General features: G+C 59.5%; 55 protein-coding genes (2 of these 55 only partly in view). 22 read left to right on the forward strand and 33 right to left on the reverse strand.

Annotated elements, in window-relative coordinates; translation table 11 throughout:
- Window positions 1-148, reverse strand: partial view of an SPOR domain-containing protein gene (locus J2Y56_RS04600; protein WP_007948953.1) — the 5' portion only. Its footprint begins 563 nt before the window's first position; the window shows 148 of its 711 coding nt (coding positions 1-148); the start codon lies at window positions 146-148; its stop codon lies beyond the left edge, outside the window.
- 1 nt (window position 149) lies between these two features.
- A complete protein-coding gene (gene argS / locus J2Y56_RS04605; protein ID WP_310348897.1) occupies window positions 150-1,886 on the reverse strand; it encodes an arginine--tRNA ligase in 1,737 nt (578 codons plus the stop codon).
- Here argS and J2Y56_RS04610 point away from each other — a divergent pair.
- Window positions 1,885-2,007 (forward strand): hypothetical protein, encoded by a 123-nt coding sequence (locus tag J2Y56_RS04610; RefSeq protein ID WP_274517765.1) that lies wholly within the window; start codon window positions 1,885-1,887, stop codon window positions 2,005-2,007. The two genes, argS and J2Y56_RS04610, sit on opposite strands and share 2 nt — an antisense overlap.
- A gap of 102 nt (window positions 2,008-2,109) precedes the next feature.
- Here the strand turns inward: J2Y56_RS04610 and J2Y56_RS04615 are convergent, their stop codons facing one another.
- The gene (locus J2Y56_RS04615) at window positions 2,110-4,329 is read right to left on the reverse strand and encodes a primosomal protein N' (protein ID WP_150778913.1); all 2,220 of its coding nucleotides are present in this window, start codon (window positions 4,327-4,329) and stop codon (window positions 2,110-2,112) included.
- 168 nt (window positions 4,330-4,497) lie between these two features.
- On the opposite strand from J2Y56_RS04615, the gene rpmE reads away from it, so the two are divergent.
- The 3 genes from rpmE (at window position 4,498) to J2Y56_RS04630 (ending at window position 6,995) form a co-directional block, all read left to right on the forward strand.
- Window positions 4,498-4,728, forward strand: coding sequence for a 50S ribosomal protein L31 (rpmE, locus tag J2Y56_RS04620; RefSeq protein WP_007899231.1), 231 nt, complete (start codon window positions 4,498-4,500; stop codon window positions 4,726-4,728).
- A 14-nt stretch (window positions 4,729-4,742) separates the two neighbouring features.
- Entirely contained in the window at window positions 4,743-5,543 is an 801-nt protein-coding gene (locus tag J2Y56_RS04625; RefSeq protein ID WP_310335900.1) for a thermonuclease family protein, read from the forward strand.
- Window positions 5,544-5,726: 183 nt separating this feature from the next.
- Window positions 5,727-6,995 carry a malic enzyme-like NAD(P)-binding protein gene (locus J2Y56_RS04630; protein WP_007948947.1) on the forward strand — a complete coding sequence of 423 codons (1,269 nt, stop codon included), beginning with the start codon at window positions 5,727-5,729 and terminating at the stop codon, window positions 6,993-6,995.
- 138 nt (window positions 6,996-7,133) lie between these two features.
- On the opposite strand, the gene J2Y56_RS04635 is transcribed toward J2Y56_RS04630, so the two are convergent.
- Window positions 7,134-9,575 (reverse strand): penicillin-binding protein 1A, encoded by a 2,442-nt coding sequence (locus tag J2Y56_RS04635; RefSeq protein ID WP_405046842.1) that lies wholly within the window; start codon window positions 9,573-9,575, stop codon window positions 7,134-7,136.
- Window positions 9,576-9,794: 219 nt separating this feature from the next.
- On the opposite strand from J2Y56_RS04635, the gene J2Y56_RS04640 reads away from it, so the two are divergent.
- From J2Y56_RS04640 to hemE, 11 genes are all read left to right on the forward strand, one after another.
- A complete protein-coding gene (locus tag J2Y56_RS04640; protein ID WP_007948945.1) occupies window positions 9,795-10,859 on the forward strand; it encodes a pilus assembly protein PilM in 1,065 nt (354 codons plus the stop codon).
- Window positions 10,859-11,425: a PilN domain-containing protein gene (locus J2Y56_RS04645; protein WP_007948944.1), complete on the forward strand. Its 567-nt coding sequence runs from the start codon at window positions 10,859-10,861 to the stop codon at window positions 11,423-11,425. Before J2Y56_RS04640 ends, J2Y56_RS04645 begins: the two co-directional genes overlap by 1 nt.
- Window positions 11,422-12,045, forward strand: a complete 624-nt coding sequence (pilO, locus tag J2Y56_RS04650; protein ID WP_310348904.1) for a type 4a pilus biogenesis protein PilO — start codon at window positions 11,422-11,424, stop codon at window positions 12,043-12,045. The genes J2Y56_RS04645 and pilO overlap by 4 nt, the downstream gene beginning before the upstream one ends.
- A complete protein-coding gene (locus J2Y56_RS04655) occupies window positions 12,042-12,569 on the forward strand; it encodes a pilus assembly protein PilP (RefSeq protein ID WP_007948942.1) in 528 nt (175 codons plus the stop codon). Before pilO ends, J2Y56_RS04655 begins: the two co-directional genes overlap by 4 nt.
- A 13-nt stretch (window positions 12,570-12,582) precedes the next feature.
- A complete protein-coding gene (pilQ, locus tag J2Y56_RS04660) occupies window positions 12,583-14,661 on the forward strand; it encodes a type IV pilus secretin PilQ (RefSeq protein WP_310348907.1) in 2,079 nt (692 codons plus the stop codon).
- A 4-nt stretch (window positions 14,662-14,665) separates the two neighbouring features.
- Window positions 14,666-15,184, forward strand: a complete 519-nt coding sequence (gene aroK / locus J2Y56_RS04665) for a shikimate kinase AroK (RefSeq protein ID WP_027922095.1) — start codon at window positions 14,666-14,668, stop codon at window positions 15,182-15,184.
- A gap of 151 nt (window positions 15,185-15,335) precedes the next feature.
- Window positions 15,336-16,436, forward strand: coding sequence for a 3-dehydroquinate synthase (gene aroB / locus J2Y56_RS04670; protein ID WP_310335909.1), 1,101 nt, complete (start codon window positions 15,336-15,338; stop codon window positions 16,434-16,436).
- A gap of 10 nt (window positions 16,437-16,446) precedes the next feature.
- A complete protein-coding gene (locus J2Y56_RS04675) occupies window positions 16,447-18,030 on the forward strand; it encodes an AAA family ATPase (RefSeq protein WP_310348911.1) in 1,584 nt (527 codons plus the stop codon).
- Between the two features lie 352 nt (window positions 18,031-18,382).
- On the forward strand, window positions 18,383-22,828 hold the full coding sequence (gene gltB / locus J2Y56_RS04680; protein ID WP_007943742.1) for a glutamate synthase large subunit: 4,446 nt from the start codon (window positions 18,383-18,385) through the stop codon (window positions 22,826-22,828).
- 127 nt (window positions 22,829-22,955) lie between these two features.
- Window positions 22,956-24,374, forward strand: coding sequence for an FAD-dependent oxidoreductase (locus tag J2Y56_RS04685; RefSeq protein ID WP_007943743.1), 1,419 nt, complete (start codon window positions 22,956-22,958; stop codon window positions 24,372-24,374).
- Window positions 24,375-24,628: 254 nt separating this feature from the next.
- Entirely contained in the window at window positions 24,629-25,696 is a 1,068-nt protein-coding gene (hemE, locus tag J2Y56_RS04690; protein WP_095078029.1) for a uroporphyrinogen decarboxylase, read from the forward strand.
- A gap of 179 nt (window positions 25,697-25,875) precedes the next feature.
- On the opposite strand, the gene J2Y56_RS04695 is transcribed toward hemE, so the two are convergent.
- Window positions 25,876-27,150, reverse strand: coding sequence for an MFS transporter (locus J2Y56_RS04695; protein WP_033048900.1), 1,275 nt, complete (start codon window positions 27,148-27,150; stop codon window positions 25,876-25,878).
- A 118-nt stretch (window positions 27,151-27,268) separates the two neighbouring features.
- Here J2Y56_RS04695 and J2Y56_RS04700 point away from each other — a divergent pair, with 118 nt between their 5' ends.
- From J2Y56_RS04700 to J2Y56_RS04710, 3 genes are all read left to right on the forward strand, one after another.
- Entirely contained in the window at window positions 27,269-28,171 is a 903-nt protein-coding gene (locus J2Y56_RS04700; protein WP_310348915.1) for a LysR family transcriptional regulator, read from the forward strand.
- A gap of 63 nt (window positions 28,172-28,234) precedes the next feature.
- Entirely contained in the window at window positions 28,235-28,540 is a 306-nt protein-coding gene (locus tag J2Y56_RS04705; RefSeq protein ID WP_310348918.1) for a type II toxin-antitoxin system RelE/ParE family toxin, read from the forward strand.
- The gene (locus tag J2Y56_RS04710) at window positions 28,537-28,824 is read left to right on the forward strand and encodes an addiction module antidote protein (protein ID WP_007943750.1); all 288 of its coding nucleotides are present in this window, start codon (window positions 28,537-28,539) and stop codon (window positions 28,822-28,824) included. Before J2Y56_RS04705 ends, J2Y56_RS04710 begins: the two co-directional genes overlap by 4 nt.
- 383 nt (window positions 28,825-29,207) lie before the next feature.
- Here J2Y56_RS04710 and J2Y56_RS04715 read toward each other — a convergent pair whose 3' ends face one another.
- The 7 genes from J2Y56_RS04715 to J2Y56_RS04745 all read right to left on the reverse strand — a co-directional run bounded on the left by J2Y56_RS04715 (window position 29,208) and on the right by J2Y56_RS04745 (window position 33,727).
- Window positions 29,208-29,474 (reverse strand): hypothetical protein, encoded by a 267-nt coding sequence (locus tag J2Y56_RS04715; protein WP_007943752.1) that lies wholly within the window; start codon window positions 29,472-29,474, stop codon window positions 29,208-29,210.
- Window positions 29,475-29,511: 37 nt separating this feature from the next.
- A complete protein-coding gene (locus tag J2Y56_RS04720; protein ID WP_310348920.1) occupies window positions 29,512-29,886 on the reverse strand; it encodes a DUF6124 family protein in 375 nt (124 codons plus the stop codon).
- 574 nt (window positions 29,887-30,460) lie between these two features.
- Complete coding sequence (gene queC / locus J2Y56_RS04725; RefSeq protein WP_310335920.1) at window positions 30,461-31,162, reverse strand: 7-cyano-7-deazaguanine synthase QueC; 702 nt, start codon at window positions 31,160-31,162, stop codon at window positions 30,461-30,463.
- Window positions 31,163-31,421: 259 nt separating this feature from the next.
- Window positions 31,422-31,700, reverse strand: a complete 279-nt coding sequence (locus tag J2Y56_RS04730) for a DUF6953 family protein (protein WP_310348923.1) — start codon at window positions 31,698-31,700, stop codon at window positions 31,422-31,424.
- A gap of 29 nt (window positions 31,701-31,729) precedes the next feature.
- Window positions 31,730-32,041 carry a ferredoxin gene (locus tag J2Y56_RS04735; protein WP_007943760.1) on the reverse strand — a complete coding sequence of 104 codons (312 nt, stop codon included), beginning with the start codon at window positions 32,039-32,041 and terminating at the stop codon, window positions 31,730-31,732.
- Between the two features lie 19 nt (window positions 32,042-32,060).
- Complete coding sequence (locus tag J2Y56_RS04740) at window positions 32,061-32,957, reverse strand: DMT family transporter (RefSeq protein WP_310348926.1); 897 nt, start codon at window positions 32,955-32,957, stop codon at window positions 32,061-32,063.
- Window positions 32,957-33,727 carry an iron-containing redox enzyme family protein gene (locus J2Y56_RS04745; RefSeq protein WP_310348929.1) on the reverse strand — a complete coding sequence of 257 codons (771 nt, stop codon included), beginning with the start codon at window positions 33,725-33,727 and terminating at the stop codon, window positions 32,957-32,959. Before J2Y56_RS04745 ends, J2Y56_RS04740 begins: the two co-directional genes overlap by 1 nt.
- 129 nt (window positions 33,728-33,856) lie before the next feature.
- On the opposite strand from J2Y56_RS04745, the gene J2Y56_RS04750 reads away from it, so the two are divergent.
- Window positions 33,857-34,771: a LysR family transcriptional regulator gene (locus J2Y56_RS04750; protein ID WP_310348932.1), complete on the forward strand. Its 915-nt coding sequence runs from the start codon at window positions 33,857-33,859 to the stop codon at window positions 34,769-34,771.
- 129 nt (window positions 34,772-34,900) lie between these two features.
- On the opposite strand, the gene J2Y56_RS04755 is transcribed toward J2Y56_RS04750, so the two are convergent.
- From J2Y56_RS04755 to J2Y56_RS04845, 19 genes are all read right to left on the reverse strand, one after another.
- A complete protein-coding gene (locus J2Y56_RS04755; RefSeq protein ID WP_310348935.1) occupies window positions 34,901-36,127 on the reverse strand; it encodes a beta-ketoacyl-ACP synthase in 1,227 nt (408 codons plus the stop codon).
- The gene (gene fabG, locus J2Y56_RS04760; RefSeq protein WP_007942242.1) at window positions 36,127-36,855 is read right to left on the reverse strand and encodes a 3-oxoacyl-ACP reductase FabG; all 729 of its coding nucleotides are present in this window, start codon (window positions 36,853-36,855) and stop codon (window positions 36,127-36,129) included. The genes J2Y56_RS04755 and fabG overlap by 1 nt, the downstream gene beginning before the upstream one ends.
- Window positions 36,852-37,313, reverse strand: coding sequence for a hotdog family protein (locus J2Y56_RS04765; protein WP_007942243.1), 462 nt, complete (start codon window positions 37,311-37,313; stop codon window positions 36,852-36,854). The genes fabG and J2Y56_RS04765 overlap by 4 nt, the downstream gene beginning before the upstream one ends.
- Window positions 37,310-38,506, reverse strand: coding sequence for a beta-ketoacyl-[acyl-carrier-protein] synthase family protein (locus J2Y56_RS04770; RefSeq protein ID WP_007942244.1), 1,197 nt, complete (start codon window positions 38,504-38,506; stop codon window positions 37,310-37,312). Before J2Y56_RS04770 ends, J2Y56_RS04765 begins: the two co-directional genes overlap by 4 nt.
- The gene (locus J2Y56_RS04775) at window positions 38,503-38,985 is read right to left on the reverse strand and encodes a hypothetical protein (RefSeq protein WP_310348938.1); all 483 of its coding nucleotides are present in this window, start codon (window positions 38,983-38,985) and stop codon (window positions 38,503-38,505) included. The genes J2Y56_RS04770 and J2Y56_RS04775 overlap by 4 nt, the downstream gene beginning before the upstream one ends.
- 49 nt (window positions 38,986-39,034) lie before the next feature.
- Window positions 39,035-40,282, reverse strand: a complete 1,248-nt coding sequence (locus J2Y56_RS04780; RefSeq protein WP_007942246.1) for an NAD(P)/FAD-dependent oxidoreductase — start codon at window positions 40,280-40,282, stop codon at window positions 39,035-39,037.
- Window positions 40,269-41,429, reverse strand: a complete 1,161-nt coding sequence (locus J2Y56_RS04785; protein WP_007942248.1) for a hypothetical protein — start codon at window positions 41,427-41,429, stop codon at window positions 40,269-40,271. Before J2Y56_RS04785 ends, J2Y56_RS04780 begins: the two co-directional genes overlap by 14 nt.
- Window positions 41,426-43,768, reverse strand: a complete 2,343-nt coding sequence (locus J2Y56_RS04790; protein WP_310348940.1) for an MMPL family transporter — start codon at window positions 43,766-43,768, stop codon at window positions 41,426-41,428. The genes J2Y56_RS04785 and J2Y56_RS04790 overlap by 4 nt, the downstream gene beginning before the upstream one ends.
- Window positions 43,752-44,492 carry an outer membrane lipoprotein carrier protein LolA gene (locus J2Y56_RS04795; protein ID WP_310348942.1) on the reverse strand — a complete coding sequence of 247 codons (741 nt, stop codon included), beginning with the start codon at window positions 44,490-44,492 and terminating at the stop codon, window positions 43,752-43,754. The genes J2Y56_RS04790 and J2Y56_RS04795 overlap by 17 nt, the downstream gene beginning before the upstream one ends.
- Complete coding sequence (locus J2Y56_RS04800; RefSeq protein WP_310335941.1) at window positions 44,489-44,914, reverse strand: acyl-CoA thioesterase; 426 nt, start codon at window positions 44,912-44,914, stop codon at window positions 44,489-44,491. The genes J2Y56_RS04795 and J2Y56_RS04800 overlap by 4 nt, the downstream gene beginning before the upstream one ends.
- Window positions 44,907-46,451 carry a histidine ammonia-lyase gene (hutH, locus tag J2Y56_RS04805; RefSeq protein ID WP_007947140.1) on the reverse strand — a complete coding sequence of 515 codons (1,545 nt, stop codon included), beginning with the start codon at window positions 46,449-46,451 and terminating at the stop codon, window positions 44,907-44,909. Before hutH ends, J2Y56_RS04800 begins: the two co-directional genes overlap by 8 nt.
- Window positions 46,432-47,379 (reverse strand): glycosyl transferase, encoded by a 948-nt coding sequence (locus tag J2Y56_RS04810; protein WP_007947139.1) that lies wholly within the window; start codon window positions 47,377-47,379, stop codon window positions 46,432-46,434. Before J2Y56_RS04810 ends, hutH begins: the two co-directional genes overlap by 20 nt.
- Window positions 47,376-48,110, reverse strand: a complete 735-nt coding sequence (locus tag J2Y56_RS04815) for a glycosyltransferase family 2 protein (RefSeq protein ID WP_007947138.1) — start codon at window positions 48,108-48,110, stop codon at window positions 47,376-47,378. Before J2Y56_RS04815 ends, J2Y56_RS04810 begins: the two co-directional genes overlap by 4 nt.
- 163 nt (window positions 48,111-48,273) lie before the next feature.
- The gene (locus J2Y56_RS04820) at window positions 48,274-49,953 is read right to left on the reverse strand and encodes an AMP-binding protein (protein WP_310348944.1); all 1,680 of its coding nucleotides are present in this window, start codon (window positions 49,951-49,953) and stop codon (window positions 48,274-48,276) included.
- Window positions 49,950-50,495: a hypothetical protein gene (locus J2Y56_RS04825; RefSeq protein WP_310348947.1), complete on the reverse strand. Its 546-nt coding sequence runs from the start codon at window positions 50,493-50,495 to the stop codon at window positions 49,950-49,952. Before J2Y56_RS04825 ends, J2Y56_RS04820 begins: the two co-directional genes overlap by 4 nt.
- The gene (locus J2Y56_RS04830; RefSeq protein ID WP_007947135.1) at window positions 50,492-50,746 is read right to left on the reverse strand and encodes an acyl carrier protein; all 255 of its coding nucleotides are present in this window, start codon (window positions 50,744-50,746) and stop codon (window positions 50,492-50,494) included. Before J2Y56_RS04830 ends, J2Y56_RS04825 begins: the two co-directional genes overlap by 4 nt.
- A gap of 9 nt (window positions 50,747-50,755) precedes the next feature.
- Complete coding sequence (locus J2Y56_RS04835) at window positions 50,756-51,031, reverse strand: phosphopantetheine-binding protein (protein WP_007947134.1); 276 nt, start codon at window positions 51,029-51,031, stop codon at window positions 50,756-50,758.
- Window positions 51,009-51,821 (reverse strand): 1-acyl-sn-glycerol-3-phosphate acyltransferase, encoded by an 813-nt coding sequence (locus tag J2Y56_RS04840; RefSeq protein WP_150778957.1) that lies wholly within the window; start codon window positions 51,819-51,821, stop codon window positions 51,009-51,011. Before J2Y56_RS04840 ends, J2Y56_RS04835 begins: the two co-directional genes overlap by 23 nt.
- Window positions 51,797-52,522: a beta-ketoacyl synthase chain length factor gene (locus J2Y56_RS04845; RefSeq protein WP_310348953.1), complete on the reverse strand. Its 726-nt coding sequence runs from the start codon at window positions 52,520-52,522 to the stop codon at window positions 51,797-51,799. Before J2Y56_RS04845 ends, J2Y56_RS04840 begins: the two co-directional genes overlap by 25 nt.
- A gap of 355 nt (window positions 52,523-52,877) precedes the next feature.
- On the opposite strand from J2Y56_RS04845, the gene J2Y56_RS04850 reads away from it, so the two are divergent.
- Window positions 52,878-53,648, forward strand: a complete 771-nt coding sequence (locus J2Y56_RS04850; RefSeq protein ID WP_007947131.1) for a ParA family protein — start codon at window positions 52,878-52,880, stop codon at window positions 53,646-53,648.
- A gap of 130 nt (window positions 53,649-53,778) precedes the next feature.
- Here the strand turns inward: J2Y56_RS04850 and trxC are convergent, their stop codons facing one another.
- On the reverse strand, window positions 53,779-54,213 hold the full coding sequence (gene trxC, locus J2Y56_RS04855; protein ID WP_310348956.1) for a thioredoxin TrxC: 435 nt from the start codon (window positions 54,211-54,213) through the stop codon (window positions 53,779-53,781).
- Between the two features lie 269 nt (window positions 54,214-54,482).
- Between trxC and J2Y56_RS04860 the strand changes: the two genes are divergently transcribed.
- Together J2Y56_RS04860 and J2Y56_RS04865 are read left to right on the forward strand one after the other, a co-directional pair.
- A complete protein-coding gene (locus tag J2Y56_RS04860; protein ID WP_007947129.1) occupies window positions 54,483-54,752 on the forward strand; it encodes an AbrB/MazE/SpoVT family DNA-binding domain-containing protein in 270 nt (89 codons plus the stop codon).
- Window positions 54,752-55,114: a type II toxin-antitoxin system PemK/MazF family toxin gene (locus J2Y56_RS04865; protein ID WP_310348959.1), complete on the forward strand. Its 363-nt coding sequence runs from the start codon at window positions 54,752-54,754 to the stop codon at window positions 55,112-55,114. The genes J2Y56_RS04860 and J2Y56_RS04865 overlap by 1 nt, the downstream gene beginning before the upstream one ends.
- A 6-nt stretch (window positions 55,115-55,120) precedes the next feature.
- Here J2Y56_RS04865 and selO read toward each other — a convergent pair whose 3' ends face one another.
- A protein-coding gene (selO, locus tag J2Y56_RS04870; RefSeq protein WP_310348962.1) for a protein adenylyltransferase SelO crosses the window boundary here: on the reverse strand, window positions 55,121-56,161 show its 3' portion. It continues 423 nt past the right edge of the window; only the last 1,041 of its 1,464 coding nucleotides appear in the window; its start codon lies off the right edge, out of view; the stop codon is at window positions 55,121-55,123.

Here is a 56,161-nt window from a genome sequence, read left to right on the forward strand (position 1 = left end):
TGCCAGGTTCCAGTTTCATCAGGAAGACGATGAACGCGCCAACCGTCAGGCCGATGGCCATCCACAGCCAGCCCGGAATCGGCTGTTTTGCAGGAGCTTGGTAACGGCTGGCGCCACGCTTGGGTGCAGGTTTTTTCTTGGCAGCCAACTTACATACGCTCCAGAGTTTCCAGACCCAAGAGTTCCAGGCCTTGCTTGAGAGTGCGGCCGGTCAGCGCGGCGAGGCGCAGACGGCTCTGCATTTGCGCCGGGGTGTCGGCGCTGAGGATCGGGCAGTTCTCGTAGAAACTGGAGAACAGGCCGGCCACATCGTACAGGTAGGTGCAGAGGATGTGCGGCGTGCCTTTGTCAGACACGTTGTTCAGTATTTCGCCGAACTGCGCCAGTTTGGCGGCCAGCTCGTGTTCATGGGCCGCTTCCAGCACGATCTGGCCTTCGACTTCGGTGAAATCCTTGCCCAGTTTGCGGAATACGCCGGCGACGCGAGTGTAGGCGTACAGCAAGTATGGTGCGGTGTTGCCTTCGAAGTTCAGCATCAGGTCGAAATTGAAGCTGTAGTCGCTGGTGCGGTGCTTGGACAGGTCGGCGTATTTGACCGCTCCAATGCCCACCACCTTGGCGATGTTGCGCAGCTCGTCATCGGCCAGCTCCGGGTTCTTGTCCTTCACCAGGGTGTAGGCGCGTTCCTGGGCTTCGGTCAGCAACTCGATCAGCTTCACGGTGCCGCCATCGCGGGTTTTGAATGGACGGCCATCTTTACCGTTCATGGTGCCGAAGCCCATGTGTTCCATTTCCATCGGGTGCGTCACGAAACCGGCCTTGCGTGCCACGGCGAACACTTGCTGGAAGTGCAGGGCCTGACGCTGGTCGACGAAGTACAACGCGCGATCAGCCTTGAGCTTGCCGCTGCGATAACGCACGGCCGCCAGGTCGGTGGTGGCGTAGAGGTAGCCGCCGTCAGCCTTGACGATGATCACTGGCAGCGGGTCGCCGTCGGCGTTCTTGAATTCGTCGAGGAACACGCACTGGGCGCCATTGCTCTCGACCAGCATGCCGGCGGCCTTGAGGTCGTTGACCACATTGATCAGGTCGTCGTTGTAGGCACTTTCGCCCATCACGTCGGCCATGGTCAGTTTGACGTTCAGCAGTTCGTAGATTTTCTGGCAGTGAGACAGGGAAATGTCTTTGAATTTGGTCCACAGCGCCAGGCAGTCCGGGTCACCGGCTTGCAGTTTGACCACCAGGCCACGGGCGCGGTCGGCGAACTCTTCGGATTCGTCGAAGCGCTGCTTGGCCGCACGGTAGAAGTTTTCCAGGTCCGACAGTTCGTCGCTGGTGATCGGGTTTTCTTGCAGATAGGCCATCAGCATGCCGAACTGGGTGCCCCAGTCGCCCACGTGGTTCTGACGAATCACCTCATCACCGAGGAACTCCAGAACCCGCGCAACACCGTCACCAATGATGGTCGAGCGCAAATGGCCGACGTGCATTTCTTTGGCGAGGTTCGGTGCCGACAGGTCGACCACAGTGCGTTGCAGTGGGCCGGCCTTGCGTACGCCGATTTTTTCGTCGGCCAGCGCGGCATCCAGGCGAGTGGCCAGGGCCTCGGTGTTCTGGAAGAAGTTCAGGAAGCCCGGGCCGGCGATTTCGGTTTTGCTGACGTTTTCATCAGCCGGCAGCGCGGCGATGATTTTTTCGGCCAGGTCACGGGGCTTCATGCCGGCCGGTTTGGCCAGCATCATGGCGATGTTGCTGGCGAAGTCGCCGTTCTTCTTGTCGCGGGAGTTTTCCACCTGGATCGCCGGCGACAGGCCTTCAGGCAACACACCTTCGTTGACGAGTTGGGTGATGGCTTGTTGGATCAGCTGGCGAATGGTGTCTTTCATGTTGGTCTCTTTCGACCGCAAGCGCGGTACGCGCTTCGATGCGCTGGTGGAAAAACTGGGCATTATCCGTGGCGAAGACGGGCTTGCCAACTATAGCGGGCAGGTTATGGATATGTGGTGAACATTTAGCCGCCTTCGCGAGCAGGCTCGTTCCCCCCCCTGATCGGATGAACGCCACAGACTCCCTGTGGGAGCTAGCCTGCTAGCGATAGCGATCTTGAATTCAATATAAATCGACAGGATCGACATCAAGGGACCACCGCACCGCTCGTCCGCTCGGCATCTGCTCCAGCACCAGCAACCAACTGCTCAACAACCGATGCAGTGGCGCCCGTGCCGTTGCCTGCAACAACAACTGTGCACGATAACGTCCGGCGCGGCGCTCCATCGGCGCGGGCACCGGCCCCAGCAGCTCGATTCCGGCCAGGCCCTGTTCGGCCAGCAAACGCTCGGCTTCGCTGCACGCTTCGTCAAGAAACCCTTCGGCCTGTCCCGGCTTGTGTGCTTCGGCCCGTAGCAGCGCCAAATGGGCGAAAGGCGGCAACCCGGCGGAACGGCGTTCGCTCAACGCCTGCTCGGCAAAGGCGAAATACCCTTGCTCGGTCAGTTGCACCAGCAGCGGATGGTCCGCCAGGTGCGTCTGGATGATCACTTTGCCCGGCTCTTCCGCTCGCCCGGCGCGTCCGGCGACCTGAACAATCAACTGCGCCATGCGCTCGCTGGCGCGGAAGTCGCCGGAGAACAGCCCGCCGTCGGCGTCGAGAATCGACACCAGCGTCACCCGTGGGAAGTGATGCCCTTTGGCAAGCATTTGCGTGCCCACCAAAATGCACGGTTGACCCTTTTGTATGGTGGCGAACAGCTGATTCATCGCGTCCTTGCGCGACGTGCTGTCACGGTCGACCCGCAGCACCGGAAAGTCCGGGAATAAAATCGCCAGGCGTTCCTCGGCGCGCTCGGTGCCAGCGCCCACGGGCCGCAAGTCGACCTTGCTGCATTTCGGGCAACGCCGGGGCACGCGTTCGACGTAGCCACAATGGTGGCAGCGCAGCTCGCCGGAGCGCTGGTGCACGGTCATCCGCGCATCGCAGCGCTGGCACTCGGACATCCAGCCGCAGTCGTGACACAGCAACGTCGGCGCAAAGCCGCGACGGTTGAGGAAGACTAGTACTTGTTGGCCTGCGGCCAGTGTCTGACCGATGGCTTGCTGCATCGGCCCGGAAATGCCGCTGTCCAGCGGCCGGCTTTTTACATCCAGGCGCAGGAAACGTGGTTGCTTGGCCCCGCCGGCCCGTTCGTTCAGTCGCAGGAGACCGTACCGGCCGGTGTAGGCGTTGTGCAGGCTTTCCAGTGAAGGCGTGGCGGAGCCGAGGACAATCGGGATGTTTTCTTGTCGGGCGCGAACCAATGCCAGGTCGCGGGCGTGGTAGCGCAAACCTTCCTGCTGTTTATAGGAGCCGTCATGCTCTTCATCGATGATGATCAGGCCGGGGTTTTTCATCGGCGTGAACAGCGCCGAGCGGGTGCCGATAATAATGTCGGCGTCACCGTCCCGGGCCGCTAGCCAGGCTTCGAGGCGTTCGCGATCATTGACCGCCGAGTGAATCAAAGCGATGCGCGCATTGAAGCGCTGTTCGAAGCGCGCCAGGGTTTGCGGGCCGAGGTTGATCTCCGGGATCAGCACCAATGCCTGTTTGCCGGCCTCAAGGGTTTCGCGGATCAGCTGTAAATAGACTTCGGTCTTGCCGCTGCCGGTGACGCCGGCCAGCAAAAACGCGTGATAGCTGTCGAAACCTGCGCGGATGGCTTCATACGCCGCGCGCTGCTCCGGGTTGAGTGGCAATTCCGGTTGCGCCAGCCAGTGTTCGTGGCGCGCGCCGGGGGCGTGCTTGCGGATTTCTACCTGGACCAGGTCTTTGGCCAGCAACAAATCCAGGCTGTCTTTGCTCAGCATCAGTTTGCTCAGCAATTGATGAGCAACGCCGTGGGGATGCTGGGCCAGTGTCGCCAATGCTTCGCGCTGGCGTGGTGCCCGGGCAATGCGCGGATCATCCAGGCTGGCGCCCGGCGCGGCAGACCAGAAACGTTCCTGGCGCGCTTCGGCCAGTTCGCCCTGACGCAGCAACACTGGCAGTGCCCAACTCAAGGTATCGCCAAGGCTGTGCTGGTAATACTGGGACGTCCACAGGCACAGCTTGAACAGCGCCGGTGGCAGCGGCGGTGTGGCGTCGAGCAGGGCCAGCGCGGGTTTGAGCTTTTCCACCGGCACTTCGCTGGTATCGGTGACTTCCACCAGAATCCCGATCATCTCTCGTCGGCCGAACGGCACCCGCAGGCGCATGCCCGGTTGCAACTGGGCGCGCAGGATCCCGGCCGGGGCACGGTAATCGAACAGGCGGCGCAGGGGCGAAGGCAGGGCGAGGCGCAAAATGGCGTCGGGCACGCGGGGAATTCTCTTTGGGCGGGCGGTGAAGAAGGGCCGGAGCCTAGCAGACGGTCGGTCTCAGCGACAGCTTGCGTGATTGGCAATGTCTGGTAGAATCCGCGGCCTAATTACGTGCGGTATTCAACAATAGTGTTGAGTGGCGGCACGCTAGCCTGAGGAATCATCATGAAAGCCGATATCCATCCAACATACGAAATCACCGCAGTTACCTGCAGCTGTGGCAACAAGTTCGAAACTCGTTCGAACCTGGCCAAGCCTCTGGCGATCGACGTATGCAACGAGTGCCACCCGTTCTACACCGGTAAGCAGAAGACTCTGGATACTGGCGGTCGTGTACAGCGCTTCGCAGACCGTTTCGGCGCTTTCGGCAAGAAAGCTCCAGCTGCTGCAGAGTAAGGTTGAAGGGCCCGATGGGCTTTTCCTTGCTGTTGAAAAAGGCGTCCCTTGCGGGCGCCTTTTTTGTGTCCGCGATTTGGCTGACCGGCGCCCAGGCATTTTGCCCGGCGCCGAGCGGTCTGACATCGGTCACGGTGCAGCGGGTGGTGGATGGCGACACCTTGCGCCTGAGCGATGGCCGCAGTGTGCGCATGATTGGTTTGAACACGCCGGAATTGGCCAAACAGGGCCGTTCCGACGAGCCGTTTGCCGTGGTCGCGCGCCAGCGTCTTGAAGCACTGGTGGCGGCCAGCGACGGGCACGTCGGTTTACTCCCGGGTAAAGAAGGCAAAGATCGCTACGGCCGTACGCTGGCTCATGTCTATGGCACTGACGGTGCCAACCTCGAAGCGCAGATGCTTGCCGAAGGCTTGGGGTTTCAGGTGGCGGTCGCGCCCAATGTCGATTTGGTCAGTTGCCAGCAAGTCGCCGAACGCAGTGCCCGGGAGGCCGGTCTTGGCGTGTGGCGCCAATCCCCTGTGCTGAAAGCGGAGCAGATCAACGCTTCCGGTTTCGCCGTGCTCAGCGGTCGTGTGAGCAATGTTCAGCGCAATCGCGGTGGGCTTTGGATCGAGTTGCAGGATTCGGTTGTATTGCGCGTTGCACCCAATGTGCTCGGGCAATTCGATGCCTCTGCGCTGGAAAAGCTCAAGGGCAAGCAGATTGAGGCGCGTGGCTGGGTGTTGGACCGCTCGCGTCACGGCGGATTGAAATCCGGGCAGGCACGTTGGCTCCTGCCGCTTACCGATCCGTCGATGCTGCAAGCCACGCAATAAGAAAAAAATTGTAGACATTTTTGCTATTGATTGTGAACAGTCCGCCCCTTGTGTTCCGTGGCTCCTGAGCCAAAGTCGTAGGGTAGGGCGCTTGACAGGGGTGACTGGTCAGTCTTGTGGGGATTTTGCGAGGCGCGTATCCTCGCTGACCAGTCTGTCCAACAGTAAAAGCGGAATGCCAAAATGTCTGATCTGAAAACTGCCGCTCTCGAATACCACGCCCATCCTCGTCCAGGGAAGCTGAGTGTCGAGCTCACCAAGGCCACCGCTACCGCCCGCGACTTGTCGCTGGCCTACAGCCCCGGCGTAGCCGAACCAGTACGCGAAATCGCCCGCGATCCTGAGCTGGCCTACAAATACACCGGTAAGGGCAACCTGGTGGCAGTCATTTCCGATGGCACCGCGATTCTCGGCCTGGGTAACCTCGGCCCATTGGCGTCCAAGCCTGTGATGGAAGGTAAAGGCGTGCTGTTCAAGCGCTTCGCCGGCATCGACGTTTTCGACATCGAAGTCGATTCCGAAAGCCCGCAAGCCTTCATCGACACCGTCAAGCGCATCTCCATCACCTTCGGTGGCATCAACCTGGAAGACATCAAGGCGCCTGAGTGCTTTGAGATCGAACGCGCTCTGATCGAGCAGTGCGACATTCCGGTATTCCACGATGATCAGCACGGCACCGCCATCGTAACCGCGGCCGGCATGATCAACGCCCTGGAAATCGCCGGCAAAACTCTGGCTGACGCCAAGATCGTCTGCCTGGGCGCCGGTGCGGCCGCCATCTCCTGCATGAAATTGCTGGTGAGCATGGGCGCCAACATCGAAAACATCTTCATGGTTGACCGTACCGGTGTGATCCACTCCGGCCGTGATGACCTGAACCAGTACAAGGCTGTCTTCGCTCACGCGACCGACAAGCGCACCCTGGCTGACGCACTGGCGGGTGCTGACGTGTTCGTTGGCCTGTCCGGTCCGAACCTGCTGAGCGCTGAAGGCCTGAAGTCCATGGCGGCCAACCCGATCGTATTCGCGTGCTCCAACCCGGATCCGGAAATTTCCCCGGAGCTGGCTCACGCCACCCGCGACGACGTGATCATGGCGACCGGCCGTTCGGACTACCCGAACCAGGTCAACAACGTGCTCGGCTTCCCGTTCATCTTCCGCGGCGCCCTGGACGTTCGCGCCAAGCGCATCAACGAAGAAATGAAAGTGGCAGCGGCCAACGCCCTGCGTGAACTGGCCAAACTGCCAGTGCCTCAGGAAGTGTGCGACGCCTACGGCGGCATCAAGCTGGAATTCGGCCGTGAGTACATCATTCCGAAACCAATGGATGCCCGCCTGATCACCCTGATCTCCGATGCCGTGGCCAAGGCTGCTATCGAGACCGGCGTGGCAACCCTGCCGTATCCGAAGAACTACCCGCTGAAAAGCGTGGATGACGTGTTTAACGGATAAAAGCAGTCGCCCATAAAAAAACCCAGCCTGGTGCTGGGTTTTTTTATGGGCTTAAAGTGGCAAGCTACAAGCTGCAAGTTAAAGGCGATGCGTACGGCTGTTGCTTCTGCTTGTGGCTTGAAGCTTGTAGCTGCCTCTCTAGAACAAATCGATCGGCGCCGCTTCATCTGCCGGTAGTGGGCTGCCCGGCGCACTGCCGTTACCCAGCTCGTCCCCCGACGGTGGCGTGTCTTCGGCCTTGAACAGTTCGAAGTACGCGCCTGGCGTGCCTGGGCTGGCGGCACGACCACTGATTGGATCGACCCGCAGGCTCAGGATGCCTTCGGGCTCTGGCTGCGTATGCGGTGGCTTGTCTTTAAGGGCCGCAGCCATGTAGTTCATCCAGATCGGCAGCGCGACGGTGCCGCCGAACTCCTTGCGGCCCAGGCTTTCCGGTTGGTCGAAACCGGTCCAGACGGTGGTCACGTAGTCGGCGTTATACCCGGAGAACCACGCATCCTTGGATTCGTTGGTCGTACCGGTCTTGCCCGCGATGTCACCTCGTCCCAGGGCCAGTGCACGACGGCCGGTACCGAGCTTGATCACATCCTCCAGCATGCTGTTGAGGATGTAGGTCGTGCGGCCATCGACGATGCGCTCGGCGACGGCGGGTGTCGGCGGTGCAATGCCCGGCATCGCGGGTGCCTCGGTCGGGGTCGCATTGACCGTAAAGGGCTGTGCAACCGGTGCAGCAATACCGTTGGTTGCTACGTCGCCTTGGGGAACACTTGGCGGGTTGGCGACGAACAGCGTGTCGCCTTTGCGGCTTTCGATCTTGTCGATGATGTACGGGGTGATCTTGTAGCCACCGTTGGCGAAGGTGCTCCAGCCGGTGGCGATCTCCATTGGTGTCAGGGTTGCGGTGCCCAGTGCCAGCGACAGGTTGGGCGGCAGGTCCTGCTTGTTGAAGCCGAAGCGGCTGATGTAATCGATGGTCTTGCCAACGCCCATCGCTTGCAGCAAGCGGATCGACACCAGGTTACGCGACTTGTACAGCGCCTCACGCAGGCGAATCGGGCCGAGGAAGGTGTTGGTGTCATTCTTCGGGCGCCAGACCTTGTCCAGGTATTCGTCGACGAACACGATCGGTGCGTCGTTCACCAGGCTGGAGGCCGTGTAGCCACTATCTAGCGCGGCGCTGTAGACGAACGGTTTGAAGCTCGAACCTGGCTGACGCTTGGCCTGCATCGCGCGGTTGTAGTTGCTCTGTTCGAAGGCAAAACCGCCGACCAGCGCACGAATGGCGCCGTTCTGCGGATCCAGTGAAACCAGTGCGCCTTGCGCCTGCGGGATCTGGCTGAATTTCAGCGTGTTGTCCGGCTGACGCTGCACGCGAATCAAGTCACCGACCTGAGCCACATCCGACGGTTGCTTCGGATTGGGCCCCATGCTGTTGGTGTTCAGGAACGGGCGCGCCCACTTCATGCTGTCCCAGCTGACGTGTCCTTCACCGGTGCGGGTCATCACTTGCAGCCCGTTTTTGTCGACCTGAGTGACAATGGCGGGTTCAAGGCCGTTTATGGTGCGTTGCTTGGTCAACTCGGTTGTCCAGGCTTCACGGGTCTTGCCCGGCAGGCGCGACTCGGGGCCGCGATAGCCATGGCGCTGGTCGTACGTGATCAAGCCATCGTGAACGGCGGTGTTGGCCATTTCCTGCAGATTGCTCGGCACGGTCGTGGTCACGCGAAAGCCTTCCGTGTAGGCATCGCTGCCGTAGCGGCCGACCATCTCAGCCCGGGCCATTTCGGCGATGTACGGCGCATTCACTTCGGGAGTCGGCACGTGATAGCTGGCGTTCAGCGGCTCGTTGATCGCTGTGGTGTACTCGGCTTCGGTAATTTTCCCCAGCTTGTACATGCGCCCCAGAATCCAGTCGCGACGCTCTTTGCTGCGGGCCGGGTTGGCCAGCGGATTGAAGCGCGACGGGGCTTTTGGCAAGCCGGCGATCATCGCCATTTGGGCCAGGCTGACATCACGAATCGATTTGCCGTAATAGACCTGCGCCGCCGCCTCGATGCCGTAGGCTCGGTTGCCCAGGTAGATTTTGTTGACGTACAGCTCAAGGATCTCGTCCTTGGTCAGTTGCCGTTCGATCTGCAAGGCCAGGAGAATTTCGGTGGTTTTGCGCGAGAAGCTGCGTTCGCTGGTCAGGAAGAAGTTCTTTGCCACCTGCATGGTGATGGTGCTGCCACCGGACTGAATGTGTCCGCTTTTGACCAATTGGGTGGCGGCGCGCATCAGGCTGCTGGGATCAACGCCATAGTGGTTGGCGAAATTGTCGTCTTCAGCACTTAGTAACGCATTAATGAAATTGGGGGGAATGTCGGCGAAACGGATCGGAGTGCGGCGCATTTCGCCAAACTCTGCGATCAACTTGTCATCGCTGCTGTACACCCGCAAAGGAATCTGCAACTGGATGCTTCTCAGCGCCTCCACGGAGGGTAATCCGGGGCTAAGGTAGAGAAAGGCGCCGCTTAGACCCAGGAGCAGTCCGCAGAAAACGGCGACGATGGACCAACCGAAAAATTTCAGCAGACGGATCAAGGCTTTTGGACATCCAGGGCAAAGAATGAATGAGGCATCAGGGTTCAGATAAACAGGGAACGGCCCGCGCTTGAAGTAAAAACCGGAAAAAAACGCTGGGCATTATAAGCATTTTTCCGCAGGGAGCGTCATGGGCGCTTCTGTCAAGACGGGAGGTAATGAACGCAACGGATATTACAGAGTCCGTAAGACACGGAAAGTCATAGGGAATTGGTTGTGCCAGGACTCTTCAATAAAAAAGCCAACACACTGTTGGGGATCGATATCAGTTCCACGTCGGTAAAGCTTCTGGAATTGAGCCTTCGGGGCGGCCGCTATCGGGTCGAGGGATACGCGGTAGAGCCGTTACCCGCCAATGCCGTGGTCGAAAAAAACATCGCCGAGCTTGAGGGTGTCGGGCATGCGCTCTCTCGTGCGCTGCTCAAGGCCAGAACCCGTCTCAAGCACGTGGCGGTGGCGGTGGCCGGCTCGGCGGTGATCACCAAGACCATCGAGATGGACGGCGGACTTTCCGACGACGAGATGGAAAATCATCTGAAGATCGAGGCCGATCAGTACATCCCCTATCCGTTGGATGAAGTCGCCATCGACTTCGAAGTCCAGGGTGTGTCCGCGCGTAACCCCGAGCGGGTTACGGTGCTGCTGGCGGCCTGCCGCAAGGAAAACGTCGAGGTCCGTGAAGCGGCCCTGGCCTTGGCCGGCCTGACTGCGCGCGTGGTTGATGTCGAGGCCTATGCGCTGGAGCGTTCCTTCGGGTTGATATCAACGCAACTGGCCGTCTCTAACGAGCGACTGACGGTCGCGGTGGTGGACATCGGCGCGACCATGACCACCCTCAGCGTGCTGCACAACGGGAAGATTATCTATACCCGCGAGCAATTGTTCGGCGGTCGGCAACTGACCGAGGATATTCAGCGCCGTTATGGCCTGACGGTCGAACAGGCGGGGCTGGCGAAGAAGCAGGGCGGTTTGCCGGAGGACTATGCCAGCGAAGTCTTGCAACCGTTTTGTGAGGCGCTGGTGCAACAGGTTTCACGTTCGTTGCAGTTCTTCTTTGCCGCTGGCCAGTACAACACGGTCGATCACATCCTGCTGGCCGGTGGCACAGCGTCGGTGTCGGGGCTTGACCGGTTGATCGAGCAACGCCTGGGCACGCCCACTCTGGTGGCCAACCCGTTCTCCAACATGGCCTTGAGCAGCAAGGTCAACGCCGACGCCCTGGCCAGTGATGCACCAGCGCTGATGATCGCGTGCGGGCTCGCCCTCAGGAGTTTCGACTGATGGCGAAGATCAATCTTTTACCCTGGCGTGAGGAACGGCGGGAAGAACGCCGCAAGCGCTTTCTGGTGGCGTTGGTCGGCGTGCTGCTGTGCTCCGTAGGGGCGGTACTGGTCGTGGATCAGCTCATTGGCGGCGCCATCGATCGGCAGGTTGTCCGAAATGATTACATCGCCAAACAGATTGCAGTGGTCGATGAGCGCATCGCAGAGATCAATGATCTGAAGACCCGTCGCCAGCAGTTGGTCGAACGCATGCGCATCATTCAGGACTTGCAAGGCAATCGACCGATCAGTGGTCGGATCTTCGATCAATTGGCGCGTACGTTGCCGGACGGGGTGTATTTCACTGAAGTGAAAATGGTTGGTAAAACCCTGTCCATCAATGGTGCTGCGGAGTCCAACAATCGTGTGTCGGACCTGATGCGCAACCTGGCTGCATCCGACTGGTTCGATGCCCCGAGTCTTACGGAGGTCAAAGCCACGACGGCCGGTCAGCTGGATCAGGCCAATGTCTTTCAACTGACCGTTCGTCTGGCGCAGCCCGCTGTCGTGGGGGTCGAGCAATGAGCCCGTCGCGATGGTTAGAAGGGCTGCGCAATGTCGATATCAACGAACTGGACACCAATAACATGGGTTCCTGGCCGCCGGCGATCAAGGCGCTGGCGGGTGTTCTGCTGATGGTGCTGGTGTTGGCGCTCGGGTACGCCTTTTACCTCAATGATCTGGAAGATCAGCTCGAATTGAGGCGCGAGGAAGAGTCGGCCCTCAAGGAGCAATTCGCGACCAAAGCCCGCATGGCAGCGAATCTGGAGCTGTACACCCAGCAACTGAAGGAAATGGAGGTCTCCTTTGGCGAGCTTCTGCGGCAGTTGCCCAGCGACACCGAAGTCCCCGGACTGCTGGAGGATATTACCCGCACGGGCCTCGGCAGCGGTCTGGAGTTCGAGGAGATCAAACTGCTGCCGGAAGTCACCCGGCCGTTCTACATCGAACTGCCGATCCAGATCACGGTAACCGGCGCCTACCATGACCTGGCGACCTTCGTCAGCGGCGTCGCCGGGCTACCCAGGATCGTGACGCTGCATGATTTCGACCTTGCACCGGCCAATCCTGAAGGTGGTCCGAAACTGCGTATGAGCATCCTCGCCAAGACCTACCGCTACAACGACACCGGGGTGCAAGAATGAGCCCGGTCCGTTGTGTATCGACGATGTTGTTGTTCGCCAGCCTGACTGCGTGTGGCAATGGCTCCGATGTCGGCGACCTGCATGCCTACATGAACGAAATGCGCCTGCGTGCCCCGGGCAAAATTGAACCAACGCCGACGTTTCGGTCTTACCCAACGTTCACCTACAGCGCCGCCAACCTGCGAAGCCCGTTTTCCCGACAGATCAGAGTGGACCTGGCCGGCCAGAAACGCGGTTCACACAATGTCTTCCCCGACCTCAACCGAATCAAGCAATACCTCGAAGGGTTCAACATCGAGCAGTTTGAGATGGTCGGCACGATCTCCAATGCCACTGGCGCCTATGCACTGTTGCGTGGAGCGGGCGGTGTGCATCGGCTGAAAGTCGGCGATTACCTGGGGCGCAACGATGGACGGATCGTCGCCATCAGCGGCTCACAAGTCGATGTGGTCGAAATCGTTCCCGATGGCGAAGGAGCCTGGCTGGAGCGACCACGGACCCTTCCTTTGAAAGAGCACTCATAGTGGAACTCGAATAATGAACAGGACTTTCTCAACCCTCGGTATTTCGCTATGGATAGCGATGATGTCTCCGATGGTGCTGGCGACCAACCTCAAAGCGCTGGATGTTGCCGCGCTGCCGGGTGATCGCATCGAGTTGAAGTTGTCTTTCGATGGGCCGCCCGCCGCGCCCCACGGTTACACGACCGAACAGCCCGCGCGGATTGCGCTGGACCTGCCCGGCGTGGTCAGTCAGTTGGCGAGTAAAAATCGCGACCTGGGCGGCGGCAATGCCCGCAGCGCAACGGTGGTGGAAGCCAAGGATCGCACGCGGCTCATCATTAACCTGACGCAGTTGACTCCGTATAGCGCAAAGGTCGAAGGCAACAATTTGTTGGTGTTGATCGGGCAGGGGGGTAGTGGCAAAGCATTGCAACCGGCGGCGAGCGCGCCTCGTGCCGGGATGACAGCCCCGGCGCCGGCCAAAACCTACCCTGTTGTGAGCAAGGCCATTCGCGGCATCGACTTCCAGCGCGGCGCCCAAGGCGAAGGCAATGTGGTCATCGATTTGTCGGATCCGTCCATTGCCCCGGACATCCAGGAGCGCGAAGGCAAGATCATCCTCGGATTCGCCAGGACCCAATTGCCCGAAAAGTTGCGCGTGCGACTGGACGTCAAGGATTTCGCCACCCCGGTGCAATTCGTCAACGCCAGCACCACGGGCGACCGGGCCACGATCAGTATCGAACCCGGCGGCACTTTCGACTATTCGACCTACCAGACCGACACCAAGCTGACTGTCAGCATTCGGCCGATGACCCCTGAGGATCTGCAAAAGCGCAATTCAGAGCGATTTGCCTACACCGGCGAAAAACTATCGCTGAACTTTCAGGACATCGATGTCCGTTCGGTGCTGCAATTGATTGCCGATTTCACCAACCTCAATCTGGTGGCCAGCGACACCGTGCAGGGCGGCATCACCCTGCGGTTACAGAGCGTGCCGTGGGATCAGGCGCTGGACCTGGTGCTGAAAACCAAAGGGCTGGACAAGCGCAAGATTGGCAATGTTCTGTTAGTGGCGCCGGCAGATGAAATCGCTGCCCGGGAGCGTCAGGAGCTGGAATCGCAAAAGCAGATCGCCGAATTGGCGCCGTTGCGTCGAGAGCTCTTGCAGGTCAATTACGCCAAGGCCGCCGACATTGCCAAGCTGTTTCAGTCGGTGACCAGTGCCGAGGCCAAAGGCGACGAGCGCGGGTCGATCACGGTGGATGAGCGGACCAACAACATCATTGCCTACCAGACCCAGGACCGCCTCGATGAACTTCGCCGAATTGTCACGCAACTGGACATTCCGGTGCGTCAGGTGATGATCGAAGCGCGAATCGTCGAAGCCAACGTCGACTACGACAAAAGCCTCGGTGTGCGTTGGGGTGGCTCAGTGCAGAACAAGGGCAACTGGAACACGTCCGGGGTCAGCAATGGATCGTCGACCATTGGTACGCCGGGCAGTGGCGACACCAACTCTCCGTTTGTCGACCTGGGGGCGGCTGGCAGCACGTCGGGCATCGGCATCGCCTTCATCACCGATAACGTGTTGCTGGACCTGGAGCTGACGGCGATGGAAAAAACCGGTAACGGTGAAATCGTCTCGCAGCCCAAGGTGGTCACGTCCGACAAGGAAACCGCCAAAATCCTCAAGGGCACCGAGATCCCCTATCAGGAAGCCAGTTCCAGCGGCGCGACCTCGGTGTCCTTCAAGGAGGCTGCGCTATCGCTGGAAGTCACGCCGCAGATCACCCCGGACAACCGGATCATCATGGAGGTAAAAGTCACCAAGGACGAGCCGGATTACCTGAACATGGTGCAGGATGTGCCGCCTATCAAGAAAAACGAGGTCAACGCCAAAGTCCTGGTCAATGACGGCGAGACCATCGTCATTGGCGGAGTTTTCTCAAATACTCAAAGCAAGGTTGTAGATAAGGTGCCATTTCTCGGCGATGTGCCGTATCTTGGCCGCCTTTTCCGGCGTGACGTGGTTTCGGAGAAAAAATCCGAGCTGCTGGTATTTCTCACACCGCGTATCATGAACAATCAGGCGATTGCTGTGAGTCATTGATTCTGTGCGAAATTTGATTCTTGTTGGACCGATGGGCGCTGGTAAAAGCACCATCGGCCGGTTGCTGGCCAAAGAGCTGCGCCTGCCGTTCAAAGATTCCGATAAGGAAATTGAATTGCGCACGGGCGCCAATATCCCGTGGATTTTCGATAAGGAAGGCGAACCGGGCTTTCGTGACCGCGAGCAGGCGATGATTGCCGAGCTGTGCGGCTGCGATGGCGTGGTGCTGGCGACCGGTGGTGGCGCCGTAATGCGTGAAGCCAATCGTCGGGCGCTGCATGCCGGTGGTCGGGTGGTCTACTTGCATGCTTCCGTCGAGCAGCAAGTGGGACGTACGGCCCGCGACCGCAATCGACCCCTGTTGCGGACCGCCGATCCGGCCAAGACCCTGCGGGATCTGCTGGCTATCCGCGATCCGCTTTATCGGGAAATCGCCGATCTGGTGGTTGAAACCGATGAGCGGCCGCCGCGAATGGTCGTGCTCGACATTCTCGAACGCTTGCAACAACTGCCTCCCCGTTAATGCGCTGCGCGAAATGCGCTATCCTCGGCGTCCTGCCATGACCGCTCAAGGTTGTGGCGCATGGCTACCGAACGGCGTTACACCAGCAGGCACCGTGGACATTCGATAACTCAAGGCAGGAAGCCTGATTCAATCTTCATTGTGGGGACACATGCAGACACTCAAGGTCGATCTAGGCGAGCGCAGCTACCCGATTCATATTGGCGAAGGTTTGTTGGATCAGCCCGAGCTGCTGGCCCCGCATATTCGCGGACGGCAAGTAGCGATTATCTCCAACGAGACCGTTGCACCGCTCTATCTCGAACGTCTGACCCGCAGCCTGGCGCAGTTCTCGGTTATTTCCGTGGTGCTGCCCGATGGCGAAGCCTTCAAGACCTGGGAAACCCTGCAGCTGATTTTCGACGGTCTGCTGACTGCACGGCACGACCGCCGCACCACTGTGATCGCCTTGGGTGGCGGCGTGATTGGTGACATGGCCGGGTTTGCTGCCGCCTGCTACCAGCGCGGCGTTGATTTCATCCAGGTGCCGACTACGTTGCTGTCGCAAGTTGACTCTTCGGTGGGCGGCAAGACCGGTATCAACCATCCGCTGGGCAAAAACATGGTCGGCGCGTTTTATCAGCCGAACGTGGTGCTGATCGATACCGCGACGCTCAATACCCTGCCGGCCCGCGAACTGTCCGCCGGGCTTGCCGAAGTCATCAAGTACGGGCTGATCTGCGACGAGCCGTTCCTGACCTGGCTCGAAGAAAACGTCGATCGCCTGCGCGCCCTGGACCAGGTCGCCCTGACCTACGCCATCGAGCGCTCTTGCGCCGCCAAGGCTGCGGTGGTCGGTGCCGACGAAAAAGAGACCGGTGTTCGCGCCACATTGAACCTCGGTCATACGTTCGGCCACGCCATTGAAACCCACATGGGCTATGGTGTCTGGCTTCATGGTGAGGCGGTAGCTACCGGCACCGTGATGGCGCTGGAAATGTCTGCCCGCCTGGGCTGGATCAGCGAGCAAGAGCGTGATCGCGGTATCCGCCTGTTCCAGCGCGCCGGACTTCCGGTCATCCCGCCCGAAGAGATGACCGAAGCCGATTTCCTCGAACACATGGCAATTGACAAGAAAGTGATCGACGGTCGTTTGCGCCTGGTGCTGCTGCGCCACATGGGCGAAGCGGTGGTGACCGACGATTATCCGAAAGAGGTTTTGCAGGCCACGCTGGGAGCGGATTACCGCGCCCTGGCTCAGCTTAAAGGTTAATAAGATCCCAATGACTAGTTTGCATGCCGACGAGGCTTTCCTCGGCCATTACCAGTTGAGTCATGACCCTTTTGCTCCGCGGGTTCCTGGCTTCAAATTTTTCCCGGCCCAGCGCAAACCGGTGCTGGGACAACTGCATCACCTGGCGCGCTATAGCCAGTTGCTGCTGGTGGTCACCGGTCCGCAAGGCAGTGGCAAGACCCTGTTGCGCCAGGCCCTGGTGGCCAGCACCAACAAGCAGTCGGTGCAGAGTGTGGTGGTGTCCGCCCGCGGCGCTGGCGATTCGGCTGGCATTTTGCGCCAGGTCGCTCAATCGCTGAACGTCGAGCAGGCCGAGATCGGCGCCATTCTGGCGCAAGTAGTGCAGCTCGCGTTGACCGGTCAGGAAGTCTATTTGCTGGTGGATGACGCCGAGCAACTCGACGAGTCCGCGCTGGAGGCCCTGATGGCCCTGGCTGCCGGTGCACCTGAAGGTCGCCCGCATGTGTTCCTGTTTGGCGAGTCGTCGCTGATCGCTCAGCTTGAGGCGCTAAGCCTTGAGGAAGAGCGTTTCCACGTCATCGAACTGCAGCCTTACACCGAAGAAGAAACCCGCGAATATCTGGATCAGCGACTCGAAGGCGCTGGCCGGGGTATCGAACTTTTCACTGCGGATCAGATCTCTGATATTCACGAAAGCTCCGATGGCTGGCCGGGCAACATCAACCAGGTTGCCCGTGATGCAATGATCGAAGCCATGATTGCAAGCCGCTCTGCGGTGAAGCGTCCAAAAATGGGGTTCAACATGCCGAAGAAACACGTATTGGCGATTTCCGCCGTTGTCGTGGTCGCGGTAGCCGCCGCCTGGTTGCTTCCGGGCCGCAGCAAAGCACCGACCACCGGCGCACCTGCCAACGAACAGGCTCAGCTGCCGCTGGGTGAGGGTTCGCCACAGCCTAACGGCGGTGCACCTTCCGTCGAATTCGCCGGTAACTCGCAGCCAATGCCATTGCCGCTGGTCGGTAACTCGCAACCGGTCATGCGCGGTCCGTTGGCTGAAGCCGCCGGTGGCATCACTGAGGGCGATGATGGCGTGCCGGTCGAGGGTTCCAGCGCTACACCGCCAACCGTGACCACCGTCGCGCCGCCAGCGGGCATTCAACCGGGTCCTGCGCCGACACCGGCTGCCAAGCCTGTTCCTGTGCCGACTCAGGTCGCAACCGCCAAGCCAGCCCCGGTTACACCTGCCGCGAAGCCGGTTCCAGCGCCAGCCAAGGTTGCGGTCGTGGCGGCTGCCGCCAAGCCAGCACCCGCAGCCAAGGCCGCTGGCGGAACCTGGTACGCTGGGCAACCTACAAGCAATTACGTGGTGCAGATTCTCGGCACCAGCTCGGAAACGTCTGCGCAAAACTTCGTGAAGGAGCAGGGCGGCGAGTACCGTTATTTCAAGAAAGTGCTCAACGGCAAGCCGCTTTACGTCATCACCTACGGTAACTTCGCCAGTCGCGATGCAGCCGTTACCGCTATCAAGGCCTTGCCAGCGAAGGTTCAGGCTGGTAAACCTTGGCCACGCACTGTCGCCAGCGTCCAACAGGAACTGGCAACAACTCGCTGATGATTCGGCGGCCTTACCCAGGCCGCCTCTCCCGGCACCTCAAAATTTCTACAAGCGCATGCCGTCTCCCAAGACTGCGTGCCTTGTGGTGTCTGCGTTACAGTAGTCTTTGAGTCGTTGCGGTCAAAATTAAAAAAAAATTTTGACTAGCACAGCGGATCGCTTTAAACCTTTCACAAATGCGACATGGATTTGCGACAGTTCGTCGTCAAATTTGTGAGCGTAAGTGTCGGTGTGTACAATGACCTCCCTTTTGCCCCCGCAAAGCTGGCATACGTTCGGCGCGGATGGTAACTGATTGAATTGAAAAGAAATTTGCCTCGACAAGAGGCAGCCTGGTGAGAAAGTGTCTATGAAAGCAGGTCTGTACCAACCAGATGAATTCAAGGATAACTGCGGTTTCGGCCTGATAGCCCATATGCAGGGCGAGCCCAGTCATACCCTTTTGCAAACGGCCATCGAGGCCCTGACCTGCATGACCCACCGCGGTGGGATTAATGCCGACGGCAAGACCGGTGACGGTTGCGGTCTGCTGATTCAAAAGCCGGACGTGTTCCTGCGAGCCATCGCCCAGGAAACCTTCGGTGTTGAACTGCCCAAGCAATACGCCGTGGGCATGGTTTTCTTCAACCAGGACCCGGTCAAAGCCGAAGCCGCTCGCGAGAACATGAACCGCGAGATCCTGGCTGCCGGCCTGAACCTCGTCGGCTGGCGCAAAGTGCCGATCGACACCAGCGTCCTCGGCCGTCTGGCCCTCGAGCGCCTGCCGCAGATCGAACAAGTGTTCATCGGGGGTGAAGGCCTGAGCGATCAGGACATGGCGATCAAGCTGTTCACCTCCCGTCGTCGCTCGTCCGTGGCCAACGCCGCCGACACCGATCACTACATCTGCAGCTTTTCGCACAAGACCATCATTTATAAAGGCCTGATGATGCCGGCGGACTTGACCGCCTTCTATCCAGACCTCAGCGATGAGCGCCTGCAAACCTCGATTTGCGTGTTCCACCAGCGCTTCTCCACCAACACCCTGCCGAAATGGCCGCTGGCTCAACCGTTCCGCTTCCTGGCGCACAACGGCGAGATCAACACCATCACCGGCAACCGCAACTGGGCCGTGGCCCGTCGCACCAAGTTCACCAACGATCTGATGGACCTGGAAGAACTCGGCCCGCTGGTCAACCGCGTCGGTTCCGACTCCTCCAGCATGGACAACATGCTCGAACTGATGGTCACCGGTGGCATCGATCTGTTCCGTGGCGTGCGGATGATCATTCCGCCTGCGTGGCAGAACGTCGAAACCATGGACCCGGATCTGCGTGCGTTCTACGAGTACAACTCGATGCACATGGAGCCGTGGGACGGCCCGGCTGGCGTGGTCATGACCGATGGTCGCTACGCCGTGTGCCTGCTCGACCGTAACGGTCTGCGTCCAGCCCGTTGGGTTACCACCAAAAACGGGTTCATCACCCTGGCCTCGGAAATCGGTGTCTGGAACTACCAGCCTGAAGACGTGATCGCCAAGGGCCGAGTTGGCCCGGGCCAGATCTTTGCAGTGGACACCGAAACCGGCCAGATCCTCGACACCGATGCGATCGACAACCGCCTGAAGTCCCGTCATCCGTACAAGCAATGGCTGCGCAAGAATGCCCTGCGCATCCAGGCGACCATGGAAGACAACGACCACGGTTCGGCTTTCTACGACGTCGACCAGCTCAAGCAGTACATGAAGATGTACCAGGTCACTTTCGAAGAACGTGATCAGGTGCTGCGTCCGCTCGGCGAGCAAGGCTACGAAGCAGTCGGCTCGATGGGCGACGATACGCCGATGGCCGTGCTGTCTCAGCGCGTGCGTACGCCGTACGACTATTTCCGCCAGCAGTTCGCGCAGGTCACCAACCCGCCGATCGACCCGCTGCGTGAAGCCATCGTCATGTCGCTGGAGATCTGCCTCGGTGCCGAGCGCAACATTTTCCAGGAGTCGCCGGAACACGCCTCGCGCGTGATCCTCAGCTCGCCGGTCATTTCCCCGGCCAAGTGGCGCTCGCTGATGAACCTCGATCGTCCGGGCTTCGAGCGCGCGATCATCGATCTGAACTACGACGAAAGCGTCGGCCTGGAAGCGGCGATCCGCAACGTTGCCGATCAGGCTGAAGAAGCCGTGCGCGCCGGTCGTACCCAGGTTGTGTTGAGTGACCGTCACATTGCCCCGGGCAAGTTGCCGATCCACGCTTCGCTCGCCACCGGCGCGGTGCACCACCGCCTGACCGAAAAAGGCCTGCGTTGCGACTCCAACATTCTCGTGGAAACCGCGACCGCACGTGACCCGCATCACTTTGCCGTGCTGATCGGTTTCGGCGCTTCGGCGGTGTACCCGTTCCTGGCTTACGAAGTGCTGGGCGACCTGATTCGTACCGGTGAAGTGTTGGGCGACCTCTATGAGGTGTTCAAGAACTACCGTAAAGGCATCACCAAAGGTCTGCTCAAGATCCTGTCGAAGATGGGCATTTCGACCATCACGTCGTATCGCGGCGCGCAGTTGTTCGAAGCCATCGGCTTGTCCGAGGAAGTGTGCGAACTGAGCTTCCGTGGTGTGCCGAGCCGCATCAAGGGTGCGCGCTTCGTCGACATCGAAGCCGAGCAGAAAGCCCTGGCTGCCGAAGCCTGGAGCCCGCGCAAGCCGATCCAGCAAGGCGGCCTGCTGAAGTTCGTCCACGGTGGCGAATATCACGCCTACAACCCGGACGTGGTCAACACCCTGCAAGCCGCTGTGCAGCAGGGCGACTACAGCAAGTTCAAGGAATACACGTCGCTGGTGGACAACCGTCCGGTGTCGATGATCCGCGACATGTTCAAGGTCAAAACCCTCGACACGCCGCTCGACATCAGCGAAATCGAGCCGCTGGAGTCGGTGCTCAAGCGCTTCGACTCCGCGGGTATCTCGCTGGGCGCGCTGTCGCCGGAAGCTCACGAAGCCCTGGCCGAAGCCATGAATCGCCTCGGTGCGCGTTCCAACTCCGGTGAAGGCGGCGAAGATCCTGCACGCTACGGCACCATCAAGAGCTCGAAAATCAAGCAGGTTGCGACTGGCCGCTTTGGTGTGACCCCGGAATACCTGGTCAACGCTGAAGTGCTGCAGATCAAAGTCGCTCAGGGCGCCAAGCCCGGCGAAGGTGGTCAGCTGCCAGGCGGCAAGGTCAACGGTCTGATCGCCAAGCTGCGTTACGCAGTGCCGGGCGTGACCCTGATTTCGCCACCGCCGCACCACGACATCTACTCGATTGAAGACTTGTCGCAGCTGATTTTCGACCTCAAACAAGTCAACCCCAAGGCGCTGGTTTCGGTGAAGCTGGTTGCAGAAGCGGGCGTCGGCACCATCGCCGCCGGTGTGGCCAAGGCCTATGCGGACTTGATCACCATCTCCGGCTACGACGGCGGCACCGGCGCATCGCCGCTGACCTCGATCAAATACGCGGGCGCTCCGTGGGAACTCGGCCTGGCTGAAACCCACCAGACCCTGCGCGGCAACGACCTGCGCGGCAAAGTCCGGGTGCAGACCGACGGCGGCCTGAAAACCGGCCTCGACGTGATCAAGGCGGCCATCCTCGGCGCTGAAAGCTTCGGCTTTGGCACCGCGCCAATGATCGCGCTGGGCTGCAAATACCTGCGTATTTGCCACCTGAACAACTGCGCCACCGGCGTTGCGACCCAGAACGAGAAGCTGCGCAAGGATCACTACATCGGCACCGTCGACATGGTGGTGAATTTCTTCACCTACGTCGCCGAAGAAACCCGTGAGTGGCTGGCCAAGCTCGGCGTGCGTTCCCTCGAAGAGCTGATCGGTCGTACCGATCTGCTGGAAGTCCTCGAAGGCCAGACCGCCAAGCAGCAACACCTGGACCTGACCCCGTTGCTCGGCAGCGATCACATCCCGGCAGACAAGCCTCAATTCTGCCAGGTCGACCGCAATCCGCCGTTCGACAAAGGCCTGCTGGCCGAGAAAATGGTCGACTTGGCCACCTCGGCGATCAACGACATGAGCGGCGCCGACTTCGCTCTGGACATCTGCAACTGCGACCGTTCCATCGGCGCACGGATCTCCGGTGAAATTGCCCGCAAGCACGGCAACCAAGGCATGGCGAACGCGCCAATCACCTTCCGCTTCAAAGGCACGGCCGGTCAGAGCTTCGGTGTGTGGAACGCTGGTGGCCTGAATATGTATCTGGAAGGCGACGCCAACGACTACGTCGGCAAAGGCATGACCGGCGGCAAACTGGTCATCGTTCCGCCGAAGGGCAGCGTCTACAAGACTCAGGACAGTGCCATCATCGGCAACACCTGCCTGTACGGCGCCACGGGCGGCAAGCTGTTCGCCGCCGGCACCGCGGGCGAGCGTTTTGCCGTGCGTAACTCCGGTGCCCACACGGTTGTGGAAGGCACGGGCGATCACTGCTGCGAGTACATGACCGGTGGTTTCGTTTGCGTCCTGGGCAAGACCGGTTACAACTTCGGCTCAGGCATGACCGGCGGTTTCGCCTACGTGCTCGACCAGGACAACAGCTTCGTTGACCGGGTCAACCACGAACTGGTGGAAATCCAGCGGATCAGCGGTGAAGCGATGGAAGCCTATCGCAGCCACCTGCAACGCGTGCTGAACGAATACGTCGAGGAAACCGACAGCGAATGGGGTCGTAACCTCGCTGAAAACCTCGATGACTATTTGCGTCGTTTCTGGCTCGTCAAACCTAAGGCGGCGAGCTTGAAAACGTTGCTCTCCAGTACTCGTGCGAGTCCGCAATAAACGACGCAGCGGCAAGTCGCAGGCTTCAAGCGTCAAGCTTGAAGCAATGCGCGGTGCGGCGGATTAATTTGATTTTCTTGCAGCTTGAAGCTTGTAGCTTGAGGCTGTCGTGTACGAGGTTTTGAAGATGGCCGAACGTCTCAGCAACGACTTCCAATTCATCGATGTCGGGCGCAAAGATCCGAAGAAGAAACTGTTGCGTCAACGCAAGAAAGAGTTCGTGGAAATCTACGAACCCTTCAAACCCCAGCATTCGGCCGATCAGGCCCACCGCTGCCTGGGTTGCGGTAACCCGTATTGCGAATGGAAGTGCCCGGTGCACAACTTCATTCCAAACTGGCTGAAACTGGTGGCCGAGGGCAACATCCTCCAGGCCGCCGAGCTGTCGCACCAGACCAACACCCTGCCGGAAGTCTGCGGCCGGGTGTGCCCGCAGGACCGTCTGTGCGAGGGTGCCTGCACCCTTAACGACGGCTTCGGCGCGGTGACCATCGGTTCGGTGGAGAAGTACATCACCGACACCGCCTTCGCCATGGGCTGGCGCCCGGACATGTCCAAGGTCAAGCCGACCGGCAAGCGTGTCGCGATCATCGGCGCCGGCCCGGCAGGTCTGGGCTGTGCGGACGTGCTGGTTCGCGGTGGTGTGACCCCGGTGGTGTTCGACAAGAACCCGGAAATCGGTGGCTTGCTGACCTTCGGTATCCCCGAGTTCAAGCTGGAAAAGACCGTGCTGAGCAATCGCCGCGAAGTCTTTACCGGCATGGGCATCGAGTTCCGCCTGAACACCGAAGTGGGCAAGGACGTGACCGTTGAGCAACTGCTCGAAGAGTACGATGCCGTGTTCATGGGCATGGGCACCTACACCTATATGAAGGGCGGCTTTGCCGGTGAGGACCTGCCGGGCGTGCATGACGCGCTCGACTTCCTGATCGCCAACGTCAACCGCAACCTGGGCTTTGAAAAGTCGCCGGAAGATTTCGTCGACATGAAAGGCAAAAAGGTCGTGGTACTGGGCGGCGGCGACACGGCGATGGACTGCAACCGTACTTCGATTCGCCAGGGTGCCAAGTCGGTGACCTGTGCTTATCGTCGTGACGAAGCGAACATGCCGGGCTCGCGCAAAGAGGTGAAGAACGCCAAGGAAGAAGGCGTGAAATTCCTCTACAACCGCCAGCCGATTGCCATTGTCGGTGAAGACCGCGTCGAAGGCGTGAAAGTGGTCGAGACCCGTCTCGGCGCACCAGACGCCCGTGGCCGTCGCAGCCCCGAGCCGATTCCGGGTTCCGAAGAGATCATCCCGGCTGACGCGGTGGTCATCGCCTTCGGTTTCCGTCCAAGCCCGGCGCCGTGGTTCGAACAGTTCGACATCCAGACCGACAGCCAGGGCCGCGTTGTGGCTCCGGAACAAGGTAAATACAAGCACCAGACCAGCAACCCGAAAATTTTCGCCGGCGGCGATATGGTTCGCGGTTCTGACCTGGTGGTGACCGCGATCTTCGAAGGCCGCAATGCCGCCGAAGGGATCCTGGATTACCTGGGCGTCTGATCACTTTCCAAAACTGGAATGCGATCAAAATGTGGGAGCGAGCCTGCTCGCGAAAGCGGTGGATCAGCCAACAGAGATGTTGACTGCGAAGCCCTCTTCGCGAGCAGGCTCGCTCCCACAGTTGTTTCGTGGTGTTGCTGAATTCCGTGTTTCCCCCGCGACCAATTGACCCGATAGACAAAAGGCTGACCTGCAACCGTGCCTTTTGCGCCCGGCTCTGAGAAAATGCCCGCACTTTTTTTCCGGATGCCGACATGACTGCCCTGAAGAACGACCGTTTCCTTCGCGCCCTGCTCAAGCAACCCGTGGACGTCACCCCTGTGTGGATGATGCGTCAGGCCGGTCGCTACCTGCCTGAATACCGCGCCAGCCGTGCCAAGGCCGGTGACTTCATGAGCCTGTGCATGAACCCGGAGTTCGCTTGCGAAGTCACGATGCAGCCGCTCGACCGCTATCCACAACTGGACGCGGCGATCCTCTTCTCCGACATCCTCACCATCCCGGATGCCATGGGCCAAGGCCTGTACTTCGAAACCGGTGAAGGTCCGCGCTTCAAGAAAGTCGTCAGCACCATGGCCGACATCGAAGCCCTGCCGATCCCGGATCCGCACAAAGACCTCGGCTACGTCATGGACGCGGTCAGCACCATCCGCCGCGAACTGAACGGCCGCGTGCCGCTGATCGGCTTCGCCGGCAGCCCATGGACCCTGGCTACCTACATGGTTGAAGGCGGCTCGTCGAAGGACTACCGCAAGACCAAAACCATGCTTTACGACAACCCGCAAGCCTTGCACCTGTTGCTGGACAAGCTCGCGCAGACGGTCACCAGCTACCTCAACGGCCAGATCATGGCGGGTGCGCAAGCGGTGCAGATCTTCGACAGCTGGGGCGGCAGTCTCTCGGCGGCGGCGTACCAGGAGTTCTCCCTGGCCTACATGCGCAAAATCGTCAGCGGCCTGATCCGCGAACACGAAGGCCGCAAAGTGCCGGTCATCCTGTTCACCAAGAACGGCGGCCTGTGGCTGGAAAGCATCGCCGACGCCGGCGCTGATGCATTGGGCCTGGACTGGACGTGTGACATCGGGAGCGCCCGGGATCGCGTTGGCAGCAAAGTCGCCCTGCAAGGCAACATGGACCCAACCGTGCTGTACGCCAAACCGGAAGCCATTCGCACCGAAGTCGGCCGCATTCTCGCCAGCTACGGCAAAGGCAGTGGCCACGTGTTCAACCTCGGCCATGGCATCACGCCGGAAGTTGATCCGGAACATGCGGGTGCCTTCCTGCGCGCGGTGCATGAGTTGTCGGCGCAGTATCACGAGTGATCGTCGTCCGATACTGAAAACGCCCGGCTAATGCCGGGCGTTTTTGTTTGCACGATCCAATATCGAGCGCGGATCAAATGTAGGAGTGAGCCTGCTCGCGATAGCGGTAAATCAGTCGCTGAATGTATTGGCTGACACTCCGCTATCGCGAGCAGGCTCACTCCTACATGGGTTATGCGTCAGGCTTTGACTCCGCCCAACGGCGGCAACTTCGCCAGCTTCAACGCCACCAACAGCGCCACCAACAACAGCGCACCAATGAACAAGCCAATCCCGTTCCACCCGCCCAAATGCCAGAACACCCCACCCGCCGTCCCGGCAATGCTCGATCCGGCGTAATAGCTAAACAGATACAACGATGATGCCTGCCCCTTGGCCTTGATCGCCCGACGCCCGATCCAGCTGCTGGCCACGGAATGCGCGGCAAAGAAGCCAAAGGTAAAGACCAGCATGCCGATGATCACCACCGGCAGTGGGGTAAACATGGTCAGGGCAAGGCCGGCGAGCATCAGCACAATGGTCGCCCAAAGCACTTTGCGGCGCCCGAGCTTGTCAGCCAGCGAACCGATTTTCGCCGAGCTGTAGATCCCTGACAGGTACACCACCGAGAGCAGTCCAACGAAGGCTTGCTCCATGTGATACGGCTCCGCCAGCAGTCGGTAACCGATGTAGTTGAACAGCGTGACGAACGCGCCCATCAGTACAAAGGCTTCAAGAAACAACAACGGCAAACCGGCATCGCGAAAGTGCATGGTGAAGCCGTCGATCAAGCTGCGCGGGTGCAGCGAGCGGGCGCGGAAGTTGCGCGACTCGGGGAGAATCTTCCAGAACACCGCTGCGGCAATCAGCGCCAGACCGCCAATCACCAGCATTGCCGTGTGCCAGCTGACGAAGTCGATCAGCACCCCGGTGATCAAGCGTCCGCACATGCCGCCAATCGCGTTGCCGCCAATGTATAAGCCCATGGCCAGGCCAATGTGCTGCGGGTGGATCTCTTCGCTCAGGTAAGTCATGGCGACCGCTGCCAAGCCGCTCAACGACAAGCCGATCAGCGCGCGCATGATCAACACGCCTTCCCAACTCGGCATCATTGCGCTGGCCATGGTGCACAGCGCGGCAGCGAACAACGCGGCGACCATGACGGGTTTGCGTCCGACACGGTCGGAGATCGGACCGGTGATCAGCAGACCAATGGCAAGCATGCCGGTAGCGACCGACAGGATCAGGCTGCTCTGCGCCGCGTTGATCGAGTACTCGTGAGACAGCAGCGGCATCATCGGTTGCACGCAGTACAGCAGCGCGAAGGTTGCGAAGCCGCCGGAGAACAGCGCCAGCACCGTGCGCATGAACATCGGCGTGCCTTTTTCGATGTAAATCTCTTTCAGCTCGGCGACGACATCGTCCGCCGCAGCGGGCTGAACTTCGTGGGCAAGAGGGGCGACAGCAGTTTTCACGATGGACCTCAGAGGGCGCAGCCGGTCAGGCAATGAAAAAAGCATATAGCTGCCTAATGATTCAATCCAATATATTGTTCGACCTGTTTGAGAGCTTTTACGACCTAATGGGGTTTTCATGGAATTGCGTCATCTGCGCTACTTCATCGCCGTCGCCGAAGAACTGCACTTCGGCCGCGCCGCTCAGGTGTTGGGCATCTCACAGCCGCCGCTGAGTCAGCAGATTCAGGCACTGGAGCAGGAGGTCGGCGCGCGGTTGTTCGAGCGAACCAATCGTCGGGTCGAGCTCAGCGAAGCCGGTCGATTGTTTCTGCAAGAGGCGCGGCTGGCGCTGGCGCAGGTCGACAAAGCCGCTGATGTGGCGCGGCGTGCGCAACTTGGAGAGTTGGGGGAGCTGAAGATCGGCTTCACCTCGTCGGCACCGTTCAATTCGACCATCCCCCAGGCGATTTTTTCATTTCGCCAGCGCTTCCCGGCGGTGCACCTGAACCTGCGGGAAATGAGCAGCACCCAGGTCGCGGATGCGTTGGTCGACGAGTCGATCGAGGTCGGCATCATGCGGCCGTTGGGGTTGCCGGATTCCCTCAGTGTCGTGGAGCTGATGCGCGAGCCACTGGTGGCGGTGCTCAGCTCCAAGGACCCCTTGGTCAACGGCAGCGAAGACGGATTATTCTTGTCGGCGCTGGCCCTCGAACCCTTCGTATTTTTCCCCCGCAGCTACGGCAGTGGCCTCTACGCCCAATTGCTCAGGCTGGCCCGCGATGCCGGTTTCAGCCCGCACTTTGCGCAAGAGGCTGGCGAGGCGATGACGATTATCGGGTTGGTCGCGGCGGGGTTGGGCGTGTCGGTGCTGCCGGCGTCGTATCAGCGGATGCGCATCGACGGCGTGGTGTATCGACCGTTGCTGGATCCAGCGGCGGTGTCGGCGGTTTGGCTGGTGCAGCGCAAGGATCAGAAGTCGCCGATGGCCAAGGCGTTTGTGGAGTTGTTGACGCGTAAGGTTGAGCCATTGAAGGCGTGATTGAAAATCTGCTGATCAGAATTCTTGGTTGAGTAGGTGTAGCTCAGGAGCTACACTCGCCGCATGACGGAGATTCTTCGAAGTTCAACATTCTCAGGCTGGCTAGTGAAGCTGGCCGATAATCGCGCCAGGATGCGGATTCAGGTGCGGATCGACCGTATGGCCGAAGGGCAGTTTGGCGATGTCAAAGCCATTGGAGAAGGATTGAGTGAAATCCGTATCGATTATGGGCCCGGTTATCGGGTCTACTTCATGCAGCAAGGTCGTCAATTAGTCATCCTCCTTTGTGGCGCTGACAAAAGCAGCCAAACACGTGACATCAAACAGGCCAGGCTAATTGCAAGAGCTTGGCAGGAGCAAAACCCATGACCGAACAATTCACTCGCTGGGACTCTGCCGAGTACCTCAAGACCGAAGAGGACATGGCCAATTACCTTGACGCTTGTATGGAAGAAGCGGGAGATGACCCAGCGTTTATTGCCAAAGCACTCGGAACCATTGCGCGGGCTCGCGGCATGACCCAAGTCGCAAGGGATGCGGGACTCTCCCGGGAAAGCCTTTACCGTGCACTGTCAGGGGAAGGGAATCCAGAGTTCGGCACGATCCTTAAAGTCGTGAAGGCTTTAGGATTGAAGTTACATGCCAGTACCTGAATTGAATGTTTTTGAGCGATTCTCCCCTCGTTCCCGAAAGGGGCTTGTGAGACTCTGAGGATCCTGGGTAACCAGCCATCGCAGAGCCAGGCAGGTACAGGGCGATGACAAGCCAACCTGTTTGTGAAGGGGCGCCGAAAGGCGCCCTTTGTCGTTTAGAGTGACCCGGCTCAGTCAACCCCCGCTCCCCTCATCAAAGCGCGCAACAGCCTGCAAGTTATCGACGACCAGGCCGGTCGCGCAGGCATTGCTGAAAGCAGGTTGATTCAAGCTCAGTAAGCGTGTGAACGGCCTCTGCGCTAAGCGCGAGGCCGTCTTCACACATGTTGGAAGCGCTGGTTTCCCCACCACTGATGCCGTTAAGACGCAGCAGGCGCTTGCCCTCATTTTCTTTGTTGCGCCGAAACCTGCCCCTGCAATCGTCGCCCGACGACATCCAGCAAATCACAACCATCGCGCAATGACGTCACCAACACCCGCGCCAGCTCACTGTGAACGCCCTCGCCAAACGCGAAACTTTCAAGCAGCTGGGTCGCCGTGCGGATGCGGTAGGCCGCTGTTTCGTGCAAAACGTCCAGCGGTGCTTCGGTGTCGATCACCAGCGAAGCGATGGTGCAATCGATGCCGGTGATAGGCATGTATCTATCCATGACAAAAAACCTCCATTGCGTAAGAGAGCGTGATTACTTATTGGTGACTGCTGGATGGCGCCATAGACAACCCACAGGGAGGGTCAAGAATGTCCAGCGCCCGGTTGACCATCAGCTCGGCCAGCACGATCAGTTGCTGAATGGCCAATGCCTCGTTGCGGAGCGAGCCTTCGAGCTCGCAGGCGAGGTCGGTGGTCATAACATTCAGCGAGGCAAGGGTTTCAGTGGCGTGGCAGAGCAAGGACTCCGTATCGACGTTCGGGTTGATGCTGAACACATGGCTGACAGGGTCGGGGCGGTTAGGATTGCGCAAGCGCGCGCTGACGGTGCGCTCGGTGGTTTCGGAGAGTTTGGATAGATCGGCGGATGAAAAATCTGCCGATTCCGGGGAGGTAGGTTTGTTTTTTTTCATGATGATGCTCCCTGCAAGAGTTAAGAAAGTACCAATTCAATTTTTATAAAATGGAACTGGTTGGTCACTGTACTTAAGTTTTCTAGCCGGTAAAGCTGTTCGTTATAAATTTCAATTGGTTAATCAAGCTATTAAACATTTGCTTAATTAAATGATTCTTTTAGGGGGGGGTCGTGCCTTTCCTAAAAAGACACTATTGAACGATTGTGATTTTGGTTGTGTGGAATACGTCGATCATACGCATTCGATCTTCCTTGTTTCTGTAAGAAAATTCTTTAGTTTGTCGATAGTCTTGCAGGTTTTTTGACTGCGAAACATTCTCTAACGAATGTTCATCTTGTTTGCGGTGTTGCCATTTGTACAGCAGCTAGGATGTGGAGGACGGATTTCGAGTAAAGCATGACTGGCAGGTATTCAGCTCTGATGTGGCTCTTTGTGATTGTAAACAAATGGTGGCTGTTAAATGTACAAGAAAGAAAAAACAGAAAATTGGAGCCGGGCCCCTGTTTAAAAGGTGCGTGGTTAGCACCTAAGACATATAAAAAGGGGAAGTGGCTTGGCTTCCCCTGGTTTTTTAGTGTTTGAGTTTCCCCTTGTTTTCCAAACTTTTCATAATCACTGACTTGTTCTCCAGAAACTCATTCAGCCCTTTCGCTCGAAGGTTGCACGCATCGCAACTCGCGCATCCAGTCCCTTTTATTCCGTTGTAGCAAGTCAGTGTCTGGTGCTGAATCAATTCAAGCTTTCCATGCTGCTCGGCAAGAGCCCATGTTTCTGCCTTGTTCAACCACATGAGCGGCGTTTCAATGCGCAGTTTGTAGTCCATGCCCAGCTCAATGGCTTTATGCAGAGCCCTGACAAATTCGTCACGACAATCCGGGTAGCCAGAGAAATCCGTCTCGCAAACACCTGTGATGACTGCCTCTGCGCGAACTTGATAGGCATAAATAGAGGCCAAGGTTAAAAACAAAATATTTCTACCGGGCACAAAAGTACTTGGCAGGCTTTCTCCTGAGCTATTCACACTGGGAACTGGAATGTTATCGCGCGTCAAACTACTGATTGCCAGTTCATTCAACAACGTCGTGTCCAGCACCTTGTGCACGGTCACGCCAAGCTCTTTCGAAAGCTGCTGCGCCACCTCGATTTCCGCGCGGTGGCGCTGACCATAGTCGAACGTAATGCAATGGATTTCATCGTAAAGCGGTAACGCCTGAATCAAGCAGGTGGTTGAGTCCTGCCCACCGCTGAAAACAATAACGGCCTTTTTTGTCATGGTTCGTTCTTCCTTGTAATGCCCCGACGTATCACGGGGCATTGAACCTAGCGCAAAGCCTCACTTCTGGTTGTGGGACGTTTCCGAAATGGAGTGCTCCGCTTTCCGTTTGTGTCTGTTCGTTGCTCATGACCAGCGCCGAAAAAATCAGCGAAGTATTCAAACCAGGACTCAAGTGCATTGCAGGCGCGGAGGGGGGGCACTCAGATGTTTCGCGAGGCCAGGAATCCTGCCGCATCGCATCCGTCAGGGTATCTTGTCAGCGGCTCACGCGCGTGCCAGTCGGATCTTGTGCGGTTCTTGGCCTCCATATTTGAAAGCTGCGGCTCCATACCACGTACTCAGCAGTCAGTGTTTTGAAGGCTTCGAGTATCGGCTTGTTTACGGCCCAGTTTCCGTGGCGGTTTTGGTATACATGAGCTTCGCCGAACATAAGACGAATCTCCCGCGCCGCGAGGGCTTGCGATAGAAAGTTCTGTTTTCGGTATTCGGCCAGCATCCACTGGGCGATGCACATGTCTTCATCTTTCCAGGTCATGGCGTGGATTCCTGCCGAAGGCCCCTTGTTCAAAATTGCTGATCGGGGTGCAAGATGTATTGATCGAGAATGCGTTCAACTTGTTGCGGCGTCTTGCACGAGAACCACAAATTAGCGGGGTAAATCACCATGACCGGGCCGTGGTCGCAGCGGCCCAGGCAGCCCGATGCGTTGGCGCGTGATGTTCCCGGTTCACCCATTTTGGCGAGCTTGCGTTTTGCTGCGCTGAGCAGTTCATGAGCACCTGAACCCGAGCAACTACGGCGCCCATCGGGCCGCAGATTGGTGCAAATCAATACGTGGTGTTCATAGGTCAGGGTCGGGTTTTCTGAGTCATTCATAGGTGGTCACGACCTCTGTTCAAACTTTGTTGGCAGGAACTGCGGCTTTCGATGGGTCCAGATTGAGGGCGAGTACGCTCGTCAGCACAATGGCCGTTCCAGTGATGACCATGGCGGATGGGCGTTCACTCAGAACCAACGAGGCCATCAACATCGCTGTGGGGGGAATCAGGTAAAGCGAAATGGACGCGCGGCTCACATTGCTCTGCGCCAGTACGTACGCCCACGCGAGGTACGCGAGGGCGCTGGGGAAGATGCCCAGAATGAGAACCGCGAGGTTGACCGACGTTGAGGCATTTTGTGCTTGGTACCACAGCCCCGGGACATAAACAAGCAGCAGTACCGTGCCTGACCAAATGGTGTAACACACCATCGTCAACCCGTCATAACGATGGGAATGGCGTTTTTGCAAGGCGAAATACAGACTCCAGGACAACGCCGCCAAGAGAATCAACAGTCCATGTGGGTCCAACTCACCCAAACCATGGTCTCCGGTGACTACCACCGCGGCGCCGAGTAAACCGCATAGCACACAGATCCATTGCCAGCCGTTGACTCGGTCTTTGAACGCGAAATGTGCCAATAACGTGCTGAACAGCGGCGTGGATTGTGCCAGCACGCTGGCGGCTCCAGCGCTAACACCCTGTTGGCCGTTGTTCAGGGCTATGTGGTGCAGGCTGACGGCAAAGAACCCCAGCACCGCCAGTAGTGGAAGGTCTTTCAGACGAGGTAGGGAAATTCGCATCACCAATGCAACGCCAGCCATGAACGTTGATGCGATGAGAAAACGCAGCAGCGCGAGATGCCCGGGCTCATAGGCCTTTAGCCCGATGTGGATTCCAATGGGGGAATAGGCCCAGCAAAGGATGACAAAAATCGCCGCCAAAACGATTTTTATGCCGGGCCTTGTATTCATTAAGCCGTAACCTTGGAAGCAGCCCGATTTAACATGCTGGGCATGGCCTGGGCTATACCGTCCCAGTACTGCTCGGTGATGTTCAGGAAGCGGTTGAACGAAGCGCTGACTTCTTCTATGTGCTGGTCGGTGGTGCATTCTTGAGTGGCTGCTTTCACCGCTTGGATTTTGTGTTCTTTTTCTGCATCCCCGATGTGGATGTAGAAGTACTCGCAGTGCTCATGAAAATCGTCGTTATTGGTGTACAGGTGCATATAGTTGCGCGCCCCTTCGTACAAACGAGTGAGCATCGAATAGGCCAGCCACTCTTGAGCCAGCAACGTGCCGAGCACATGGCGGGGATTGTTGTTATGGCCACCGTCGGTATACAAGCTCAACTGTTCGTGGATGAACGTGCGGGTGCTTTTCAGCACAGGCAAAGCCATGAGTTCGTCCATGCTGTATGGCCGATCAGCGAGTAGGCTGAGAAGGTCGATCAGATAACTTTCCAGCAGGGCGAGGTGGGCCTTTTCCGGGTTGCCGTAGCCCATCTTGGAGTACAGGTTTTTGACGATTTCGACCTGAGCATGCAGGTCGTCAGCGCCCAGAAATGACAGGGCGACCATACGAGAGGTCAGTGTGGTGCGGGCCAGATAGTTTCGGGCGAACACCTCAACGTCGCCGAGGGAGAGTGTTCCTCCCATCCAGCGTTGGTAGAACGTGTTATTTAAGGCTTTATGGGTGAATACGCTTTCGGCGAGGGACTGGATTTTGCGCTGAGTTAACTCCATAAGAACTCCTGTTCATTGGGGAAATGAGGTGCGACGGCGTCACCGCAACGTGCGCCGGTGAAGTATCAAAAACACCATGCTTCACTACAAGTGACTTAAACTGATCCGTGAATTCACTCTGGATGAGCTATGGAATTGTCCCAACTGCGTATGTTCAAGACGGTTCATGACGTCGGCAGCATCGCGCGCGCCGCCGAGTTGTTGCACTGCGTGCCGTCCAATATCACCGCACGACTCAAGTCCCTGGAGCGAGAGCTGGGTACACCGCTGTTTTTCCGCGAGGGTCGAGGGTTGCGGATCACTCCTGCCGGGGTGGTATTTCTCGATTACGTGACGAAAATCCTGGGGTTGGCTGAAGAAGCTAAACGCGCGGTAGCGCCCACTAATACGCCTGGTGGTCCTCTGCGCATTGGCGCCATTGAATCCAGTGCTACGGGACGGTTGCCACGGTTATTGGCCAAGTACCATGCGCTGTACCCGCAGGTATCGCTGGAGTTGAGCACTGGCACTTGGGCTCAACTGCTGGACGACGTTCAGCATCACCGACTTGATGGGGTGATCGTGGCGGTGAACATTGAACGCCCCGGTCTCGAGCGGGCAGTGGTGTACCGGGAAGATTTAATTCTCATCGCGTCCGAGTCGCATGGACCATTACGCAAAGCAGCGGATCTGCAAGGTAAGGAAATTTTCATGTGGCCCCCGGGCTGTCCTTACCGGTTGGCGCTGGAGCAGTGGCTGTTGCGCCATGATCAGGTGTTGCCGATCGTCAGCATTGCAAGCTACGGCACCATAGTGGGTTGCGTCAGTGCCGGTGCCGGCGTTGCACTGGTACCTCGCGGTATCTATGAGCAATACCGCCAAAGTGCGGGTTGGCAAGGATATGAGTTCCCGGAATTGACGAGTATCGACAACCTTTTTTATTGGCATGAAAACGCAGGTCGACACCCCGCTCGGGAGGCGTTTTTGACGCTACTGCAGACTGAGTTCGAGGGCTTGGCGGCGTTGGAAGAAGGCGCTTGCGCGCCTCAGGTAAAACCAGCCTGATTACTGCACCTTCACCAAGCCCTTTCAACACAATCCGGCCATCGTCCCGGCGTGGCATTCATAGTTCTTGGGGTGTGCGTTCATCGCTCTTGTAGACGCTGAAGACATCCTTGACCTTGAAGTTCCAAGTCATGACCAACGCCGAAAAATCAGCGAAGTATTCACCCCGCCAAACGCGAAATTGTTGTTCATCACGTATTCATTGCTCATCTGCCGAAACTCGCCACGCAAGTAATCCAGCTTGCCGCAATGCGGATCCACCTCGTCCAGATTCAATGTGTGTGCATACAAATCGCGATTCATCATTTCAATGCTGAACCAGGACTCCAGCGCCCCGCACGCACCCAGCGTATGGCCGAGAAAGCTTTTCTGGGAACTGATCGGCATGTGTTCGCCAAACAACGAACTGGTCGCCAGTGTTTCGGCTATGTCGCCCTGTTCTGTAGCGGTGCCGTGGCCGTTCACGTAGCCGATGTCGGAAGGCTGAAGCCCGGCGTCTTCCAGGGCCAGCTCCATGGCACGGCGCATGGTGAGCTGCTCTGGCCGCGTGGTGTGCTGGCCGTCGGCGTTGCTGCCGAAGCCGACGAGTTCGGCGTGGATACGCGCACCGCGAGCCAAGGCGTGTTCCAGCTCTTCAAGCACCAGCATGCCGCCGCCTTCACCGATCACCAGGCCGTCGCGGTCCTTGTCATAAGGGCGTGGGCTGGTGTGCGGGGCGTCGTTTTTCAGGCTGGTGGCGTAGAGCGCGTCGAAGACCATGGCTTCGGTCGGGCACAGCTCTTCAGCGCCGCCCGCCAGCATCAGCGGCAGGCGGCCGAACTTGATCGACTCGTAGGCGTAACCGATGCCCTGGCTGCCGCTGGTGCAGGCGCTGGATGTCGGGATCAACCGACCGGTGAGGCCGAAGAAGATGCTGATGTTCGCGGCCGTGGTGTGCGGCATCATCCGCACGTAGGAATTGGCGTTCAGGCCTTCTGCCACCGAGTTGAGCAGCATGTTGCCGAACGCCTTGATCTCGTCGGTGCTGCCCGTGGACGAGCCGCAAGCGACGCCCATGCGCCCGTCCTTGATCGACTCGTCGCCAAGCAATCCGGCATCGGTCAGCGCTTGCTCGGCAGCGCCCACAGCAAGTCGAGACACCCTGCCCATGCTGCGCAGTTGCTTGCGGGTCCAGTGGCTCGGGACCTTGAAGTCGTCGATGGGGGCGGCCAGGCGCGTGTTGAGTTCGGTGAAACGATCCCACTCGTCCATGCGGCGAACGCCGCTGCGGTTGGCGGCGAAGTGGCCGGCGATGGTTTCCCAATCGTTGCCCAACGAGGTAATGCCGGCCATGCCGGTGACGACAACGCGCTTCATCAGCACAGGCCTCCATTGACGGCCAGAACCTGCCGGGTGATGTACGACGCTTCCGCCGACATCAGGAAATTCACCGCGCCGGCCACCTCTTCGGGGGTGCCCATGCGTTGTGCGGGGATCATTTTCATCAGTTCTTCCACGGGCACGTTTTCATCGAGCATGGCGGTGTCGATCAGGCCGGGTGCGACACAATTGACGGTGATTTTGCGTTTGCCCAATTCAATCGCCAGCGCCTTGGCCGCGCCGATCAGACCGGCCTTGGAAGCACTGTAGTTGACCTGGCCGCGGTTGCCGATCAAGCCCGACACCGAGGTGATGCAGACAATTCGCCCGGCGGCGCGACGACGGATCATCGGCATCATCACCGGGTGCAGCACGTTGTAGAAACCGTCGAGGTTGGTGCGCATCACCACATCCCAATCATCCTCGCTCAGCGCCGGAAAAGCACCGTCACGCGTCAGTCCGGCGTTGAGCACCACGCCGTAATAGGCACCATGGGCTTCCACGTCGGCTTCGAGAATGGCTTTGCAGCTGGCGCGGTCGGACACATCGAATTGCAGGACGCGTGCGTTGCGGCCCAGGGCTTCGATTTCACCTTTCACGGCGATGGCGTCCGCCATACCGCTGCGGCAATGCAGCACGATGTCATGCCCGGACTGAGCCAGGCGCAAGGCGATGGCGCGGCCTATGCCACGGCTGGAACCGGTGACCAGTACGGATTCAGTCATGCCTGGACTCCTTGAGGTTCATGAATATATTGCGCCGCCTGAGGCGGGCGATACACGTTCAGGCGGGCACTGACGTGGATGCCGGGGGCGTTGATATGGCATTCGAACACGCCCATGCCATTGTCGTCTTCCAGCGAGCGAACGCCGTGGATGGTCAGTTCGGTGCCGGCCGGGAACTGCTCGACGTTGCATTCGAATTTACGGCTGCCAAGCAGAAAGCCCAGTTCCACCGCATCACCGCGCTGGCGCGCATGGCAACCGGCGAAGGCGGCGACGCTCTGCGCCATCAACTCGATGCCGACCCAGGCCGGCAGGCTGCCATCGGGACGGCTGAACAGGCCGCCAGGCCTGACAATCAGGCGGGTGTGAATCTGCTCTGCATCGAACGCCAGAATCTGCTCGATAAGGATCATGTCGCCAGCGTGCGGCAGCAACTCGGCGAGCGGCCAGTCAATCATGGTGCGTCTCCGATAATCAGGCTGACGTTGTTGCCACCGAAAGCAAAGGAATTGCTCATCAGATAGCGTGGTGCAATGGACGTCAGGCGATCGGTCGGGGTCACCCAATGCAACGCGGGCAGCAGCGGGTCGGGCTGGGCGTCCCAGATGTGCGGTGGCAGGGCGTGTTCGCGGTTGTCCGGGCTCAGGCTCAGCCAGCAGAACGCGGCTTCCAGAGCGCCGGCAGCACCGAGGGTGTGACCAGTCATCGGCTTGGTCGAGGAGCAGGGCACGCCTTGCGGGAACAGCGCCGTCACGGCGAGGCTTTCCATGGCGTCGTTATGCTGGGTCGCGGTGCCGTGCAGGTTCAGGTAATGGATCTGCCGCGGTTGCAGATTGGCCCGGTTCAGGGCTTTGCTCATGGCTTGCAAGGCACCACGGCCGGTAGGTTCCGGAGCAGAGATATGGTGCGCATCGGAACTGGCGCCGCTGCCGAGCAGGGCGATGGCCTGGCTATCCCCCGCGTTTTTGGTCATCAGAAACAACACGGCTGCCTCACCGATGTTGATGCCGTTGCGGTTGACCGAAAATGGATTGCAGCGCTGCCCGGATACCGCTTCCAGCGCCGAGAAACCGTTCAAGGTCAGTTTGCACAAACTGTCGACGCCGCCGCACAGCACCGCGTCGCACACGCCCAGATCCAGCAGCCGTTGGGCACTCATCAGCGCCCGTGCGCTGGAGGTGCAGGCGGTGGAAATCACATACGCCGGGCCACTCAGTTGCAGCCAGTCGGCCAGAAAATTGGCCGGTGCACCGAGTTCTTGTTGCTGATAGTCGTACTCGGCAGGGAATTCATGCTCGCGAATGTAATGGGCCAACCCACGGCTGGCCTCATCGATGCCCGAGGTGCTGGTGCCCAGAATCACGCCGATACGGTCACGACCATAGGTCTGGATCGCCTGGTCAATCTCTTCGCGAATTTGCAGCGCGGCTTCCAGCAGCAATTGGTTGTTGCGGGTGTTTTGCTTTTTCAGCTCAACCGGGATTGGTGGCAGTTCACCGCTCACCGCCGCCACCGGCAATGCGCGCTCCGGCACCCAGCCAGTCTCGGTGCGCAGGCCTGAGCAATCGCCGGCAAACAGATTGGCGGCGACTTGCCGTTTGCCACGACCCAACGCGCAGATCACGCCAAGGGCATTCAGATAAGCCGTCATGGCGCTTCCCCGCTCAGTGGTGTGACTTGATACCGGGGCCCCTTGGGCAGGTTCAATTCGAATGTCATGGGTTGTGAATAACTGACGTCCCAGTGCTTGGGCAGGGAACGTTGCCTGCCGTGCTGCCAGGCGGTGGGATAGTTGTTCGTCAGTTGATCTTTGGGGGTCAGGGCAAACAGCAACGCGGCGAACAGCTCCCTGGCTTCCGGGTTGGGCGGCAACAGACCGTCGGCCTGCCACTTGTCATCGATCAGGATCTGACGTGCCTGTGGAATGCCCAGCAAGTCCATCATCGACCAGCGAAGGCCCGTGTCTTCCTGCTGGATCACCAATACCCAGTCTTGACGTTGGTCGGCCTCCAGGCGCTGGATGTGCATTTGCAGGGGCAACGTCAGGTTTGGCAAGTGCTCGGGCAGCGGTGCCCGGCTGGCGCAAGCGCTCAGCAACAGCAGACACCCCGGGAGCAGAAAACGGGTCATCAGGCATTACCTTCAAGGGTGTTGCGCCGCAAACAGGCGGTTCTGTCATTCATGTGACATCTCTAGCGCAGAGTTCTGACAACATCCGTAGCCGGCGCTTGGGTTCACTGACGAACGGGTTGCGCTCGTCCCAGGCATAACCGGCGAGAATCGCACTGATCATGCGGCGGATGTCCGGTGAGCCGCCTGGATGGTAGATCACATCCTGGAAAGTCCCGGCGTACCAGCCTTCGACGTAGCAACGGAAGGTGTCGACGCCACGTTTGAGCGGTTCGGCGAACTCGGTCTGCCAGTCGACGCTTTCCCCTTGCAGTTGGCGATGCAACACGCCAGCGGCCATGCTCGCCGAACGCATGGCGATGGTCACGCCGGAGGAGAACACCGGGTCGAGGAATTCTGCGGCGTTGCCGAGCAGCGCAAAGCCCGGACCGTGCAAGGTTTTGACGTTGGCCGAGTAGCCGCCGATGGTCCGTGCGGGAGTGTCCCACACGGCGTTTTTCAGGACCCCAGCCAGGCTTGGGGTTTCAGTGATGAAGCCGCGCAGGCATTCGTCCAGATTTTCCATGCGGCCTTCGAAATGTTCGGCGGCCGCGACTACGCCCACCGAGCAACGACCGTTGCTGAACGGGATTGTCCAGAACCAGATGTCGCGGTGGATCGGATGGGTGGTGATGAGAATTTTTTCCCGTTCGAAAGCCGGACTGTCGATGTGGTCTTCGATGTGGGTAAACACGGCTTGGCGCACCGGAAAGTTCGAGGGCGCTTCAAGGTCCAGCAAACGCGGCAACACACGACCGTAGCCGCTGGCATCCAACACGAAATCCGCTTCGACGCGGTACTGGCTGCCGTCTTCGCGCAGCACGTCGAGTTGCGGTTTCGGCAAGTCGAAATCGACGCTGACGATGGCTTCGCCGTAACGAACCTCCACGCCTTGCAGCGCGGCCTGATCGGCCAGTAACTTGTCGAAATCGGCGCGCTGTACCTGGAAAGTGGTCGGCTTGCCGTGGCTGAAGGTGTCGCCGAAATCAAAGGCGCTGTACTGCTCACCCCAGGCGAATGCGGCGCCGTTCTTGAGCTGGAAACCGGCAGCATTCACGGCATCGAGCATGCCGGCTTCTTCGACGAAATCCAGGCAATGCGACAACAGGCTTTCGCCGATGGAAAAGCGTGGGAAGTGCTGGCGCTCGATTATCAGCACATCGTGACCGTTGCGTTTAAGCAGCGCGGCAGCGATGGAACCCGAGGGACCCGCGCCGATGACGACGACTTGTCGCCGTTGCATTTCAACTGTTGGCACGAGGGCTCCTTGCCGGGGCGGCGATGTTCAAAGGGGGAGTGTGCATGCCGGCCAGTGCCGGCAGTAAGGTCGCGATCAAGCCCATCACCATCAGCGCAAAGTACAACGCCGGGCTGATGAGCTGGAGTTGCAGCAGCAGGTTGAGAAAAACGATCTCACTCAAGCCACGAATATTCAGCAGCAGGCTTTCCCGCCAGCGGTTGGCGCCTTCAAAGGAGGCACCGGCCCAGCCGAGACCCAACCAGTTGCCCAGCAATTTGCTGGCAATCGGCAACAGCAGCAGGGCGCCCAGTTGTAGCCAGCTCAGGCTGGTGATGGCGGCGTGGACGTTGATCTGTACGATGCCGAACGTGAGGATCAGCGGAATGGCGATCCAGGTTTGCAAACGGCTCATCCACACGGCGGGGATTGGCCATACCAACGGCACTTTCAACGCCGCCATGCACAGCAGATAGCCGATGCCGAAAATCAGCGCATTGAGCTTGAAGTGCTCGGCGATCACCAGCAGTGCAAAGAAGCAGCCGCTGTGCAGCAACGCCTGACGCAAACCGAGCAGACGCAGCAGCACCGGCAGACAAGCACCGGCCAATGGCAGCAGCAGGCTGCTTACGTGCAGGCTGCCCTGAGCGAGTCCGAACAGCGTCCAGCACGCCAGGTCGATGAGGATCGCGGTCTGCACCAGGCGCCGGGTGGCATCGGGCGGGTAATTGATGTGCCGCAGGTACAAATACAACACCGGGATCGCGGTGATGGCGAATACCAGACCCACTGCCAATGAACTGATCCACGGCTGTGGGGGGAGCAACCAGACCGCCGTCGCCAGCCCGCCCGCGAACGGAATGCAAAAACTCGGCAGGGCGATTTTCAGGCTCTGACGATCCAGCCGCAGGTCGATCACGTCGCTGAGAATGTGCCCCAGCAGCAGGGCAAAACTCAGGCTGTAGAGATTTTTCAGCCAGGTCGGCGAGATCAGTTCAGCGCCGCTGAGCTGCCAACCGGGCTCGATCCAGAAGTACATCAACAGCGGCAGGCCGAAGGTTGCCAACAACAGTTGGCTGACGATGGGGATCAGACCGAAATGACGGCCGACTCGGGTGGCCACGGCGAACAATGCGAGGGCCATCAGCCAGAACAGGGTGATCATCATGTTGCCGACTCCGCGACCGGAACACTGTGGATATGTCGTCCCGCCCACGGCGCCAGGATGAAACTGAAGGCCAGGCCCAGACTCACCGACAGTCCAAAATTGCTCACGGCCGGTGTGCTGGACACCGCGAGCAGACCGAACGACAGCCAGGTGGTCAGCGCCGCCAGCAAGGTGCCCAGCAGGCTCACGGCCGCGCCGCCGACCTGTTCGCGCATGAGGATCGCGTAATCGACGCTGATCGCCGTCACCAGCAGCAAGCCAAACAGGCTGAACAGCGTCAGTGGCTGCCCCAGCCAGCCGAGACTGGCCAGGCTGCACAGCGCGGCGAGCAATGGCAGGGCGACGATGCGCAGCGCGCCACCGAGACCGAATGGCAGCATCAACACCAGTACGATCAACGCGCAGGAGGCCAGTTTGAGTTCCGCTGCGCTGATCTGTGTTGCGGCGAAAACGCTGTTCAATTCACCGAGCCGGTCGACCAGTTCAACGCCTGGCAAATCCAACGCCTGAACGTGTAACAGGGCAGGGTCGTTCAGGCCTTGCAGGCTGACTATCGCTGCTACGTCACCGTCATCGGTCGGCCCCAGCCACAGTGGGCGAAAGGGTTCAGCCAGTGGGCCGATCAGCGCGGTGTCGATATCTTCAGCGGGCAATGCCTGCAACTGCGTCAACTCTGCGTGCAACGCTTCTGTCGGTACGCCGACGTCGAGCAGCGGTTGCCAGAACTGCGGCAGCTTGCTCAACCCTTCACGCACTTGTTGCTGGTCACTCGGCTGGCTGACCAGTTGATTGAGCGACAGATAACCCTGAAGTTTGTCCAGATTGACCAATTGATCCAGGCGCTCGCTCAACGCGGTCTGACGCTGCAGCAACTCCGGCTGATTCGCGCCGCGCACCAGGAAAAACTGGCTGGTCGGTTGAAAGCCGGTGATGTTCGCAATCGTCCGGGCTTCGTCTGTCAGTTGCTGCGGTGCACCGATCCACTGGCGAATATCGTTTTTGCTTTCGAGTTGCAGCAGGCCGCCCACGCAGAAGGCAATCAGCAGTGCCAGCAATACCGGCGTATTGAAATGTTTGAGCACTGCCTCACGCAGACTCAGCAACGATTCACAGACGCGCAGCGGCCATTGCGCCGGACGGATATCCACACCCTTGAGCAATGCCGGCAGCAGGCAGACGGCGGACAGATACGCACCGAGCAAACCGGCGGCGGAGAACACGGCGATTTGTGTCAGGGCCGGGAACGGTGTCCACGCCAGTGCCAGGTAACCGATGCAACTGGTGATCAGGCTCAACGTCAGGCCCGGCAGTGTCAGCCGCAATGCCGGCCAGCTGTGCCAGGGTTTCAGGCTCCAGCTTTTCGACAGGTAATGCAGCGGATAGTCGACGGCCACGCCGATCAGGCTGGAGCCGAGCACGAGCGTCATCACATGCATATGGCCGAACAGCGCCACGCAGGCCACCGCGCCAAACAGCATACCCACCAGTACCGGAACGAACGCGAGCAAAACCCGCCAGCGCCGAAAGACCAGCAACAGCAAGGCCAGAATGCCCAGCGTGGCGCCGCCACCGACCCACGTCATCTCGCGGGAGGCTTGTTGCTGACCGCTGGCGGCGTAGAGTAATCCGCTGGCAGCGAGCAGTTGTACGTCAGACTGAGTCGCTTGTTCACGGCTTTGTTCAAGCAGGTCGGCCACTTGCAGCGGCAGGCTCATGTCAAACGCATTGCCGGTGGTTTTTGCTCGCAGCAGCACCCAGCTCTTGCCGTCGGCATCGGCGATCAACGCACCGCTCCCGATGTCCAGTTGTACGGTGCCGCGTTGTGGCTGGCTGTTCTGGATGCGCCCGGTCAGGCCCAGCCAGTCATCCTGGCTCGGCACCAGGCTGAACCCGGTAAACGGGTCGAACAGTGCCTCTACCCGCTGCTGGATGAAGGCGTCGGGGTGTTGGATCAGTTGCTGGCGATCCGCCTCGGACAACATCGCCACTCGGCCTTGCAGCAGTTGTTTGCGCAATGCAGGCAAGTCCGCTTGCAGGGTCCACTGGACCTTTTCGAACAAACCGCTGGCCTGCCATTGTTCGCCGAGTTTCTGCGCCATGGCGATGGCTGGCTCGCGATCCTTGTGGCCGACCAGCACCAGCATTTCGCGGTTCAGCGGTTCTTGCATGCGTTGTTCGGCGCGCAGTTCCAGCGCGTCCGGTGCCGTGCCCGGCACCAGTTCCATCAGGTTGGCTGACAGCGGTGCGCCATGGCGCCATTGCCAACCGGCGAGCGCGATCACTGCCAGCAGCAGGATCAGGAACAGCCATGGCAGCCTGCGTTCACTCGGCAAAGTCATGTTGCTCCGCAGTGCTCAACGGTTGGGCGCTGGTGCTGTCCTGCATGCGTAAAAGCGTGCTATCGCCTTGGGTTTCCAGCAACTCGATGGTGCTCACCAGTTCGCCACCGGTGATGTTGATCTGGGTGAATACCTGCTTGAGCAACAGCGAATGCGGAATCAGCTTCAGTTTCCAGTTCTGTGCATCACCACTCAAGGAGAGCTCGAAGTCACGCTGCAAACCGCTGCTGTCGCCTTGCAGAACGGCGAGGAACAGGCGGTTCTGCTCGGCGCCTGCACTTTTGTTCGGTAGCGTCTGCCAGCCATTGGCATCACGTCGGGCGATGCCTTTGGCGGTAATTCGGTAATCTTGGTGCAACGGAGTTCTCAGCAGCCACAGCAGGCCGTGATTTTTCGCGAGCACGAACGTGCCCTTGCTGGTCAGCGGCTGGGGCAGGGCGCGCAGGTGTTTTTCCTGGACGAAGTTGCCATGGATCACTTCCGGTTTGGCCAGTTGATCGCTCAGTTGTTGCAGATCGAAAGCCTGTGCCAACGAAGAAAACCCCAAAGCCACCACCAACAGGTAGCAGCTGCCGAGCCCGCGAGGCTGCGTCCGGCGGCGAAGCCGTCGTAAAACCTGAGCATGCGGTGCATCAGACGAAACGCCGGGCGTCTGCTGCGCCCGAGCGCGGACCGGCCGACGCAGGCTTCGCCAGCTGCTACAGAGGATTGTGAGCGGGTTCATGCGAGCGTCCTTTCGACGGCGTCGGTAAAGACCTTCGGTGAGGCCAGCTGCATTTCGCGGCTGGTCATGTCGACGGCGACCTGTACGGAGCTGGCTCGAGTGAGGCGTTCGCCGGTTTCCAGGTCACTGATCAGGTAGTTGATCTTCAACCGGTTCTCCCACTCCACCAGATTCGCCCGCACGTTCAATTTCTGGCCGAACACCGCGCCGCGTACGTACCGCAGTTGCAAGTCGATCACCGGCCAGGCGTAACCCGACTCGGACATCGCCATGTAGTTGTGGCCGATCTTGTCCAGCAGCGCACAGCGGGCGATTTCCAGATACTTCACGTAATGGCCGTGCCAGACCACGTGCATGGTGTCGACGTCAAAGAACGGCACGAGGATTTCCGTATCGGTGTGAAGCACTCCCTTGCTACGCATGCAGCCTCCAGTGTTGCTCGGCAATTCGTTTCAGGCACAGGCGCAATTCGCCTTCCAGAGCGCGGTCTTCGATGACTGGCGGGAAATCCCTGGCCAGCTCTTTGTGCATGGCGGCCAGGGCCGGCGGCAATGGCCGTGCATCCTCGGCCTTGCTGCGCAGCCATACGCCTTGGTTGGCGGCCAGCAGGGTCGCGGCGGCGACCTGTTCGGTCAGTTCCAGCACGCGAATCGCATCGCGGGCGGCGATGGTGCCCATGCTCACTTTGTCCTGATTGTGGCACTCGGTGGAACGCGAGAACACGCTGGCCGGCATGGTGTTTTTCAGTGCTTCGGCGGTCCAGGCACTGGTGCCGATCTGCACGGCTTTGAAGCCGTGGTTGAGCATCGCCCGGTCAGCGCTGGCGCCGGACAAATTGCTCGGCAAGCCATGGTTGTAACGCTCGTCCACCAGCAGGGCGAGTTGACGGTCCAGCAGGTCGGCGACGTTGGCCACCAGGTTCTTCAGGCTGTCCATGGCGAATGCGATGTGGCCGCCGTAGAAGTGCCCGCCGTGCAGCACGCGTTCAGCTTCGGCGTCGATGATCGGATTGTCGTTGGCGCTGTTGAGTTCAATCTCGATGAACGAACGCAGCCAATTGAGGCTGTCGGCCAACACACCGAGAACGTGGGGGGCGCAACGCAAGGAATAGCGATCCTGCAGACGGTGCAGAGGCGCGGTCGGCGCGTCGATTGCCAGATCCTTGCGCAGCCATGCGGCGACTTGCATCTGCCCTGGGTGTGGTTTGGCGGCGAACAAGCGTTCGTCGAAGTGTTCAGGATTGCCCTGCAAAGCCACCACGTTCAGCGCCGTGATGCGCGTGGCCAGTTGCAGCAGGTAATCGGCGCGGGCGAAGGCCAGGCAGGCAAGACCGGTCATCACCGCTGTACCGTTCATCAAGGCGAGCGCTTCTTTCGGGCGCAACACCAGCGGCTGCCAGCCGAGTTCACGGTGGACGTCGGCAGCGTGTCGGCGCTCGCCACGGAACATCACTTCACGCTCGCCGGACAGCGTCGCGGCAACGTAGGACAACGGCGTCAGATCACCGCTGGCACCCACCGAGCCTTCTTCCGGGATCAGCGGCAGGATGTCGTGTTCGAGGAACGCTTGCAGGCGCTCCAGCAGCTCCACGCGCACTCCGGACACGCCATGACACAACGACTGCAAGCGCGCGGCGAGTACCGCGCGAGTGGCCTGTTCATCGAGCAATTTGCCCAGGCCGCAGCCGTGGAAGGTGTACAGATGACGAGGCAACGCCTCGACGTGATGCAGCGGCACCGCGACCACGCAGGAGTCGCCATAACCGGTGGTCACGCCATAAATTACGCCTTCCTTGTCCAGCAAGGAGTCGAGGAATCGCGCGCCCTTGGCAATACGCTCGCGGTACGCGGAATCGCCCTGCAACTGCGTCGGCACCTGACGGTTGGCCAAGGCCAGTACGTCTTCAATGCGCAATGGGAGTTCGCCGAAGGTTACCGGCTCATGCGTTGGCGTCGTCATCGGTCTTCCAGAAAGGGTAAAAGTTGAACCATTGTTGGGGCGCTTCCAGGCAATAGTGACCCAGGCGCTCGGCGTAGCGGGCCGCCCACTGATGAATGACCTGTTCGCGGTCGCTGCGTTTCCACACGACGGCCTCGGCAAACGGTTCGAGGGTCACGCGATATTGCCCCGTCGGTTTCTTCAGGCACATCAACAGATTGACCGGGCATTTCAGCAAACCGGCCAGCAACCACGGCCCTTGAGGGAACGCAGCCGGATGACCGAGAAAATCCACGGTGACGCTGCGTCCGCCGTGCAGCGGTACGCGGTCGCCGGCAATCGCCAGCCATTCGCCGCGCTCAAGGCGCTCATGCAATTGCAGCATGATGACCGGGTCCAGCTCGCTGACCTGGATCAGCCGCAGATTGGTCGCGCCGGCTTCCCCCAGCAAGCGGTTGAACTGCTCGGCGTGCTTGGTATGGACCAGCACGTTCATCGTGACTTTTTCGCCGATTTCCGCCAGTGCGCGGCAGACCTCAAGATTGCCCAGATGCGCGCCCACGAGCATCTGTCCGCGGCTGCCACGCAGTTGATTGCGCAGCAGCGCCGGGTCGATGATTTCAATCTGGTCGATGCTCAGCTTGCCGTTCCACACGTCGAGCTTGTCGAGCATGGAGTCGGCGAACGCCATGAATTGGCCGAACACGCGCCAATGGGTCGGGCGCAACTCAGGGCGAGCGCTCCAGTCGGCTAGACGTTGCTGGTATTGCCAGGCGGCTTGGCGAGCGCTGCGCCCGAACAGGAAAAAGTACAGGACGATGCCGTACAGCAGCGGGCTCAACAGTCGCCGCCCCAATACTTTGGCGCCGAACGCAGTGAGCTTCATCAGCCAGAAACTGCCCCGCTCCTGGCGGTCGGCCCAGTGCTTTCTGTCTACGTCACTGCTCATGCTCGCCACCGTCGCCAGAGGATCACCGGTGCCCGCAACAACATGCCGAAAAACAGCCGTGTATGCATGCTGGATATCAGTACATTGTCGTGAAGCAGGCGAAAGTGCGAGACGCCATCGAGCGGGTAATGAACCCGGGTCGGCAACCATTGCATCGCCTGGTTACGCCAGGCCAGGCGCACGAGGATGTCCGAATCGAAGTCCATGCGCTTGCCGATTTTCGCCGAATCGATCAGCGCGAGGGTGGGTGGCAATGGGTAGACGCGAAAGCCGCACATGGAGTCGCGAATCTGCAAGGACAGCGTGTTGATCCAGACCATCACGTGCGTCAGGTAGCGGGCGTACAGGCGACCTTTAGGCACACTGGCGTCGAATTGCGGGTAACCACAGATCATCGAATCCGGGTGGGCGCGTGATTGTTCAATGAACAGCGGCACGTCTTGAAGGTCGTGCTGACCGTCGGCGTCCACTTGCAACGCGTGGCTGAAACCCAGGCGTGAAGCTTCGCGCAGGCCGGTCATCACGGCACCGCCCTTGCCCTGGTTGGTGGCGAGGCGGATCAGGTTGACCCTTTCGCGCCGGGCCAGTTGGTCGAGCACTCTGGCACAGGGTGGATCGCTGGCATCGTCCACCAGAATGCACGGCAGGCCACTGGCGATCAGCGCATCGACCACCGTGGTGATGGCGGTTTCGTGGTTGTAGACCGGGATGATTGCGCAGGGGTTATGCATGCCGAGTCACACCTCACCCTTGTAGCAGCTGGCGAAGCCTGCGTCCGGGCGCGAAGCGGTGTTAAACCGGTATATGCGGTTTCTCGGAATATAGGTGGTGGGGTTGATGCGAGCGCTTCGCACTCGAACGCAGCCTTCGGCAGCTGCTACAGGAGACTTCAACTTATCCACAGGCTGCCTCCAGCAAAATCCGCCCACTGGAGCAGGTGGCGGTCTCATTGCGATAGGCGAAATACAATTTGCTGCGTTCCGGGTCAAAGCGCAGGTGTAGCTGGATTTCGTCACCCGGGCGTACCAGTTGCTGGAACTTCAGCACTTCCATGCCGGCGAATTTGGCCGGCAGGTCCATCAGTTGCTGGCCGAGGCTCAGCGCCCACTCCACCTGTACCACCCCGGGCAGTACCGGTGTTTGCGGGAAGTGGCCGCTGAAATAAGCGAGGTCCGGTGGGATGGCCAGTTGCAGGCTCCACTCGCCCTCGACTTCGACCTGTTCAAGCACTTCGGGTGCCTTGACGCGGGGCGCCAGCAGCAGGGCTTCGACATCCGCCTGAGGCAGTTTGCCCTGAGCGTTCAGGGGCAATTGCCGCAGCAATCGCCAGCGTCGTGGCAGGGCGAGGGCTTCGCAGTGTTGGCTCAGGTGCTGACGCAGTGCTTGCGTGAGCGTGCGTCGACCCTGATTGCGCAAGGCATGCAAACCCGATTCGCTCAGCACCAGCAGCGCACCCAGCGAGGCGCGGTTCTCCTGGACCACACCGAGGTGCGCTTGCGCGACCCAGTCATGGTCCATCAGCGCTTTTTCCAGCATGGGCAGCGAAATGCGTTTCTCTTCCAGTTTCACGATCCGGTCCAGTCGTCCCAGCAATTGGAAACGGCCGTTGGCCTCGATTCGTGCGGCATCAGCGGTGTGTTCGAGGTGGCCGGCGGGCAAGTACGCAGATTTGATCAGCAGCGCGCCGTCGCTGTCCTGGCTCAACTCGACGTCAGCAAACGGCTGCCAGAGATCGCTGCCCTGACGCCAGGCGATACCGCCGGTTTCGGAACTGCCGAAGATTTCCGTCGGCCATTGTTGCAGACGTTGGTGCAGGCGCAGCGCAGCCTCGGCGGGCAACGCGCCACCTGAGGAAAATACCCGTCGTACGGTGCTCAAGGCCGGCCAGTCGAGGTTGTCACCCATGCGCTTGAGCAGCGCCGGGCTGGCGACCCAGGCGAAGGCGGGGTGTTCACGGCTGGCGCGCTGCAAGTCCTCGGGGAACGCCAGCTGCTTGCGTACGAACGCTCGCCCGGCGCACAAGGGCCACAGCACTCGGAACAGCAGCCCATAGATGTGTTGGGTGGCGACGCTACCGATGATGCACGCCTCGCCCAGGTCGGCGCCCCAGAGCTGCTCCAGCGCTTGAACTTCATTGGCCAGTTGGCGCAGGGTTTTGTCGATACGCTTGGGGTCACCGCTGGAGCCAGAGGTGCAAAGGCTCAACTGGCAGGTGTCCAAATCCAGTACCGCACCCGCAAGAGGCGGATGACGGTAATCACTCAGATGCCTGTCATCAGCAAGATCGGTCAGCCACAGATCGACTTCGCCGGACCAGCGCTGGCGTGTCTGCGGTTGTAGATCGGCAGGCAGCAGCACGCTGACGCCGGCGCGCCAGGCACCGAGCAAGGCAATCGCCAGGTCAGAGGCGTCTTCAAGGTGCACGGCGATGCGCTGCACACCTTCGCCTTGCAAGCCAGCCGCCAGGCGCAGGGCCTGGTCGCACAGCTGTGCATGATTCATTGCCGGTTCGGCCGTTACGGCGCGCTCCGGCTGAGCCTTGAGCAATAGCTGCTCAAGCGTTATCCAATTCATGAGTGGCCTCGTACCCGTTGTCGTATCAGCCATTCAATGGCAAACAGCAGGCCCATCAATCCATAGGAAATAAGGCCGGTGTACAACATCCACCAGCTCAGCGGCGCCCACAGGGTCAGGGCAGCGGCGAGCAAGCCGTTAAAGATGAAAAACACACACCAGACAATCGTCACCTGGCGCGTATAAATAATGGCCCGGGCCGGCAAGTGCGGTTCACGCAGGCGCGCCAGGCGTTCAACCATCGGCGGGCCGAATTTGAGGCTCAGGCCAAATAGCCCAAGCATGAACGCGCTGATCAGCACCGGGTACCAGCGCAGTAACAACGGGCTGTCGAACACCGCCAGCAACAGGCAAAAAACTATCGCGCTGGTCGCCATCCACTGGCTGCCGGGACGGCGCGGACCGAGCAACGCCCGAGCCAGCCACAGGCTGCCCAACAGCAGGCCGAACTGCCATGGAGCAAAATGTTCCATGCCGAAATACACCGCGAAGGGGTACAACAGGCCCGCGAGCAGCAGGCCAAGGCCGATCAGTCGGCTCATGCGGCGGGTTGAACCAGGCGATAGACCGCCTCGACCACGTCGCTGACAGTACGCACCGATTTGAATTCTTCGGCGGCGATTTTCTTGCCGGTCTGGCGCTTGATGTGATCGATCAGGTCGACGGCGTCGATACTGTCGATTTCCAGATCCTGATACAGGTTCGATTCAAGGCTGACGCGTGCCGGGTCCAGCTCGAAGAGTTCGACCAAGGCATCGCGCAGGGTGTTGAAAATGTCGTCACGAGTTTGCATGGTCCGGTCTCAAGCTGCCTGTTTTGCAGTGACGAACGCCGCAAGGCTCGCCACGTTGGTGAAGTGATTGCGGGTGTCTTTGGCATCGGCGTCGATTTTGATGCCGTATTTTTTCTGGATTGCCAGGCCGAGCTCCAGAGCGTCCACCGAATCCAGACCCAGGCCTTCGCCGAACAGCGCCTGATCATTGTCGATGTCGTCGGCACTGATGTCTTCGAGGCCGAGGGCATCGATGATCAGTTCTTTGATTTCCAGTACCAGGCTATTCGTGTGCAGATCGCTCATCTTCGGCGAGCTCCTTAATAAAGTATGTATGCAAATAATCGTTGAGCTTGCGCGAAGCCTGGGGGGGCGGGCCACACGCGGCGAAAGTCTGTGGGTCTATATCGGCCCCGACGCGGAAACTGAAGTGTACGCGGCGTTTCGGGATCCGATACCAGGGCTCGGCCTTGGTCAATGTCGTCGGGCTGACCTTGATGATTACCGGCGTGAGGATTTTCGCACCGCGCAGGGCAATTGCCGCGCCCCCCCGATGAAAGGCCGGCGCCTCGCCAGGCTGAGTGCGCGTGCCTTCGGGGAAAATGATCAAGGTTTGACCGCTTTTCAGCGCGTCGGCAGCCGCGTCGAGCATGTCCATGCTGCCGTCGTTGCTGATGTATTCGGTGCGGCGCAGCGGGGCGCGGGTAAAGGGGTTTTCCCAGAGACTTTGTTTGACGACGCAGTTGGCGTGACGCACCAGGCCAATCAGAAACACGACATCGATCAGTGAGGGGTGATTGGCAAGGATCATTTGCCCGGGGCGCCCGAGCTTTTCCGCACCCTGGATGTCATAGGTCAGAACGCCGGTTCGGGCCATGAACCGGACAAAAAGCCAGAAGCAGCGGCTGACGGTTTGTCGGGCGCGCAGACGGTGGGTCTGGGCATCACCGGGCAGGCAATTGAGCAACGGAAAAACCACCAGCCGCAGGCACAGGCCGCCCAACCCGAACAGGGTGAAGCTTGCGGCAGTGGCCAGCAGACGCCAGTAATAGGCGTCGCGGTTTTTTCCGGTCACGGGGTGCGATGCCAGGTCCATACACGATTCTTCCAGGCATGTTGGCAGGTGGATTGCTGGCCGAGCAGGGTACGCAACAAATTCAGGGCATGGGGCCAGTGGGCGTTGGACAACCTTTGCGTCGTGCTGTTCAGGGACAGCTGCCAGTCGGTGCCAGGGGTCAGCAACAGGGCGACGGCATAGGGAAACGGTACATCGTCGATCCATGTTTCGTAGGCGCTGGGCGGCTGTTCTTCGGTGACAATCAGCAGGACGGCAGGTGCGCCTTCTTCCAGCAACGCCGCGGCCTCTAGCATGCCGTGTTCAAGCCCGTCACCGGCTGCGGCGAGGGCCGTCATTTCGCTGGTTTCGCCCCGCATGATCGACCAAAGGCCGATAACGGCGTTGTGGACGGACAGACTGAAGTGAGTCGGCGACAACGGTTGGTCGGCGGCCAGATCGCTGAGGATTTCGAAGGTGCGTGGGGTTTCGCCATGGCGGGAAATAAAGACCAGCGGTAGGTCCTGGCGGCCATCGGCCAAGGGCCAGCCGACACTGAATGCCATCCGCGCCAAACGGCTGAGTCGTCGGCGCTGCATGGCGGGCAGAAACGACACGTCGGGGGCGGCATCGCTGCTCGCAAGCACGACCGGCTGTCGGCTCCATGCCTGCCAATCGTCCACGCTTTCGAGCCCGGGAGCCCACGCGCGCCATTGGGCGATGTTGAAGTTGATCACAGACATACATCCCGCCCCCAGAGGGCTTCTTTGACGCGGTGAGCCGCAAAGACAGCGACAGACCTTACGTGACGCGTAGCGCCGAGTGGCGCGCATTATCCCGGTGCTACGGGTGCGTAGCAAATGCTGGTTACATTTTGTGCAGTGAAATGTACCGTCCGGTTCGGCAAAAGGTATCGATTAGCCATTATCCACACCGTGAAGTTCATGGCTGTCGGCCTTTGCTCGAATCAATGGAGGTAATTGCTGTTTTTTCGTGAGGAGATTGGATTTGACCGTGTAGTCCGTTCTGCCGAGGTAGCTAAGCGATGCGCTGGAACACTACACTCGGTCATTCTTTGATACACGGAGAGGTTTTGACATGCGGCGCGTGGTGTTTAATCAAAAAGGTGGCGTGGGTAAATCCAGTATTGCCTGCAATCTTGCGGCGGTCAGCGCCAGTCAGGGCTATCGCACCTTATTGGTGGATCTCGATGCCCAGGCCAACTCCACTCAATACCTGACAGGCCTCACCGGCAGTGACATCCCGATGGGCATCGCCGATTTCTTCAAGCAAACCCTGTCCTCCGGGCCGTTTTCGAAAAAAAACCAGGTCGACATCTACGAAACACCCTTCGACAACCTGCACGTGGTCACCGCCACCGCCGAGTTGGCTGATTTGCAGCCCAAGCTTGAGGCTAAACACAAGATCAACAAGCTGCGTAAATTGCTTGAGGAGCTGGGGGAAGATTACGACCGGATCTACCTGGATACACCGCCCGCGCTGAACTTCTATGCGGTATCAGCGTTGATTGCCGCCGATCGTGTGCTGATCCCCTTCGACTGCGACAGCTTTTCGCGTCAGGCCTTGTACGGCTTGCTGGCGGAAATCGAAGAACTCAAGGAAGACCACAACGAAGGCCTGGAAGTCGAAGGAATCGTGGTCAACCAGTTCCAGGCCCGCGCCAGCCTGCCCCAGCAGATTCTCGACGAATTGATTGCCGAAGGTTTGCCGGTATTGCCGGTGTACCTGGCCAGTTCAGTGCGTATGCGTGAATCCCACCAGGCCAACACGCCACTGATCCACCTCGACCCCCGGCACAAGCTGACCCAGCAATTCGTCGAGCTGCACAAACTGCTGGAAAGTGCCTGATTCTTGCTTACACCACCGAACACCTGTGGGAGCGAGCCTGCTCGCGATAGCGGAGTGTCAGTCGACTAAAATTTTGACTGTTACCCCGCCATCGCGAGCAGGCTCGCTCCCACAGTGGGTAATGCGCTGCTTAAATCCCATGACTACGCAACCAGCTCATCAACTGCGGCAGCGGAAACGCCCCGCTCTGGCGCGCCACTTCCCCGCCATTCTTGAACAGAATCAGACTCGGAATCGAGCGAATCCCCAACTGCGCCGACAGCTGCTGGTTCGCCTCGCTGTCGAGTTTCGCCAACCGGCACTTGCCCGCCAACTGACCGGCCGCCTGCTCGAACACCGGCGCAAAAGACTTGCACGGCCCACACCAATCCGCCCACACATCCACCAGCAACGGCAGATCGCCTTTGATCTGGCTGGCGTAATCGCCTTGCTTCAATTCAAACGGTTTGCTCAGTAAAACCTCGGCCTTGCAGCGACCACATTTTGGATGGTCGTTGAGGCGCTCGGCGGGGATGCGGTTGAGACCGTTGCAGTGGGGGCAGGGGATGAGGAGTGGGGTGGTCATTGGAGATCCAAAAAGTTGAGCAGTCAGACATGCTGATTTGGAGTCGGGGTCAGAACTTATCAAGTCAGTAGGATAAGAAGGCACGCTCACTACTGTCGCAACTGCTCACAGTTTTGAGATTTGTAGTCCTGGAGCGTTGGCTACGCTGGAGGCACTCAACATTCACTCTGTCGTTTTCCGAGGAGGTCGCTCTGCTTTCATTCGCGTGCTACGTTTGTTGCACTAATCGAGAGATCGATATCTTCCACTTGCCGGATAGGAGTTCTCCCATGTCCGTGACTTCCAAAATCCGCCGTCAAGGTGGTGCCGCAGTAATTACGCTTCCGCCTACCTTGTTGAAGCTCCTGCACCTGGAAGTTGGGGCGCAGTTGGAGCTGAACGTGGTTGATGGTGAGTTGATTGCTCGCCCCGTTGCACCGACTCCTCGTAAACGCTACAGCTTGACCGAGTTGCTTGAAGGTTCCGAAGAAATGGCTGAACTGAATGCGCAAACAGCGTCTGCACGTGAAGGTAATCCAGTTGGTCGGGAGTTAGGTTAATGGTCCGTCGACAAGCCCCGCAGCGAGGCGACGTCTATTGGGTTGACCCAAATCCGGTTGCGGGGCGAGAAATGATGAATCGGCACCGCTTCGTGGTGATTACACCAAGGGAGATCAATGCATTGGGTGTCAGCATGACCGTCCCTGTCACCAGTGGCGGCAACTTCAGTCGAAACTCGGGACTTGCGGTTGTCGTTTCCGGTCATGACACGACGGGTGTCGCGGTGTGTAATCAGGTACGCAGTTTTGATATTGAACAGCGCGTCCGTGACGGCTCTGCCAAGTTTATCGAGCGTCTTGATGACGTGACGATGGCCGACATCGTTGCTCGAGTCGTCAGTGCCATCGATCCGCTGGAATAACCTTCCTCAAGACGAACAACTAATCTCCAAATGCTTCCCCCACTCCGGCGGCCGCTCGGCGTAAGTGTCCATCCCCGGCTGTTCCTCAAACGGATTGCTCAACACCGCATGCAACCGGCGAACCTCTGAGTAGTCGCCGCTCTCAGCCGCATCGATAGCCTTTTGCGCCAGGTAATTGCGCAGGATGTACAGCGGATTGACCGCGTGCATTCGCGTTCGGCGCTGTTGCTGATCAACCACGCCTTCGCGAGCCACCCGGGCGACGTAAAGCTCGCCCCAGGCATCGAAGCCCTTGATGTCGACGAAGTCATCGCGCAAGCGGGCGACGGCCTGTTCAGGCGACTCATCCCCAAGTCGACGGAAGAACAGGCTGTAATCGACGCCACTGTTCTGCATCAGTTGCAGCAGGTGTTCCAGCATTTTTTGGTCATCGTCTTCAGCGGTGGTGAAACCGAGGCGGCGGCGCATCAGGTCCAGGTAATGGGCCTGGTACAGCGGCAGGTACAGCCCGAGGGTTTCGCGCAGGGCTTCGACGCTGATGAATGGCGTCAGAGCCTGGGCCAGGGCACTGAGGTTCCACTGGCCGATCGGCACCTGGTTGCTGAAGGAGTACCGGCCCTGATCGTCGGAGTGGTTGCAGATGAAGTGGGCGTCGAAGTCGTCGAGGAAGGCGAACGGGCCGAAGTCGAAGGTGATGCCCAGGATCGACATGTTGTCGGAGTTCATCACCCCGTGGCAGAAGCCATACGCCTGCCATTTGGCAATCAGCTCGGCGTTGCGCTCGACGATTTCACGGAACATCGCCAGATACGGTTCCGGTTGTTCCAGGCATTCGGGGAAATGCATGGCCAGCACGTGGTCGCCGAGTTCTTTCTGCTTCTCGGGACGTTTGGTGTAGTAGAAATATTCGAAATGCCCGAAGCGCACATGGCTGGGTGCCAGGCGCAGGACCATTGCCGCGCGTTCCTGCTTCTCGCGCCACACTGGCGTGTCGGAGCCGATCACGCACAGGGCGCGGGTGGTCGGGATGTTTAGTGCATGCAGGGC

The sequence above is a fragment of the Pseudomonas sp. BE134 genome, assembly GCF_031456105.1.
Taxonomy (GTDB): domain Bacteria; phylum Pseudomonadota; class Gammaproteobacteria; order Pseudomonadales; family Pseudomonadaceae; genus Aquipseudomonas.

Excerpts from the sequence above, each read along its gene's own strand:
- J2Y56_RS04770 (WP_007942244.1), bottom strand. The coding sequence starts at position 38,506 with ATGACGGCTTATCTGAATGCCCTTGGCGTGATCTGCGCGTTGGGTCGT.
- J2Y56_RS04645 (WP_007948944.1), top strand. The coding sequence starts at position 10,859 with ATGGCGAAGATCAATCTTTTACCCTGGCGTGAGGAACGGCGGGAAGAA.
- J2Y56_RS04750 (WP_310348932.1), top strand. The coding sequence starts at position 33,857 with ATGGAATTGTCCCAACTGCGTATGTTCAAGACGGTTCATGACGTCGGC.
- J2Y56_RS04755 (WP_310348935.1), bottom strand. The coding sequence starts at position 36,127 with ATGAAGCGCGTTGTCGTCACCGGCATGGCCGGCATTACCTCGTTGGGC.
- J2Y56_RS04625 (WP_310335900.1), top strand. The coding sequence starts at position 4,743 with ATGGGCTTTTCCTTGCTGTTGAAAAAGGCGTCCCTTGCGGGCGCCTTT.
- J2Y56_RS04830 (WP_007947135.1), bottom strand. The coding sequence starts at position 50,746 with ATGCAAACTCGTGACGACATTTTCAACACCCTGCGCGATGCCTTGGTC.
- J2Y56_RS04735 (WP_007943760.1), bottom strand. The coding sequence starts at position 32,041 with ATGAATGACTCAGAAAACCCGACCCTGACCTATGAACACCACGTATTG.
- J2Y56_RS04835 (WP_007947134.1), bottom strand. The coding sequence starts at position 51,031 with ATGAGCGATCTGCACACGAATAGCCTGGTACTGGAAATCAAAGAACTG.
- argS (WP_310348897.1), bottom strand. The coding sequence starts at position 1,886 with ATGAAAGACACCATTCGCCAGCTGATCCAACAAGCCATCACCCAACTC.
- J2Y56_RS04815 (WP_007947138.1), bottom strand. The coding sequence starts at position 48,110 with ATGCATAACCCCTGCGCAATCATCCCGGTCTACAACCACGAAACCGCC.
- J2Y56_RS04675 (WP_310348911.1), top strand. The coding sequence starts at position 16,447 with ATGACTAGTTTGCATGCCGACGAGGCTTTCCTCGGCCATTACCAGTTG.
- J2Y56_RS04740 (WP_310348926.1), bottom strand. The coding sequence starts at position 32,957 with ATGAATACAAGGCCCGGCATAAAAATCGTTTTGGCGGCGATTTTTGTC.
- J2Y56_RS04765 (WP_007942243.1), bottom strand. The coding sequence starts at position 37,313 with ATGATTGACTGGCCGCTCGCCGAGTTGCTGCCGCACGCTGGCGACATG.
- J2Y56_RS04840 (WP_150778957.1), bottom strand. The coding sequence starts at position 51,821 with ATGGACCTGGCATCGCACCCCGTGACCGGAAAAAACCGCGACGCCTAT.
- J2Y56_RS04630 (WP_007948947.1), top strand. The coding sequence starts at position 5,727 with ATGTCTGATCTGAAAACTGCCGCTCTCGAATACCACGCCCATCCTCGT.
- rpmE (WP_007899231.1), top strand. The coding sequence starts at position 4,498 with ATGAAAGCCGATATCCATCCAACATACGAAATCACCGCAGTTACCTGC.
- queC (WP_310335920.1), bottom strand. The coding sequence starts at position 31,162 with ATGACAAAAAAGGCCGTTATTGTTTTCAGCGGTGGGCAGGACTCAACC.
- J2Y56_RS04810 (WP_007947139.1), bottom strand. The coding sequence starts at position 47,379 with ATGAGCAGTGACGTAGACAGAAAGCACTGGGCCGACCGCCAGGAGCGG.
- pilQ (WP_310348907.1), top strand. The coding sequence starts at position 12,583 with ATGAACAGGACTTTCTCAACCCTCGGTATTTCGCTATGGATAGCGATG.
- J2Y56_RS04860 (WP_007947129.1), top strand. The coding sequence starts at position 54,483 with ATGTCCGTGACTTCCAAAATCCGCCGTCAAGGTGGTGCCGCAGTAATT.
- trxC (WP_310348956.1), bottom strand. The coding sequence starts at position 54,213 with ATGACCACCCCACTCCTCATCCCCTGCCCCCACTGCAACGGTCTCAAC.
- J2Y56_RS04705 (WP_310348918.1), top strand. The coding sequence starts at position 28,235 with ATGACGGAGATTCTTCGAAGTTCAACATTCTCAGGCTGGCTAGTGAAG.
- J2Y56_RS04715 (WP_007943752.1), bottom strand. The coding sequence starts at position 29,474 with ATGGATAGATACATGCCTATCACCGGCATCGATTGCACCATCGCTTCG.
- J2Y56_RS04785 (WP_007942248.1), bottom strand. The coding sequence starts at position 41,429 with ATGATGATCACCCTGTTCTGGCTGATGGCCCTCGCATTGTTCGCCGTG.
- pilO (WP_310348904.1), top strand. The coding sequence starts at position 11,422 with ATGAGCCCGTCGCGATGGTTAGAAGGGCTGCGCAATGTCGATATCAAC.
- J2Y56_RS04745 (WP_310348929.1), bottom strand. The coding sequence starts at position 33,727 with ATGGAGTTAACTCAGCGCAAAATCCAGTCCCTCGCCGAAAGCGTATTC.
- J2Y56_RS04775 (WP_310348938.1), bottom strand. The coding sequence starts at position 38,985 with ATGACCCGTTTTCTGCTCCCGGGGTGTCTGCTGTTGCTGAGCGCTTGC.
- J2Y56_RS04610 (WP_274517765.1), top strand. The coding sequence starts at position 1,885 with ATGTTGGTCTCTTTCGACCGCAAGCGCGGTACGCGCTTCGATGCGCTG.
- J2Y56_RS04655 (WP_007948942.1), top strand. The coding sequence starts at position 12,042 with ATGAGCCCGGTCCGTTGTGTATCGACGATGTTGTTGTTCGCCAGCCTG.
- J2Y56_RS04710 (WP_007943750.1), top strand. The coding sequence starts at position 28,537 with ATGACCGAACAATTCACTCGCTGGGACTCTGCCGAGTACCTCAAGACC.
- aroB (WP_310335909.1), top strand. The coding sequence starts at position 15,336 with ATGCAGACACTCAAGGTCGATCTAGGCGAGCGCAGCTACCCGATTCAT.
- J2Y56_RS04795 (WP_310348942.1), bottom strand. The coding sequence starts at position 44,492 with ATGAACCCGCTCACAATCCTCTGTAGCAGCTGGCGAAGCCTGCGTCGG.
- J2Y56_RS04685 (WP_007943743.1), top strand. The coding sequence starts at position 22,956 with ATGGCCGAACGTCTCAGCAACGACTTCCAATTCATCGATGTCGGGCGC.
- hutH (WP_007947140.1), bottom strand. The coding sequence starts at position 46,451 with ATGACGACGCCAACGCATGAGCCGGTAACCTTCGGCGAACTCCCATTG.
- J2Y56_RS04865 (WP_310348959.1), top strand. The coding sequence starts at position 54,752 with ATGGTCCGTCGACAAGCCCCGCAGCGAGGCGACGTCTATTGGGTTGAC.
- J2Y56_RS04820 (WP_310348944.1), bottom strand. The coding sequence starts at position 49,953 with ATGAATTGGATAACGCTTGAGCAGCTATTGCTCAAGGCTCAGCCGGAG.
- J2Y56_RS04825 (WP_310348947.1), bottom strand. The coding sequence starts at position 50,495 with ATGAGCCGACTGATCGGCCTTGGCCTGCTGCTCGCGGGCCTGTTGTAC.
- fabG (WP_007942242.1), bottom strand. The coding sequence starts at position 36,855 with ATGACTGAATCCGTACTGGTCACCGGTTCCAGCCGTGGCATAGGCCGC.
- J2Y56_RS04730 (WP_310348923.1), bottom strand. The coding sequence starts at position 31,700 with ATGACCTGGAAAGATGAAGACATGTGCATCGCCCAGTGGATGCTGGCC.
- J2Y56_RS04800 (WP_310335941.1), bottom strand. The coding sequence starts at position 44,914 with ATGCGTAGCAAGGGAGTGCTTCACACCGATACGGAAATCCTCGTGCCG.
- J2Y56_RS04700 (WP_310348915.1), top strand. The coding sequence starts at position 27,269 with ATGGAATTGCGTCATCTGCGCTACTTCATCGCCGTCGCCGAAGAACTG.
- J2Y56_RS04845 (WP_310348953.1), bottom strand. The coding sequence starts at position 52,522 with ATGTCTGTGATCAACTTCAACATCGCCCAATGGCGCGCGTGGGCTCCC.
- J2Y56_RS04790 (WP_310348940.1), bottom strand. The coding sequence starts at position 43,768 with ATGACTTTGCCGAGTGAACGCAGGCTGCCATGGCTGTTCCTGATCCTG.
- gltB (WP_007943742.1), top strand. The coding sequence starts at position 18,383 with ATGAAAGCAGGTCTGTACCAACCAGATGAATTCAAGGATAACTGCGGT.
- J2Y56_RS04850 (WP_007947131.1), top strand. The coding sequence starts at position 52,878 with ATGCGGCGCGTGGTGTTTAATCAAAAAGGTGGCGTGGGTAAATCCAGT.
- hemE (WP_095078029.1), top strand. The coding sequence starts at position 24,629 with ATGACTGCCCTGAAGAACGACCGTTTCCTTCGCGCCCTGCTCAAGCAA.
- J2Y56_RS04720 (WP_310348920.1), bottom strand. The coding sequence starts at position 29,886 with ATGAAAAAAAACAAACCTACCTCCCCGGAATCGGCAGATTTTTCATCC.